This is a genomic window from Pseudomonas sp. ICMP 561, assembly GCF_002699985.1.
In the GTDB taxonomy this organism is placed as follows: Bacteria; Pseudomonadota; Gammaproteobacteria; order Pseudomonadales; family Pseudomonadaceae; genus Aquipseudomonas; species Aquipseudomonas quasicaspiana.
Map to the genome: position 1 here is coordinate 1 of NZ_LKBT01000014.1, position 56,841 is coordinate 56,841.

General features: G+C 55.6%; 55 protein-coding genes and 4 tRNA genes (1 of these 59 only partly in view). 43 read left to right on the top strand and 16 right to left on the bottom strand.

Translation table 11 applies throughout. From position 1 onward, the window contains the following. Positions 1-357 precede the first annotated feature (357 nt). The gene (gene rimO / locus AO242_RS13105; RefSeq protein ID WP_099269061.1) at positions 358-1,701 is read right to left on the bottom strand and encodes a 30S ribosomal protein S12 methylthiotransferase RimO; all 1,344 of its coding nucleotides are present in this window, start codon (positions 1,699-1,701) and stop codon (positions 358-360) included. A gap of 290 nt (positions 1,702-1,991) precedes the next feature. Between rimO and AO242_RS13115 the strand changes: the two genes are divergently transcribed. Beyond that, positions 1,992-3,890, top strand: a complete 1,899-nt coding sequence (locus AO242_RS13115) for a potassium transporter Kup (protein ID WP_099269063.1) — start codon at positions 1,992-1,994, stop codon at positions 3,888-3,890. Positions 3,891-4,101: 211 nt separating this feature from the next. Here AO242_RS13115 and AO242_RS13125 read toward each other — a convergent pair whose 3' ends face one another. From AO242_RS13125 to AO242_RS13140, 4 genes are all read right to left on the bottom strand, one after another. Then, complete coding sequence (locus tag AO242_RS13125; RefSeq protein ID WP_099269064.1) at positions 4,102-5,436, bottom strand: virulence factor family protein; 1,335 nt, start codon at positions 5,434-5,436, stop codon at positions 4,102-4,104. After that, the gene (gene mprF / locus AO242_RS13130) at positions 5,436-8,078 is read right to left on the bottom strand and encodes a bifunctional lysylphosphatidylglycerol flippase/synthetase MprF (RefSeq protein WP_099269065.1); all 2,643 of its coding nucleotides are present in this window, start codon (positions 8,076-8,078) and stop codon (positions 5,436-5,438) included. Before mprF ends, AO242_RS13125 begins: the two co-directional genes overlap by 1 nt. 327 nt (positions 8,079-8,405) lie before the next feature. After that, positions 8,406-8,482 (bottom strand) — tRNA-Met (locus tag AO242_RS13135). Between the two features lie 305 nt (positions 8,483-8,787). Beyond that, positions 8,788-8,864: transfer RNA gene (locus AO242_RS13140), tRNA-Met, on the bottom strand. A 261-nt stretch (positions 8,865-9,125) separates the two neighbouring features. On the opposite strand from AO242_RS13140, the gene dinB reads away from it, so the two are divergent. Beyond that, positions 9,126-10,187 (top strand): DNA polymerase IV, encoded by a 1,062-nt coding sequence (gene dinB, locus AO242_RS13145; RefSeq protein WP_027899358.1) that lies wholly within the window; start codon positions 9,126-9,128, stop codon positions 10,185-10,187. Positions 10,188-10,335: 148 nt separating this feature from the next. Here the strand turns inward: dinB and AO242_RS13150 are convergent, their stop codons facing one another. The 3 genes from AO242_RS13150 to AO242_RS13160 form a co-directional block, all read right to left on the bottom strand. Beyond that, positions 10,336-11,289 (bottom strand): hypothetical protein, encoded by a 954-nt coding sequence (locus tag AO242_RS13150; protein ID WP_099269066.1) that lies wholly within the window; start codon positions 11,287-11,289, stop codon positions 10,336-10,338. Positions 11,290-11,362: 73 nt separating this feature from the next. Continuing rightward, on the bottom strand, positions 11,363-13,078 hold the full coding sequence (locus AO242_RS13155) for a proline--tRNA ligase (RefSeq protein WP_099269067.1): 1,716 nt from the start codon (positions 13,076-13,078) through the stop codon (positions 11,363-11,365). 171 nt (positions 13,079-13,249) lie between these two features. Next, entirely contained in the window at positions 13,250-14,587 is a 1,338-nt protein-coding gene (locus tag AO242_RS13160; RefSeq protein WP_099269068.1) for an OprD family porin, read from the bottom strand. Between the two features lie 1,002 nt (positions 14,588-15,589). Here AO242_RS13160 and AO242_RS13165 point away from each other — a divergent pair. After that, positions 15,590-16,021: an HIT family protein gene (locus AO242_RS13165; protein WP_099269069.1), complete on the top strand. Its 432-nt coding sequence runs from the start codon at positions 15,590-15,592 to the stop codon at positions 16,019-16,021. Then, on the top strand, positions 16,018-16,224 hold the full coding sequence (locus AO242_RS13170) for a SlyX family protein (RefSeq protein ID WP_027898115.1): 207 nt from the start codon (positions 16,018-16,020) through the stop codon (positions 16,222-16,224). The genes AO242_RS13165 and AO242_RS13170 overlap by 4 nt, the downstream gene beginning before the upstream one ends. A gap of 69 nt (positions 16,225-16,293) precedes the next feature. Here the strand turns inward: AO242_RS13170 and AO242_RS29975 are convergent, their stop codons facing one another. Further along, positions 16,294-16,896 carry a cold-shock protein gene (locus AO242_RS29975; protein WP_027898220.1) on the bottom strand — a complete coding sequence of 201 codons (603 nt, stop codon included), beginning with the start codon at positions 16,894-16,896 and terminating at the stop codon, positions 16,294-16,296. A 378-nt stretch (positions 16,897-17,274) separates the two neighbouring features. Between AO242_RS29975 and AO242_RS13180 the strand changes: the two genes are divergently transcribed. The 17 genes from AO242_RS13180 to AO242_RS13260 all read left to right on the top strand — a co-directional run bounded on the left by AO242_RS13180 (position 17,275) and on the right by AO242_RS13260 (position 31,076). Then, positions 17,275-17,748, top strand: coding sequence for a Dps family protein (locus AO242_RS13180; RefSeq protein WP_099269070.1), 474 nt, complete (start codon positions 17,275-17,277; stop codon positions 17,746-17,748). Between the two features lie 367 nt (positions 17,749-18,115). After that, the gene (locus AO242_RS13185; protein WP_176560617.1) at positions 18,116-18,457 is read left to right on the top strand and encodes a ribbon-helix-helix domain-containing protein; all 342 of its coding nucleotides are present in this window, start codon (positions 18,116-18,118) and stop codon (positions 18,455-18,457) included. Positions 18,458-18,774: 317 nt separating this feature from the next. Continuing rightward, positions 18,775-20,550 (top strand): aspartate--tRNA ligase, encoded by a 1,776-nt coding sequence (gene aspS, locus AO242_RS13190; RefSeq protein WP_099269071.1) that lies wholly within the window; start codon positions 18,775-18,777, stop codon positions 20,548-20,550. A 134-nt stretch (positions 20,551-20,684) separates the two neighbouring features. Next, positions 20,685-21,431 (top strand): YebC/PmpR family DNA-binding transcriptional regulator, encoded by a 747-nt coding sequence (locus AO242_RS13195; protein WP_027898224.1) that lies wholly within the window; start codon positions 20,685-20,687, stop codon positions 21,429-21,431. A gap of 123 nt (positions 21,432-21,554) precedes the next feature. Further along, positions 21,555-22,079: a crossover junction endodeoxyribonuclease RuvC gene (gene ruvC, locus AO242_RS13200; protein WP_027898225.1), complete on the top strand. Its 525-nt coding sequence runs from the start codon at positions 21,555-21,557 to the stop codon at positions 22,077-22,079. A 144-nt stretch (positions 22,080-22,223) separates the two neighbouring features. Next, complete coding sequence (ruvA, locus tag AO242_RS13205) at positions 22,224-22,832, top strand: Holliday junction branch migration protein RuvA (RefSeq protein ID WP_027898226.1); 609 nt, start codon at positions 22,224-22,226, stop codon at positions 22,830-22,832. Beyond that, the gene (gene ruvB / locus AO242_RS13210) at positions 22,833-23,891 is read left to right on the top strand and encodes a Holliday junction branch migration DNA helicase RuvB (RefSeq protein ID WP_095093547.1); all 1,059 of its coding nucleotides are present in this window, start codon (positions 22,833-22,835) and stop codon (positions 23,889-23,891) included. A gap of 137 nt (positions 23,892-24,028) precedes the next feature. Continuing rightward, the gene (gene ybgC / locus AO242_RS13215) at positions 24,029-24,496 is read left to right on the top strand and encodes a tol-pal system-associated acyl-CoA thioesterase (protein ID WP_027898228.1); all 468 of its coding nucleotides are present in this window, start codon (positions 24,029-24,031) and stop codon (positions 24,494-24,496) included. Beyond that, complete coding sequence (tolQ, locus tag AO242_RS13220) at positions 24,486-25,181, top strand: protein TolQ (RefSeq protein ID WP_027898229.1); 696 nt, start codon at positions 24,486-24,488, stop codon at positions 25,179-25,181. Before ybgC ends, tolQ begins: the two co-directional genes overlap by 11 nt. Before the next feature lie 14 nt (positions 25,182-25,195). After that, positions 25,196-25,660 carry a protein TolR gene (tolR, locus tag AO242_RS13225; RefSeq protein WP_027898230.1) on the top strand — a complete coding sequence of 155 codons (465 nt, stop codon included), beginning with the start codon at positions 25,196-25,198 and terminating at the stop codon, positions 25,658-25,660. Then, positions 25,660-26,739: a cell envelope integrity protein TolA gene (gene tolA, locus AO242_RS13230; protein ID WP_087274352.1), complete on the top strand. Its 1,080-nt coding sequence runs from the start codon at positions 25,660-25,662 to the stop codon at positions 26,737-26,739. Before tolR ends, tolA begins: the two co-directional genes overlap by 1 nt. 50 nt (positions 26,740-26,789) lie before the next feature. Further along, positions 26,790-28,040, top strand: coding sequence for a Tol-Pal system beta propeller repeat protein TolB (gene tolB / locus AO242_RS13235; RefSeq protein ID WP_231675613.1), 1,251 nt, complete (start codon positions 26,790-26,792; stop codon positions 28,038-28,040). A gap of 58 nt (positions 28,041-28,098) precedes the next feature. After that, complete coding sequence (gene pal / locus AO242_RS13240; RefSeq protein ID WP_027899119.1) at positions 28,099-28,599, top strand: peptidoglycan-associated lipoprotein Pal; 501 nt, start codon at positions 28,099-28,101, stop codon at positions 28,597-28,599. A 6-nt stretch (positions 28,600-28,605) separates the two neighbouring features. Next, positions 28,606-29,424: a tol-pal system protein YbgF gene (gene ybgF, locus AO242_RS13245; RefSeq protein ID WP_099269073.1), complete on the top strand. Its 819-nt coding sequence runs from the start codon at positions 28,606-28,608 to the stop codon at positions 29,422-29,424. A 174-nt stretch (positions 29,425-29,598) separates the two neighbouring features. Beyond that, positions 29,599-30,246 carry a 7-carboxy-7-deazaguanine synthase QueE gene (gene queE, locus AO242_RS13250; RefSeq protein WP_027899121.1) on the top strand — a complete coding sequence of 216 codons (648 nt, stop codon included), beginning with the start codon at positions 29,599-29,601 and terminating at the stop codon, positions 30,244-30,246. A 16-nt stretch (positions 30,247-30,262) separates the two neighbouring features. Then, the gene (gene queC / locus AO242_RS13255) at positions 30,263-30,937 is read left to right on the top strand and encodes a 7-cyano-7-deazaguanine synthase QueC (protein WP_049826808.1); all 675 of its coding nucleotides are present in this window, start codon (positions 30,263-30,265) and stop codon (positions 30,935-30,937) included. A gap of 63 nt (positions 30,938-31,000) precedes the next feature. Continuing rightward, positions 31,001-31,076, top strand: a tRNA-Lys gene (locus AO242_RS13260). Between the two features lie 195 nt (positions 31,077-31,271). On the opposite strand, the gene AO242_RS13265 is transcribed toward AO242_RS13260, so the two are convergent. Both AO242_RS13265 and AO242_RS13270 read right to left on the bottom strand, forming a co-directional pair. Continuing rightward, positions 31,272-31,883, bottom strand: coding sequence for an Imm5 family immunity protein (locus tag AO242_RS13265; RefSeq protein ID WP_099269074.1), 612 nt, complete (start codon positions 31,881-31,883; stop codon positions 31,272-31,274). Positions 31,884-31,951: 68 nt separating this feature from the next. After that, positions 31,952-32,374 carry a hypothetical protein gene (locus tag AO242_RS13270; protein ID WP_099269075.1) on the bottom strand — a complete coding sequence of 141 codons (423 nt, stop codon included), beginning with the start codon at positions 32,372-32,374 and terminating at the stop codon, positions 31,952-31,954. Between the two features lie 362 nt (positions 32,375-32,736). Here AO242_RS13270 and AO242_RS13275 point away from each other — a divergent pair, with 362 nt between their 5' ends. From AO242_RS13275 to AO242_RS13295, 5 genes are all read left to right on the top strand, one after another. Beyond that, positions 32,737-33,216, top strand: a complete 480-nt coding sequence (locus tag AO242_RS13275; RefSeq protein ID WP_257153433.1) for a hypothetical protein — start codon at positions 32,737-32,739, stop codon at positions 33,214-33,216. 66 nt (positions 33,217-33,282) lie between these two features. Continuing rightward, positions 33,283-34,269, top strand: coding sequence for a T6SS immunity protein Tli4 family protein (locus tag AO242_RS13280; RefSeq protein ID WP_176560618.1), 987 nt, complete (start codon positions 33,283-33,285; stop codon positions 34,267-34,269). 128 nt (positions 34,270-34,397) lie between these two features. After that, the gene (gene tri1, locus AO242_RS13285) at positions 34,398-35,507 is read left to right on the top strand and encodes an ADP-ribosylarginine hydrolase Tri1 (RefSeq protein WP_176560619.1); all 1,110 of its coding nucleotides are present in this window, start codon (positions 34,398-34,400) and stop codon (positions 35,505-35,507) included. 12 nt (positions 35,508-35,519) lie between these two features. Beyond that, complete coding sequence (locus AO242_RS13290) at positions 35,520-36,671, top strand: ankyrin repeat domain-containing protein (protein ID WP_257153434.1); 1,152 nt, start codon at positions 35,520-35,522, stop codon at positions 36,669-36,671. A 211-nt stretch (positions 36,672-36,882) separates the two neighbouring features. Further along, complete coding sequence (locus AO242_RS13295; RefSeq protein ID WP_099269076.1) at positions 36,883-37,650, top strand: lipopolysaccharide biosynthesis protein; 768 nt, start codon at positions 36,883-36,885, stop codon at positions 37,648-37,650. On the opposite strand, the gene AO242_RS13300 is transcribed toward AO242_RS13295, so the two are convergent. Then, positions 37,647-38,237, bottom strand: coding sequence for a biliverdin-producing heme oxygenase (locus tag AO242_RS13300; RefSeq protein WP_099269077.1), 591 nt, complete (start codon positions 38,235-38,237; stop codon positions 37,647-37,649). The two genes, AO242_RS13295 and AO242_RS13300, sit on opposite strands and share 4 nt — an antisense overlap. Positions 38,238-38,307: 70 nt before the next feature. Further along, the gene (locus AO242_RS13305) at positions 38,308-39,207 is read right to left on the bottom strand and encodes a LysR family transcriptional regulator (RefSeq protein ID WP_099269078.1); all 900 of its coding nucleotides are present in this window, start codon (positions 39,205-39,207) and stop codon (positions 38,308-38,310) included. A gap of 132 nt (positions 39,208-39,339) precedes the next feature. Between AO242_RS13305 and AO242_RS13310 the strand changes: the two genes are divergently transcribed. From AO242_RS13310 to nadA, 8 genes are all read left to right on the top strand, one after another. Then, on the top strand, positions 39,340-40,545 hold the full coding sequence (locus AO242_RS13310; protein ID WP_099269079.1) for an aminotransferase class I/II-fold pyridoxal phosphate-dependent enzyme: 1,206 nt from the start codon (positions 39,340-39,342) through the stop codon (positions 40,543-40,545). An 87-nt stretch (positions 40,546-40,632) separates the two neighbouring features. Then, positions 40,633-41,439, top strand: coding sequence for an ABC transporter substrate-binding protein (locus tag AO242_RS13315; protein ID WP_206361721.1), 807 nt, complete (start codon positions 40,633-40,635; stop codon positions 41,437-41,439). 40 nt (positions 41,440-41,479) lie between these two features. Beyond that, on the top strand, positions 41,480-42,181 hold the full coding sequence (locus AO242_RS13320) for an amino acid ABC transporter permease (protein ID WP_206361720.1): 702 nt from the start codon (positions 41,480-41,482) through the stop codon (positions 42,179-42,181). A 2-nt stretch (positions 42,182-42,183) separates the two neighbouring features. Further along, complete coding sequence (locus AO242_RS13325; protein ID WP_099269080.1) at positions 42,184-42,930, top strand: amino acid ABC transporter permease; 747 nt, start codon at positions 42,184-42,186, stop codon at positions 42,928-42,930. After that, positions 42,927-43,655, top strand: a complete 729-nt coding sequence (locus AO242_RS13330; protein WP_099269081.1) for an amino acid ABC transporter ATP-binding protein — start codon at positions 42,927-42,929, stop codon at positions 43,653-43,655. Before AO242_RS13325 ends, AO242_RS13330 begins: the two co-directional genes overlap by 4 nt. Then, positions 43,655-44,692: an amidohydrolase family protein gene (locus AO242_RS13335; protein ID WP_099269082.1), complete on the top strand. Its 1,038-nt coding sequence runs from the start codon at positions 43,655-43,657 to the stop codon at positions 44,690-44,692. The genes AO242_RS13330 and AO242_RS13335 overlap by 1 nt, the downstream gene beginning before the upstream one ends. Positions 44,693-44,880: 188 nt before the next feature. Next, positions 44,881-45,558 carry an RraA family protein gene (locus AO242_RS13340; RefSeq protein ID WP_099269083.1) on the top strand — a complete coding sequence of 226 codons (678 nt, stop codon included), beginning with the start codon at positions 44,881-44,883 and terminating at the stop codon, positions 45,556-45,558. 283 nt (positions 45,559-45,841) lie between these two features. Next, positions 45,842-46,900 carry a quinolinate synthase NadA gene (gene nadA, locus AO242_RS13345; protein WP_099269084.1) on the top strand — a complete coding sequence of 353 codons (1,059 nt, stop codon included), beginning with the start codon at positions 45,842-45,844 and terminating at the stop codon, positions 46,898-46,900. Positions 46,901-47,030: 130 nt separating this feature from the next. On the opposite strand, the gene AO242_RS13350 is transcribed toward nadA, so the two are convergent. After that, positions 47,031-48,461: a M48 family metalloprotease gene (locus AO242_RS13350; protein WP_027899145.1), complete on the bottom strand. Its 1,431-nt coding sequence runs from the start codon at positions 48,459-48,461 to the stop codon at positions 47,031-47,033. A 148-nt stretch (positions 48,462-48,609) separates the two neighbouring features. On the opposite strand from AO242_RS13350, the gene AO242_RS13355 reads away from it, so the two are divergent. Both AO242_RS13355 and AO242_RS13360 read left to right on the top strand, forming a co-directional pair. Beyond that, the gene (locus AO242_RS13355) at positions 48,610-48,861 is read left to right on the top strand and encodes a sulfurtransferase TusA family protein (RefSeq protein ID WP_099269085.1); all 252 of its coding nucleotides are present in this window, start codon (positions 48,610-48,612) and stop codon (positions 48,859-48,861) included. Positions 48,862-48,897: 36 nt separating this feature from the next. Further along, positions 48,898-49,968 carry an AI-2E family transporter gene (locus AO242_RS13360; RefSeq protein ID WP_099269086.1) on the top strand — a complete coding sequence of 357 codons (1,071 nt, stop codon included), beginning with the start codon at positions 48,898-48,900 and terminating at the stop codon, positions 49,966-49,968. Between the two features lie 148 nt (positions 49,969-50,116). Here AO242_RS13360 and AO242_RS13365 read toward each other — a convergent pair whose 3' ends face one another. Both AO242_RS13365 and AO242_RS13370 read right to left on the bottom strand, forming a co-directional pair. Beyond that, positions 50,117-50,590, bottom strand: coding sequence for a peroxiredoxin (locus tag AO242_RS13365; RefSeq protein WP_099269087.1), 474 nt, complete (start codon positions 50,588-50,590; stop codon positions 50,117-50,119). Positions 50,591-50,599: 9 nt separating this feature from the next. After that, positions 50,600-51,163, bottom strand: a complete 564-nt coding sequence (locus AO242_RS13370; RefSeq protein WP_027899149.1) for a glycine cleavage system protein R — start codon at positions 51,161-51,163, stop codon at positions 50,600-50,602. A gap of 326 nt (positions 51,164-51,489) precedes the next feature. On the opposite strand from AO242_RS13370, the gene dapA reads away from it, so the two are divergent. From dapA to AO242_RS13405, 7 genes are all read left to right on the top strand, one after another. Then, positions 51,490-52,368 carry a 4-hydroxy-tetrahydrodipicolinate synthase gene (dapA, locus tag AO242_RS13375; protein WP_027899150.1) on the top strand — a complete coding sequence of 293 codons (879 nt, stop codon included), beginning with the start codon at positions 51,490-51,492 and terminating at the stop codon, positions 52,366-52,368. Positions 52,369-52,386: 18 nt separating this feature from the next. Next, complete coding sequence (gene bamC, locus AO242_RS13380) at positions 52,387-53,502, top strand: outer membrane protein assembly factor BamC (RefSeq protein ID WP_099269088.1); 1,116 nt, start codon at positions 52,387-52,389, stop codon at positions 53,500-53,502. Beyond that, positions 53,503-54,261 carry an MBL fold metallo-hydrolase gene (locus tag AO242_RS13385; RefSeq protein WP_099269089.1) on the top strand — a complete coding sequence of 253 codons (759 nt, stop codon included), beginning with the start codon at positions 53,503-53,505 and terminating at the stop codon, positions 54,259-54,261. A 28-nt stretch (positions 54,262-54,289) separates the two neighbouring features. Beyond that, a complete protein-coding gene (purC, locus tag AO242_RS13390; protein WP_077571533.1) occupies positions 54,290-55,003 on the top strand; it encodes a phosphoribosylaminoimidazolesuccinocarboxamide synthase in 714 nt (237 codons plus the stop codon). 93 nt (positions 55,004-55,096) lie between these two features. Then, positions 55,097-55,186: transfer RNA gene (locus tag AO242_RS13395), tRNA-Ser, on the top strand. Between the two features lie 561 nt (positions 55,187-55,747). Continuing rightward, entirely contained in the window at positions 55,748-56,344 is a 597-nt protein-coding gene (locus AO242_RS13400; RefSeq protein ID WP_099269090.1) for a hypothetical protein, read from the top strand. Between the two features lie 245 nt (positions 56,345-56,589). Continuing rightward, positions 56,590-56,841, top strand: the start of a protein-coding gene (locus tag AO242_RS13405) for a hypothetical protein (protein ID WP_218927837.1). Its footprint extends 264 nt past the window's final position; 252 of the gene's 516 nt are visible here — the first part of the coding sequence; it begins with the start codon at positions 56,590-56,592; its stop codon lies off the right edge, out of view.

Here is a 56,841-nt window from a genome sequence, read left to right on the forward strand (position 1 = left end):
CTCCACAGCTACAACAACTACTTGTCGCCAATAGCTATGGAGCAGCAGGCGGCTTGATCACCGTAATCGGTGTCCGGAAAAACTTGACCAGAACAGCTTGCTCGCGATAAAGACCTGCTGAGAACTAGCGTCTGGCCTGACGCTATCGCGAGCAAGCTCACTCCTACAGGTCCTATGCTTGCCGCGAGACAGCGTGGCGTCAGGGCGATCTTCTACAAAAAAATGCATTTCACTTAAAAGATTACATCTGTTCGACAGAAAGCAGTGCACACGGACTAGCTTAGCCCCTTCGAAGGCAAAAAAAGCCCCGCCGTTTGAAGGGCAGGGCTGTTTTGATGCATCAGCTCAAGCGGAGGTTCAGAGCGTCTCGGCCCAAAGGTCGTACTCATCTGCGTCGGTAACGCGGCACATCACCTTGTCGCCTGGCTTGAGGGTGCTGTTCTCATCCAGAGCGATGAACACGTTGCCGTCAATTTCCGGTGCGTCGAAGAAGCAGCGGCCTACGGCGCCTTGTTCGTCAACTTCGTCAATCAGCACTTCGATTTCCCGGCCGATTTTCATTTGCAGGCGAGCTGCGCTGATGGCCTGTTGGTGCGCCATGAAGCGGTCCCAGCGATCCTGTTTGACGTCGTCCGGCACAATGGCCGCGTCCAGCAGGTTGGCCGGCGCGCCCTCAACCGGCGAGTACTGGAAGCAACCGACGCGATCCAGTTGCGCTTCGGTCAGCCAGTCCAGCAGGTATTGGAAGTCTTCTTCGGTTTCGCCTGGGAAGCCAACGATGAAGGTGGAGCGGATGATCAGGTCCGGGCACTGTTCGCGCCAGTTCTTGATGCGGGCCAGGGTCTTGTCTTCGAAAGCCGGGCGCTTCATCAGCTTAAGGACTTTCGGGCTGGCGTGCTGGAAGGGGATATCCAGATACGGCAGGATTTTCCCGGCTGCCATCAGTGGAATCAGCTCGTCAACGTGCGGATATGGGTAAACGTAGTGCAGACGGACCCAGACGCCCATGGTGCTGAGGGCTTGGCACAGCTCGGTCATGCGAGTCTTGACCGGAGCGCCATTCCAGAAGCCGGTGCGGTACTTGATGTCGACACCGTAGGCACTGGTGTCCTGAGAGATCACCAGCAGTTCTTTCACGCCGGATTTGACCAGACGCTGTGCTTCGTCGAGCACATCGCCCACCGGGCGGCTGACCAGCTTGCCGCGCATCGACGGGATAATGCAGAAGCTGCAACTGTGATTGCAGCCTTCGGAAATTTTCAGGTATGCGTAGTGGCGCGGGGTCAGCTTGACGCCTTGTGGCGGCACCAGATCAATCAGCGGGTTGTGATCAAGCTTTGGCGGCGCGGCATCGTGCACAGCGTTGACCACTTGCTCATACTGCTGCGGGCCAGTAACGGACAGCACGCTTGGGTGCACGTCACGGATCACGCTTTCATCAACACCCATGCAACCGGTGACGATGACCTTGCCGTTTTCTTTGATGGCGTCGCCAATCACTTCCAGCGATTCAGCCTTGGCCGCGTCGATGAAGCCGCAGGTGTTGACCACAACAACATCGGCGTCCTGATAAGTCGGCACGACTTCGTAGCCTTCCATGCGCAGTTGGGTGAGGATGCGCTCGGAGTCAACCAAAGCTTTTGGGCAACCCAGACTGACGAACCCGACCTTGGGAGCGGATGGCGTGGTGACGGTGGACATTGACTAACCTCGGCGGAGATGTGGGCTTCGGCATTTAGCCGAGGCAACAGCTGGGCGCTGGTATCCCGTACAGGATTCGTGCGCCTCTGATCAAAAAGTGCGCAATTCTAGCGATCAGCCCTGCGATTGACCAGTGTTATGCAGAGAATTACGACGAGTGCTGCGCTATGCTTCGCGTCGTTACGAAATATGTCTGGTTTTTGCGTAGCCACCAGCACGCAATCTGTATGGGTGAGTCTGAGCACTGTCGTGTGCTTTTGCGGTTCAAACCCAGGTTTCAGGAGTGGTAAATGAGTCAAGCAAACAGTCAGGCTGGAACCGGACATCCAGTGTCAAAACCCTTCGCGCTGTTGATCGCCGCGGTTGGTGTGGTTTACGGCGATATCGGCACCAGCCCGCTGTACACCTTGAAAGAGGTGTTTCAGGGCGGTTATGGCGTAGACGTCACCCATGACGCCGTACTCGGCATTCTGTCGCTGATCTTCTGGTCACTGATCTGGGTCGTTTCCTTCAAGTACATGGCGTTCATCCTGCGTGCTGATAACCAGGGCGAGGGCGGCATCATGGCGCTTACCGCCCTGGCGCGTCGGGCCACCATCAAGTATCCGAAACTGCAAATGACCATGGTCGTTTTCGGTCTGTTCGGTGCCGCGCTGTTTTACGGGGACAGCATGATTACCCCGGCGATCTCGGTGCTGTCGGCCATGGAAGGGTTGGAGCTGGCCTTTGATGGTATCGATCACTGGGTAGTGCCGATGGCGCTGGTGGTGCTGGTTGCGCTGTTTTTGATTCAGCGTCATGGCACTGCGCGTATCGGCGTTTTGTTCGGGCCAGTGATGGTCACCTGGTTTGTCGTGCTTGGGCTGTTGGGGATCAATGGCATTGCGCATCAGCCGGAAGTGCTGCATGCCATGAACCCGGTGTGGGCCGTGCGCTTCTTTATCGTTCATCCAGGCATCGGCGTCGCAATCCTCGGTGCAGTGGTGTTGGCGCTGACCGGTGCCGAAGCGCTGTACGCCGACATGGGCCATTTTGGTCGCAAGCCGATTGCTCGTGCCTGGTTTGCGCTGGTGCTTCCCGCGCTGGTGCTCAACTATTTCGGTCAGGGCGCGCTGGTTCTGGAAAATCCCGAAGCGGCACGTAACCCTTTCTATCTGTTGGCACCCGGTTGGGCTTTGCTGCCGCTGATCGGGCTGTCGACGCTGGCGACGGTAATCGCCTCACAAGCGGTGATTTCCGGCGCGTTCTCCATGACCTTGCAGGCGATCCAGCTTGGCTACATCCCGCGCATGCACATTCAGCATACGTCCAGTGACGCCCAGGGCCAGATTTATATTGGCGCGGTGAACTGGTCGTTGATGGTCGGTGTGATTCTGCTGGTATTGGGGTTCGAGTCTTCTGGCGCGCTGGCCTCGGCCTATGGCGTTGCGGTAACCGGGACCATGTTCTGCACCACCATTCTGGTGTCGTCAGTCATGCTGCTGCTCTGGAAGTGGCCTGCAGTTCTGGCGGTGCCGCTGTTGTTGGCGCTGCTGTTGGTGGACAGTCTGTTCTTCGCTGCCAACGTGCCGAAAGTCATTCAGGGTGGCGCGTTCCCGGTCATTGCCGGGGTGGTGTTGTTTATCCTGATGACCACCTGGAAGCGCGGTAAGCAACTGCTGGTGGAGCGTATCGATGAGGGCGGGCTGCCGCTGCCGATTTTCATCAGCAGTATCCGTGTTCAGCCGCCGCACCGGGTTCAGGGCACAGCGGTGTTCCTGACTGCTCGCAGTGATGCCGTGCCGCATGCGCTGTTGCATAACATGCTGCATAACCAGGTGCTGCATGAGCAGGTTGTGTTGCTGACGGTTGTCTATGAGGACACCCCCCGGGTACCGGCGCAGCAGCGTTTTGAAGTCGAGGCTTATGGCGAAGGCTTCTATCGAGTGATCCTGCATTTTGGCTTTATTGATGAGCCGGATGTGCCCGCTGCACTGGCCCTGTGTCACTTGGAAGAGCTGGATTTCAGCCCAATGCGCACGACTTATTTCCTGAGTCGCGAAACGGTGATCCCTTCGAAGATTGTAGGAATGGCCCGATGGCGTGAGGCGCTGTTTGCATTCATGTTAAAGAACGCCAACGGAAATCTGCGCTTCTTCAAGTTGCCGTTCAACCGGGTTATCGAGCTGGGGACGCAGGTGGAGATGTAGTTTGGCGGTACGCACCGCACATGTTTCCCCCTGTTGGAGCGAGGCTTGCCCGCGAAGAGCGTTAACGCGGTGGGTCTGATCCACCGAGTCAACGGGTTCGCGGGCAAGCCTCGCTCCAACAGGGATGCGGGTCTACATGGACAAACTCCACAACAAAAATCCCCGCAGCCTCACAGCTGACGGGGATTTTTTTGTGTTGCCTTAAAGCGACTTACTGCGCTGTGGTCTTGCCCTGACGCTTGTTGATGAAAGCAATCAAACGCTTGGCCAGAGCCGGGTAGTTTTCGTCGAAGTGGTGACCCCCAGGCAGTTGGAGTTTCTCGCCAACAGCCGTGGTATCAGTACAGCCACTTTCCTTGATCTCTTCCACGCCATACACGCACAGCACTTTATCGCCCGGCAATTTCGCCATTTCCGGACCCGTTTGCAGATCCTTGCCTGCCGCACCTAGCCAGCCATCGACGCGAATCTCGAAACTGCCAGTGCGTGCGAAAGCCAGCAGAATCATGCCGTCGACTCGGTCCTGATCTTCTTGCGCCAGACGGTTATAAACCGCTGGCAGTACATCTGCGCCGAACGAGTAACCCGCCAGAATAAAACGCTTGGCACCCCATTTCTGACGGTAGTGCTGCATCAGCTCGGTCAGGTCAGCTGCGGTCTGCTCAGGGGATTTGTGTTCCCAGTAATAACGCAGCACGTCGATGCCAACCACTGGATAGCCCATGCCGGCCATGTCCCCGGCAACAACTTTGTCCAGATCACGCCAGCCACCGTCACCGGACAGGAACAGCGTCACGGTATCCGAGGGTTGAGCAGCAGGCACTTCGACCACAGGGATGCCCAGACCGCCGCCTTTATCGTCTTCGCCGACCAGCTTGCGGCGCAGCTCGCTGTTGAGGACTTGCGGCAGCTTGATGTCGTAATCGCTGATGCTGGTATCGGCGTTGGCCTGATCGCGCACGAACGCTGCCGGCTCATCGTCCGGAGCATCGTTCCACGCCACCATCCAGTGACCGTGTGGCGCGGCTTTGGGCAGCGGTACGTCACAGATCACCGGTGGGGTCTCGTCGGGCTCAAGTGCCTTGACCGGCTGAGAAGGTACTTCCAGATAGAAGCCTACTGAAATGGCCTCCGCCTTGTCGTTGTTCTGCCCGGCGAGCCAGCGCCATGCGAGCGTTGCGCCTGGGCCGATACCGGCCACAACGGTCGGCGCTTCGTCGAGTTTGCCAAGCGCCTCGTTGAAGGTCTTCTGCTGCAATGTGCAGTCTGCTTTGGGCAGTACGACCTGAATGATTCGGGCAGAGGCATCCTGGCTCAGCGCCTGCAGTTGTTTGTCCGATAGCAAGTCGTCTGCGGTGACTGCCAGTGCGACACGAACCTTGGCTCGGGTGCCCGGTGTGACAGTGGTCAGGGCCGAGCCGTCGGTCAATGTTGAACGGTCCAGTGTTGCCGGTGGGGCGGGGCGGCTCCACAGCCATACCCCGAGAATCAGAACCACAACAAACAGCAGTGCTGCGAGCAAAATGCGCCGGTAGCGTTGAATCATCAGCGTTTCACCAATCCAGTCAGGCCGCCCGCAATCAGGGCAGCGGTGTCAGCCAGTGCCACCAGCGGATCGAGTCCGGCGGGCACGGCCATATAGCGAGGTTCCCAGTCAGGCTGGAATTTGTCTTTGAAGCGACGCAGACCCTGGAAGTTGTAGAGCTGCTCGCCGCGACGGAACACCATCGAACCCAGGCGCTGGGTCAGAGGCGCGCCACGGCGCGGTTGCAAGCCCGACAGCGGCACCATGCCCAGGCTGAAGCGTTCGTAGCCGTGTTCTTTGTAATACAGAATCAGCCCGACCATCATGAACTCCATGGTCAGCTTCGGTGCATCAGGGTGAGCGCGCATCAGGTCCAGGCTGGCAAGGTCACGACGCGAAGTCTCCAGCAGGTTGGCGAACGCCACCGGCTTGCCCTCGAAGTGGATGATCGCGATACGGAAATGCTTGAGGTACTCAGGGCTGAAACGACCCAGCGAGAAGCCTTTTTCACGGACATTCTTGCCGGTAAGCCAGGCGTCGGAGATGATTTTCAGCTCCTCCAGCGGCGCTTGACCTGCTTCATAGATCTCCAGTGACAAACCGTCACGCCCACCCCGATTCCAGGTGTAGCGCAAGTCTTTCATTTCCTTGCCCTTGGCTTCGATATCAAAGCGCAGCAAGTTGACGCGTGCCTCTTCACCCAGCTTGATCGCGGTCAGGCCGATGTCCATATAGAACGGCAGATTTTCTGCGCGCACTTGATAGAACACTGGCCGGGCGTGGTGCACGTCACACAGGTCACGGAATTGCCAGATCAGCTCGGCGCGTTGTTGAGTCGGGCCGATCGGATCATAGAGGGCCACCAGGCTGCGGCCCCGATGGGCGTACATCAGAAATGCATTGCCTTGAGGGTGCAGCAGGACAGCCTTGTCGCCGGTCAGCACCAGCCCGCCGTCAGGCTGTGACGACGCGTTGACGATCTCGGCGGCCTTGGCCAGCTCCGAGGCGTCTGGCAGCTTGATAACCGGGCGCGCAGTGCGCAGTAGCCAGGTCAGGGAAATAATGATCAGCAGCACGGCGCTGCCCAATGCGGAGCGCAAGCCACGAGGGGCGTCCGCGTCCAGCGTGAACTGCCACCACAACTGGTGGCTGTAGGGCACGTCCTGATAGGCGAACAGCAGCAGCCAGAATGAAGCGCCCAATACGCACAGGGTCGCTACCAGATACAGCGGCGAAAAGGGCAGCTCCAGCAGACGGCTCGGGCGGTAGAAAGAGCGGCGGAAGATAGCCAGCAACGCTGCGGTCAGGATTAGCAGTGTGGCTTCTTCATAATCGAAGCCTTTGAGCATCGACAGTGCTGCACCTGCCAGTAGCAGAATGACCGTCAGCATCCATGCGGCCGAGAGGCGACGGCGCAGCCCTTGAGCCAGCAGCAGGCACAGGACGCCAATCAGGCTGGCGCCAAAGTGCGAAAGGTTGATCAGCCGATGAGGGATAAGGAATCCCAGGTCTTCCAGACGTGTATCGATTTCCGGGGTTGCGCCAGAGAACAGCAACACGACGCCGGAAAGGAACACCAGCAGCGCCAGAATCGGTGCCGCCAGACCCGAAGCGACGCGCATCGCCTGTTTGGTTGGCAGCAACCGCTGACCTTCAGTAAACAGCAGCACCAGACACGCCAGTAACAGTGGCAGGACGACGTAAATCATCCGATACAGCAGCAACGCAGCAGCCAGCGGGGCGGCGCCAAGCTCGTTGGCAAAGGCGGCGAGCAGGATGGCCTCGAAAACTCCCACGCCACCGGGTACATGGCTAAGCACGCCAGCGGCGAGGGCCAGCAGATACACCAGTACAAATGCACCGAAGGGAGGGGATTGTGGCAGCAGGAGGTAGAGAACAGTCGCAGCGGCCGCAACGTCCAGTGCCGTAATCACCAGTTGCATCAGCGTCAGGCGTACGCCGGGAAGGCGCAGAGTGCGGCGTCCGGCACGCACCAGCAGGGTATGCGGGATGGTCTGCTCGGGCAGTCGGCGGCGATAAATTGCAATGGCCAGCACAGCGGTCAGCACGAGTACGCCAATAGCGATGCCTGCCAGCACGTTTACCGGGGTGTGCAGCGCCAGCGATGCTCCGGACAGATTGCTCAGGGTTGCCAGTGCTGCCAGCGGTGGCAGGGCGCATCCTAGAGAAAGGCTGGCAAACAGCGTCATACGGGCTACTTCGACCGCGCCAATACCTTTGCGGGAGTACAGTCGATAGCGCACCGAACCGCCCGACAGCATCGACAGGCCTACGGCGTTACCAATGGCGAAGGCTGTGAAGCCGCCCATGGCGAGGGTTTTGTTGGGTAGATCAACCCCGGCGTAACGACTGGCAGACCATTCATAGCCCAGCAGAATAATGAAGCCGATCACCGTGGCCAGCAGGGCACCTGCCAGAGACGCGGCAGGCACACTCAGCAATGAATCCTGCAATGCATAGAGATCAAGCTCGCTCAACATGTGTCGGCAAGCAATCAAGGCCACGGCAAATAGCAGCAACGTAACGCCCAGGCCTATGGGCTGGCGATATTTACTCAACAACTCCAGCCATTGGAGGCGGGCAGGTTGGATGGGTTGATTCGCCGTAACTGCTTCGTTCGGTTCTGACGGGTTGGCGCGCATCAATCACTCCTTGGATCGTGCGCGACAGAATGGAGGTATACAGCCAAGTTACCAATCCCTACGCAAAAAATATTTCGAGATGTTAGCGCGTCATCGTCTAACGAGCGAATGGAGCCTGTTTGTTCATGGAGCTGTTCAGCAACAGTTCAGCTATTAAACAGCTATCGGCAGAGGGCTGCAAAACTGTCGGGTTTTGTAATGTTACGTTACAACGAGAGGGTGTGTTGCGGGGAGGGGAAGGGAAAATTGCTTTCCAGCCAACGGGTTGCCCTGTTTTTTAGGCGTGCACAAAAAAGGCCACTCTTTCGAGTAGCCTTTTTTGATGTTTGGTTGCGGGAGCCGGATTTGAACCGACGACCTTCGGGTTATGAGCCCGACGAGCTACCAGACTGCTCCATCCCGCGTCTGTGTGGCGGCATTCTACAGCCGAACGACGAGGTGTCAACCTTTAATGTGGAAAGTCGGCGAATTAGTCTGAATTGGGTGGTTGGAGATTTAAGTGTCGGACGGGTAAAGATTTTTGCTCGTCACGTTCCGGGAGGTTACATCCTTTCGGATTGACCCTTTTCTGTAGGGGCTCACGAGCACCGCGAGGCAGCGATGGCGGTGTTTCAGACAGATGCTCGTAAGCTTCAGGAGATCTTTACGCACCTTCGTCAAACGACACGCACAAAAAAGGCCACTCTTTCGAGTAGCCTTTTTTGATGTTTGGTTGCGGGAGCCGGATTTGAACCGACGACCTTCGGGTTATGAGCCCGACGAGCTACCAGACTGCTCCATCCCGCGTCTGTGTGGCGGCATTCTACAGCCGAACGCCGGGCTGTCAATGGCTAATTTTCGGAAATTGCTTTTCCTTCAATCGGTTAGCGCTGTTTACTGACCGTCCGGACAAGCTGTAGGCCCCGCTGTACGGGTCTGTCATGCAATGTCGGGGGGATCGAATAGCGAAGCAAATACATCAAATTTTCTCGGGTGTGCGCATCATGAGATGTCACATGTCGATACGGGTGAGATACTGACCGGCCACGCCTCCCGCATAATGCCTACATGACGCAGCGAAAAATCATCCATGTTGACTGTGATTGCTTCTATGCAGCCATCGAAATGCGCGATGACCCTCGACTGGCGGACAAACCGCTGGCGGTAGGTGGCTCTGCGGACAGGCGAGGTGTCATTGCGACCTGCAATTACGAAGCCCGCGCTTATGGTGTGCGCTCGGCCATGTCGTCGCGGCACGCGTTGAAGCTTTGCCCTGACCTCACCATCGTCAAGCCGAGAATGGATGCTTATAAAGAAGCATCCAAAGAAATCCAGACCATCTTCCGTGACTACACCGACCTCATTGAGCCCTTGTCGCTGGATGAGGCGTACCTCGATGTGTCCGACGCCAGTCATTTTTCCGGCAGTGCGACGCGTATTGCGCAGGACATTAGGCGCCGTGTCTCTAAACAGCTGCATATCACGGTGTCCGCTGGCGTTGCGCCTAACAAGTTTCTGGCCAAGATCGCCAGCGACTGGAAGAAGCCCAACGGCTTGTTTGTGATTACCCCGGATCAGGTCGAAGATTTCGTTGCGCAATTACCCGTCAACAAGCTGCACGGTGTCGGCAAGGTGACTGCCGACAAGTTGGGAAAGCTGGGGATTGTCAGTTGTACTGATCTGCGCGACTGGAAGAAGCTGGCGCTGGTGCGAGAGTTTGGTTCGTTCGGCGAGCGTTTGTGGGGGCTGGCTCGGGGTATTGATGAGCGGCCGGTCCAGAATGACAGCAGGCGTCAGTCCGTGAGCGTGGAAAATACTTACGACACCGATCTTCCTGATCTGGCCAGTTGCCTGAAAAAACTACCGGAACTGCTGGAAACCCTGAACGGGCGGGTAGAGCGGATGGAGGGGCAGTACCGGCCTGGCAAACCGTTCGTGAAGGTAAAATTTCACGATTTCACCCAGACCACACTTGAGCAGGCAGGGATCGGTCGGGATCTGGACAGTTTCGAGCATCTGCTCACGCAGGCATTTGCCCGGGGTGGCAAGCCAGTTCGTTTGCTTGGGATTGGTGTGCGTTTGCATGATTTACGAAAAGCACATGAGCAGTTGGAGCTGTTTGCGCGCTGATCGGACTTTTGCAAGCTTCCTGACACCGCGCTCTTTCGCGAAACAAACATCTGACTCGTAGGAGCTGCCGAAGGCTGCGAAGGCGGTGTGTCAGGATAAATGCTTCGCAGCCTTCGGCAGCTCCTACAGAAAAACAGAGCGTTTCAGGTCACTTTTCCGCGCCGGGATCTGCTACCAGTCGGCCCGCATCCTTGGCCAGCGATTTCAGGAATTCGCGCTGCAACTGCGGATCGTCCCGGGTCATTTCAATCAGGCTTTGTTCGAGGTCACTGGCTTCCTCTTCAAGTCCCAGATCAGAAAGGCGCTTGACCCGGTAAACCCACTGGCTAACTTCGTCATCTTCCAGATCGTCGTAAATCAGGCCATGAGCTTCGATCAATTTGCCGCGCAGGCTACGACTGACCACCAGGTCTGCATTGGCGTGGGTGTTGTCCTGATCATCTTCGACGCTCAAATACAGGCGGGTGACATGACTCAAATCCTGTTCAGCAAACGGGCTGTCCAGCAGGCTCAGGCGCAATACGCCATTGCGATCGGTCATCAACTCGTGCGTCTGGGATCCGGCCTTGACTGTTACCGGGCGTTCACTCCATGGCAGTGTCGTGTTTTCGATTCTCTTGTCCTGCTGTACTTCGTTGATACCCGCCAGGTTTTGCTGAGCGCGGCCATGGGAGGGGGCATTCATGAAAGGGTTGAGCCCGGCGACACCGTAGTTGATCCAGTCTTTGGTCACGCTGTCAGGTAGGCGGCCCAGAGCGAAGACATTGACCACGTTGGCACCGACGCCCGCGACAACGGCCACTGCGCCCAAGGGAATCTCGTAGATTTCCCGCCAGGGCTGATAGGGCGTGTAACGGTCGTAATGACGAGTCACTTCAAATTCAGTGACCTCAAAGGTCCGCTGCTCGTGAATACGCACACGCCGTTGCGGCAGCTCAAGGGTTTTGGGCTCGCCGAGGTCGATCTGGACGCTGTGTGAGAGCAATTTGCGCTCGATGCGTTCTTCGTGCTCGCTGCGTTGCGACAGTTGATTGGCGCAGCCGCTGACCAGGGTGGCGCAAAACAGCACGCAGCCCAGGCTGAAAGGGGATCGCTTGAACATGAGATCTCTTGCGAATTAAGGCGCGTCTTTGCTGAAACGATAGCGCCCATCTTTCGATGGGCGCTATCAGGACTCAGCGACTGACGCGGCCCTGGATGAAGGACAGTACCTCAGCAACCGGCAGGGCCTGGGCTTCGGACTCGGTCCGGCTCTTGTATTCCAGGTTACCTTCGGCAAGGCCGCGATCACTGACGACGATACGATGCGGTATGCCAATCAGCTCCATGTCGGCAAACTTGTTGCCAGGACTGGTTTTCTTGTCGCGATCATCGAGCAGTACTTCGAAACCTGCGGCGGTCAGTTCGGCGTACAGCTTGTCGGTCGCTTCGTGGACTGCGTCAGTTTCGTAGCGCAGCGGAACCAGAGCGATCTGGAAGGGCGCCAGGGTGTCATTCCAGATGATGCCGTTATCGTCGCTGTTCTGCTCGATTGCAGCAGCAACCACGCGGGACACACCGATGCCGTAGCAGCCCATGGACAGGTTCACCGGTTTGCCATTTTCGCCCAGTACCTGACACTTCATGGCTTCGCTGTACTTGGTGCCCAGCTGGAAGATGTGGCCGACCTCGATACCGCGTTTGATTTCAAGGGTGCCTTTGCCATCCGGGCTAGGGTCGCCAGCAACAACGTTACGCAGATCGGCGACGGCCGGAACTGGCAGGTCGCGTTCCCAGTTGACGCCGAAGTAGTGCTTGTCGTCGATGTTTGCACCAATGGCGAAGTCGCTCATCAGTTCAACCGAACGGTCGATGATGCAAGGCAGCGGCAGATTCAGCGGGCCGAGGGATCCAGCACCGGCGCCAATTGCAGCGCGCAGTTCGGCTTCGGAAGCCATGACCAGAGGGCTCGCAACCTGCTCAAGTTTGGCGGCTTTGATTTCGTTCAGTTCGTGGTCGCCACGAATGATCAAGGCAATCAGCTTGCCTTCTTCTGCGGCGTGTACCACCAGGGTCTTGATGGTCTTCTCGATCGGCAGGTTGAAGCCTTCCACCAGTTGCGCAATGGTCTTGGCGTCAGGTGTGTCGATCAGGCGCAGCTCTTCAGTTGCAGCGCCACGGCTGGTTTCGCGTGGTACGGCTTCGGCTTTTTCAATGTTCGCAGCGTAATCGGAGCCATTGCTGAATACGATATCGTCTTCGCCAGACTCGGCCAGGACGTGGAACTCGTGGGAGCCTGCGCCACCGATCGAGCCATTATCGGCTTCAACCGGGCGGAATTTCAGGCCCAGACGCGAGAACACGTTGCAGTACGCCAGATGCATGCGATCGTAGGTGATCTGCAACGAAGCGTGATCAGCATGGAACGAGTAGGCGTCTTTCATGAGGAACTCGCGGCCACGCATCAGACCGAAGCGCGGGCGAATTTCGTCGCGGAATTTGGTCTGGATCTGGTACAGATTGATCGGCAGCTGTTTATAGCTGTTGAGCTCGTTACGGGCCAGATCGGTGATGACTTCTTCGTGAGTCGGGCCTAGACAGAATTCACGGTTGTGCCGGTCAGTCAGGCGCATCAGTTCAGGACCGTACTGTTCCCAGCGGCCGGATTCTTGCCACAACTCGGCGGGCTGGATACCAGGCATCAGTACTTCCAGTGCGCCAGCAGCGTCCATTTCTTCACGAACGATGGCTTCGACCTTGCGTAATACGCGCAAGCCCATGGGCAGCCACGTGTACAGACCGGAAGCAAGTTTGCGAATCATGCCCGCACGCAGCATGAGCTGGTGGCTGATCACGACCGCATCGGAAGGGGTTTCTTTCTGTGTGGCGAGCAAAAATTGACTGGTGCGCATGGTTGGCCGTTGTCGGTTGCTGAGACTGGAAATGACTGGGCATTGTACGGACAGTGTCTAGTCTCGTACAGGCCGCGACCGCCTCAGGATTGCAGCGAAATCAGATTCGCCCATGTATGAAAAAGCCCGGCCTAAGCCGGGCTTTTCTTTAAACGAGAAGCTGAGTGGCGATTACAGGATCGAGATCGGGTAGTCGACAATCAGACGGAACTCGTTAACGTCGCCTTCAGCCTGGTCAGTGTTGCCACGGTGCCATGCTTGACGAATGCGGAACGACATATCTTTGACGGGGCCAGTCTGAACCACATACTTGGCTTCAAGGTTGGTCTCGTGGTGCTTGCCGTCAGCGCCATAGCCATAAGCTCTGTAGGGGCTATCGGCTGCCATTTTAGTGCCGTCAATGCCATCGCCGGTCACGTAACGAGTCATGAAGCTCAGGCCTGGCACGCCATACGGAGCCATGTTCAGGTCGTAGCGAGCCTGCCAGGATTTTTCACCAGGACCGTTGAAGTCAGAGTACTGAATAGAGTTATTCAGGAAAATCGAGTCGCCACCCTTGTTGTTGTCACCGATACCGATGTAGTCGAACGGGGTGTCACCGTTGATTTTCTGGAAGGCCAGAGTCACGGTGTGTGCTGCGGCGAACGAGTAAGCAACCGAGCCGGAGAAGGCGGTGTTGCTGATGTCGCCAGCTTTAGAGCTGCCGGTATCAGTGGTGCGATAGATGTTGGCATCGAACGCCAGGGACTGATCGTCAGTCAATGGCAGCGCGTAGTTCATGTTGGCGTAATACTGGTTCCAGATGTCTTCCAGTTTGGCAGCATAGAAAGCAACGCCAAGCGAGTCAGTGATAGCGTATTTGCCGCCTGCGAAGTCTGCGCTATTGGCTGTAATCGGTGTACCCACCGAGGCGTAGTTGGCAAAGATATTGCCATCGTGGCTGTTATCGTTCTGGCTGGTACCGGAGTAGAAGTGACCGGCTTCAACGTCCAGACCCGCGATTTCGCTGCTTTGCAGGCTGATACCGCTAGCGGTCTGAGGCAAGAGGCGGGAGCCGCCCACTGCGAATACAGGGCTGGTAGGCTGCATGTCGCCGATTTTCAGTTCGGTTTTCGATACTCGGAATTTAACAGCGCCGCCGGCCTTGCCCTGCTCATCGCGGTTATCGCCATTGCTATCGAGGCTCAGGTTGCCCGAGCCAGCATATTGGTTCTGACCATCCAGCTTCAGACCCCAGTAGCCGAATGCTTCAACGCCAACACCAATGGTGCCTTGAGTGTAGCCAGTGCTGAAGTTGCCCCAGAAACCTTGGGTCCAGTCACGCTGATCACCGCCACCATTTTTGCCATCGCGGTTGAAATAATAGTTGCGAGCCTTCACGTCCAGCGTGCTGCCGTCAATGAAACCCTTGGCATCAGCCTGATCGCTGACGAACGGTGCAGCCGTTGCCAATTGGGTGCTGGCAGCAGTAACGGCCAGTGCGATTGCGCTCCACTTCATCACTCTCATTGTGACTTGCTCCTTTGGTTTTTAAGAGAAGAGTACCGCCGTCCACCTGTTTTTTTATCTGGACGGCTCTTTCTTTTTTTGTGTCGGCGAAACTTATATCCCGCTGACAATGGTGGCTATAGTTACAGACCTAACCTTGCAAAATCTTTACAGCGCTGTCGCAAATAATTACGGTCCATGTCGCAAACACAAGCCTCCAACGGTGCTGATCATCAACGATCTGGCCATTGAAATATCAGTCTTGTGCCTTCCCTGCGTATTCCTTTAGTGGATGATTTTCTCCACCTTTCGTGATTGCCCGTCTTCTGTTTTCCGCCAGAGGATCGTCCAACCTTGCCCAGTAACATAGCAACAACCGTGCACAAAGCTAAGCAGAATGAGAAAAAAACGTGAAAAAACTAGTATTTACTTTCGCTGTTATCGGTAACCTATTGAAAATAAAATAAAAAATATTTCCTTTCTTTTTAGAGGGGATAGGGTTTTTTCGTTGGCATGACGTGTTTGGCCGTCGGCAGCGTTACCTTGATGGGTTTGGCTTGGGGAGATTCGTCATGATCGGGGTGTCTGCACAAATAAGGTGAGTCCTTTTGGTGCGATGACCGCCTTTAATGCATTAATGTGGGTCTCTGCTATCTCGCGTGACTCCCAAGTTGCTCCGCAGCGTTTCATCTTCATGACGCAATCGGTTTTTCGGGGTCGTGGCTTATAGGCTCAGATCGCTTGATCTGTAGCGATACGTAACAGCGGTTGTAACGATGGCATCGGTGGCTGTGCGCGAAAAAGGGGCGATGGCTGCGCTCCGGGGTATTTGCTGGTGCGTGATGCTGTCGCGTCTTTCGGGTGAATGAGCAAGGCGCAGAGCCTGAGCCGCTGGCAAAAGCTGTCCGTGAATCAGGTAAGCGATGAAGTCGAGGTTTTTCCCGAGTATCCTGCCGGTTACTGTGCGGCGATATCTGAAATACAAGTCGGCGCAAATTTAACCTGTAGATCAGGAGTTACATCGTGTTCGCTCTGGATTCACGCTTGCAAGAAGATACTTTACTGATCGGCGATTTCCCGTTGTGCCGACTGCTGCTGTCCAATGATTCAAATTATCCCTGGTTCATTCTGGTGCCTCGGCGTTTGGACATTACCGAGGTGTTCCAGCTGGATGCGCGGGATCAGTTGCAGTTGTGGCAGGAAACTACGCTGCTGTCAGAGCAATTGAAGGGCTTGTTCAACGCTGACAAGCTTAATGTGGCAGCGTTGGGTAACGTCGTCAGCCAACTGCATATGCATGTGATCGTGCGGCGTCGAAGCGACATCGCCTGGCCGGCGCCTGTCTGGGGCAAGCATCCGGCTACGCCTTATACAGCGCAGGAGTTTTCACTGATCAAGGATCAGCTGCGAGCAGTTCTGGTCAAGGACTTCGTCTTCGCGGAGGAGTCGGTATGAGTCTTGAGGCACGAGTGACCGATCTGGAGAGCCGACTGGCTTTTCAGGACGATACGATTCAGGCGTTGAACGACGTGCTGGTTGCTCAGCAGCGAGCATTGGATCGTCTGCAGCAGCAATTTGCGGCAATGCTCAAGCGTCAGGAGGAAATGGGGAGTCAGTTCGAGATTTTCGGCGAGGATGCGCCTCCGCCTCATTACTGAGTTTTCGCACCGCACAAAAAAACGGCCTTCTATATATAGAAGGCCGTTTTTGTATTGCGGTAAAAAGAATCAGCGGCGTGGCAAAGCAGCAATCACATCCTCTGCCTGCAAGCCCTTGTCGCGATTCATCACCGAAAACTCTACACGTTGACCTTCAACCAGTACCCGGTGACCTTCGCCGCGAATAGCCCGGAAGTGCACGAAGATGTCGTCGCCGGAGTCGCGGGAAATGAAGCCAAAGCCCTTGGACGTGTTGAACCACTTTACGGTGCCCGTATCGCGGTTGGTCATGTCGTGGCTTTGTGCAACAGGTGACGGGGATGACCGGTAAAAGCTGACGGCCAGATGCAAGGCGACTGCGACCAGTGCCGCAGTCAGCGCTGCGACGATTGCCGGTTGACCGGCGATGGTTTCGAGGGGGACAAGCAAGGTCAGGATTTGAATAACTACAGCAAGAACCAGTAATGCACTGACCAGATTCTGCAGATGATGACGTGGGCCTCTGTTCCAGTAGGGGATCACGGGTGCCAATACAAGATTGAGCAGACCGAAGAATGCCAGGTAAAGCGCATCGGGTTGCAGCAGCGAAGACAGGGCCTCGCTACGCAGGCTGGGGATAAAGGAAAGCAGCAGGGCTGCGGCTCCCGTTAGCAGGTGGACTATTTTCAACATATTGATGACTCACATTAAGATGGATCGCAAGGAAATAGCTGAAGGCACCCGGTACGCTTCTGGAAAAGTGGAGGCGTGAGGCACGCGTGATCTTTCAGCCTATGCGCGGCAGCCTGATCAATCAGCTGTCGCGACACGCGGTGTATTTAACAGCAAAGCTCAGAGCTACTCAAATCAACAGCTTGCGTTACATCGCGCAGCGGCAGCCCCGGACGTGACAAAGCGACGGGCGGTGTCGGCTGTCCCGGATCAGGGCATCGTCGTTCCGACTGGCGCAGGGGCATGTATTTGCAATGCAGGGCTGCGTCCTGGCCTGTGTCTTGATACAGTGACCTCTGTACCTGCTGGATTAAAACCATCAATTGAAAGGGGAAATACATGGCAATCGATATCGGTATCAGCGAAGAGAATCGCAAGTCAATCGTCGATGGTCTTTCTCATTTGCTCGCAGATACCTACGTGCTTTATTTGAAAACTCATAACTTTCACTGGAACGTCAGTGGCCCGATGTTTCGCACGCTGCATCTGATGTTTGAAGAGCAGTACAACGAACTGGCCCTGGCGGTTGATTCCATTGCTGAACGTATTCGTGCGCTGGGCTTCCCGGCGCCAGGTACTTATACAACGTATGCGCGTCTTTCTTCGATCAAAGAAGAAGAGGGTGTACCGGGTGCCGAAGATATGATCAGAAGTCTGGTTCAGGGACAAGAGGCTGTAGTGCGTACTGCTCGTAGTCTTTTTCCTCTTCTGGACAAGGTTAGTGACGAGCCGACTGCAGATTTGCTGACGCAGAGAATGCAGGTCCACGAAAAAACGGCGTGGATGCTTCGCTCGATGCTGGAAACCCAGTAAGCATCAAGTGAGTGTCAGGCGGGTGGTGCACTGCACCTCTCGCCTGTCTGATCTCAGAGGGCTGATAGCCTTATCGCGCCCTGCCTCATGCCTCCTGCTTCCCTGAGCCTGTGCCTGTGCCTGTGCCGCTGACACCTGACGGCAAAGTTTGTAGAAGGTCTATAACTATTCATTACCTTTAGGTATGTTTAGTGTTTAGTTGTCGCTAGTTGCTCTTTATTCCTTAGTACTTTGTGGTCATGTCCTACACACTTTAAGTCTTAATGCGGCTGGTTATCAAAACGTAAATCGGGCCTGATAGGCGGGCATTTATTTATATTTAAATGTTTCTTATGGGACCCGATTTTATTGTTTAGAGGAAGCCGCTATGGTTCAAGAGGTCGAATGCGACGTAAAAGACCTGAAACGTCATGCGAAAATTTGCAATGATCCGTTTGTCGAAAATTTCAATATGGCTCTGGCTCAACCACACTCCAAGTCGGTGCGGCTTAATGGTCTGGCCACCTGTTTGCGTCTGGAGCATGTGTACTGGAATATCCTGTCCACGATTGCCAGATCAAATAATTGCTCTGTCAATGCGGTACTTTCTTATATCGACAGAGAGGTGCATTTGCGCTATGGCGGCGTAAAGAATTTCAGCGGCCTTATCAGGGTCGTGTGTGTTGCTCATCTTTTGAAGGGTGACAGCCTGGATCTGAGACAAGCTTAACGCAGTTGACGTATACCCCTATTTTGCGGGCTCGCTTTCCGGGCGGGCCTGCTTTTATCGCGCGTTCCTCCAGCGGCTGTGTTGGCCTGAGCCGCACGCCGCGGCAAGTTATCTCGATCTGTTCGGTTTGCGCGGCTGCACGCTCTTGATTAACGCTATATAATCCCCGGCCTTGCTAAAAACGGGCACGTCTGCGCCTGCAGTGCGCAGCGACGGGCTGACGGCTTGAACGCGTGCCTGGGCTCTTGCACTATTGAGCGCAAGCCAAGAGCGAAAGCTCCACCGAATTTCGAATTACGAGAAGTGAACAGACCATCATGATGCGCAGCCATTATTGCGGCCAATTGAACGAGAGCCTGGAAGGTCAGGAAATTACCCTTTGCGGATGGGTCCACCGCCGTCGTGACCACGGGGGTGTGATTTTCCTCGACATCCGTGATCGTGAAGGTATGGCTCAGGTGGTGTTTGACCCTGACCGCGCAGATACTTTTGCCGCTGCCGACCGTGTTCGCAGCGAATATGTCGTAAAGCTTACCGGCAAGGTGCGTGCTCGCCCGGCCGGTGCCGTCAATACCAACATGGCGTCCGGCGCTATCGAAGTGCTTGGCTACGAGCTGGAAGTGCTGAACGAGTCGGAAACTCCGCCGTTCCCGCTCAACGAATATTCCGACGTTGGCGAAGAAACCCGTCTGCGCTATCGCTTCATCGACCTGCGTCGCCCGGAAATGGCCGAGAAGCTGCGTCTGCGCTCGCGCATCACCACCAGCATCCGTCGCTACCTGGATGACAACGGCTTCCTCGATGTCGAGACGCCGATCCTGACTCGCGCTACTCCGGAAGGCGCTCGCGACTATCTGGTGCCTAGCCGCACACACCCGGGCAGCTTCTTTGCCTTGCCGCAATCCCCGCAGTTGTTCAAACAACTGCTGATGGTTGCCGGCTTTGACCGCTACTACCAGATCGCCAAGTGCTTCCGCGATGAAGACCTGCGTGCCGACCGCCAGCCGGAATTCACTCAGATCGACATCGAAACCAGCTTCCTCAATGAAGAAGACATCATCGGTCTGACCGAGAAGATGATTCGTCAGTTGTTCAAGGAAGTACTGGACCTGGAGTTCGGCGATTTCCCGCACATGACTTTCGAAGAAGCCATGCGCCGTTATGGCTCCGACAAGCCGGACCTGCGTAACCCGCTGGAACTGGTTGATGTTGCTGATCAGCTTAAAGAAGTTGATTTCAAGGTGTTCAGCGGTCCTGCCAACGATCCGAAATGCCGCATCGCTGCGTTGCGTGTCCCGGGCGGGGCAAGCATTCCGCGTAAACAGATCGACGACTACACCAAGTTCGTCAGCATCTACGGTGCCAAGGGCCTGGCGTACATCAAGGTCAACGAGCGTGCTGCCGGTGTTGATGGTCTGCAGTCGCCAATCGTGAAGAACATCCCGGAAGCCAACCTCAACGTGATCCTGGATCGTGTTGGCGCGGTCGATGGCGATATCGTGTTCTTCGGCGCAGACAAAGCCAAGATCGTCAGCGAAGCCCTTGGCGCGCTGCGTATCAAGGTCGGTAACGACTTCAAGCTGCACACTTGCGAGTGGGCACCGATGTGGGTCGTGGACTTCCCGATGTTCGAAGAGAACGACGACGGCAGCTTCACTGCATTGCACCACCCGTTCACCGCGCCGAAGTGCACCCCGGAAGAACTGGAAGCCAACCCGGCAACCGCTCTGTCCCGTGCCTACGACATGGTGCTCAACGGCACAGAGCTGGGTGGCGGCTCGATCCGTATCCATCGCAAGGAAATGCAACAGGCGGTCTTCCGCTTGCTGGGCATTGCTGAAGACGAGCAGCAGGAGAAGTTCGGCTTCCTGCTCGACGCTCTGAAGTACGGCGCACCGCCGCACGGTGGTCTGGCATTCGGTCTGGATCGTCTGGTCATGCTGATGACCGGCGCGCAGTCCATCCGTGAAGTGATCGCGTTCCCTAAAACCCAGAGCGCTGCTGACGTCATGACCCAGGCACCTGGTGTGGTGGATGCCAAGGCACTGCGTGAGCTGCATATCCGTTTGCGTGAACAGCCAAAGGCTGAGTAACGCTCGCTGAGGCGCGCTCCGTCGCTCGACGTGAGCGCGCCTTGCATGGCTACACCCCCGGTCAAGTAAACCCTTTTGCCTGTTTATAGCTGGGCGAAAGGTGAAGGTGTTCGAAAAAGAATCTGGAGCGAGATATGGCAGGTCATTCTAAGTGGGCGAACATCAAGCACCGCAAAGAGCGTCAGGATGCCAAGAAAGGCAAGATTTTCACTAAGTGGATCCGTGAGCTGACCGTTGCTGCCCGTCAGGGTGGTGGCGATCCCGGTTCTAACCCTCGTCTGCGACTGGCGCTGGACAAGGCGCTTGGTGCAAACATGACCCGTGACACCATTGATCGCGCAGTGGCACGCGGTACGGGTGCGGCAGACGGTGATGACGTCGAAGAGCTGGGCTACGAAGGCTACGGGCCGGGCGGCGTCGCGATCATGGTTGAAACCATGACTGACAACCGTAATCGCACTGCAGCGGCCGTACGGCACGCTTTCACCAAGTGCGGCGGCAACCTGGGTACAGACGGTTCTGTCGCGTACCTGTTTGATCGTAAAGGTCAAATCTCGTTTGCCGCCGGCGTTGATGAAGACGCTTTGATCGAAGCCGCCATGGAGGCTGACGCCGATGATGTCGTCACCAATGACGACGGCAGTATTGACGTCTTTACTTCATTCGCTGGTTTCTACGCTGTGCGCAACGCGCTTGAAGCTGCTGGTTTTGTCGCGACAGACGCTGAAATCGTGATGTTGCCGACGACCAGCGCGGTACTTGATCTGGAAACAGCAGAAAAGGTGCTCAAGCTGATCGATATGCTCGAAGATCTGGATGACGTGCAGAACGTCTACTCCAATGCGGAAATTCCGGACGAAGTCATGGAACAGTTGGGCTGACAGATTTCTGCAGGACAAAGGGGCCGGAGGCCGGTGGCGATGTACTGACATCGCTATCGGCCTTCGGCTTCTGCCTTTATGCTGCGATCTTCGCTGAGTATCACCTCTCAAGCTGCAGGCGTTATGACTCTTATTCTTGGTATAGACCCCGGTTCCCGAATCACTGGTTATGGCGTGGTACGAGATACCGGGCGTGGCTGTGTTTACGTGGCGTCGGGCTGTATTCGCACCGGCAGTGGCGAGCTGCATGAGCGGTTGCAGATTGTGTTCCGCGGTGTGAGGGAAGTCATTCAGACCTACGGCCCTGTGACCATGGGTATTGAAAAGGTCTTCATGGCGCGCAATGCCGACTCGGCTCTCAAGCTGGGCCAGGCACGGGGCGCTGCGATTGTTGCCGGGGCTGAGGAGGGGCTGGAGATTGCCGAATACTCGGCGACTCAGGTCAAGCAGGCGGTTGCGGGAACCGGGGGCGCGAATAAAGAGCAGGTCATGATGATGGTCATGCATTTGCTCAAACTGACCCAGAAGCCGCAAATCGATGCATCCGATGCTCTGGCGATTGCCCTGTGTCACGCGCACACGCGTTCAAGCCTGATTCCTCACGGCCTGAACACTGCACGTAGCCGCGGTGGTCGTCTGCGTCTCTAATGCGTGCAATAGTGGTGCTGCGTCTCTGGTAGCATCATCTGCTTGAATATTTCTGCTTGCAGGTCTTGTCATGCCTGCAATGATTGCGACCATTATTTCGCGCCGGTTACGCGGTCTGACCGGCAACACGAAAGGATTTGATACGTGATTGGACGCTTACGCGGCTTTTTGGCTGAGAAACAGCCGCCGCATCTGGTGCTTGATGTGAACGGTGTCGGTTACGAGATCGAGGTCCCCATGACCACGCTTTACCGCTTGCCGCATGTCGGTGAACCGGTGACGCTGCATACTCACCTTGTCGTTCGTGAAGATGCGCATCTGCTGTACGGCTTCTATGAGAAGCGCGAACGCGAGCTGTTTCGTGAATTGATACGCCTTAATGGCGTTGGCCCGAAACTGGCGCTGGCCTTGATGTCCGGTCTTGAGGTTGATGAGCTGGTGCGTTGCGTCCAGGCTCAGGACACCTCAGCGCTGACTCGCATTCCGGGCGTCGGGAAAAAGACCGCTGAACGTTTGCTCGTCGAACTTAAAGACCGCTTCAAGGCGTGGGAAACCCTGCCTGGGACCTTCACCCTGGTTTCCAATGGTCCGAATGCGCCCGAACCCGTGGCAACCGCTGAAAACGATGCGGTCAGTGCGCTTATTTCTCTGGGCTACAAACCTCAGGAGGCAAGCAAAGCTGTTTCCGCAATCAAGGAAAAAGATTTGAGCAGTGCTGATTTGATTCGACGTGCTTTGAAGGGAATGGCTTAAGTGATTGATGCTGACCGCCTGATAACCGCCACTGGCGGGCGTGATCGTGATGAACAGATTGATCGCGCGATTCGTCCGCTGAGCCTTGCCGACTATATTGGTCAGCCGACAGTGCGCGAGCAGATGGAGTTGTTCATCCAGGCTGCACGCGGACGTAACGAAGCACTCGACCACACGCTGATCTTCGGTCCGCCCGGTCTGGGCAAGACCACACTGGCCAATATCATTGCCCAGGAAATGTCGGTTTCCATCAAGAGCACATCTGGCCCTGTACTGGAGCGGCCGGGGGATCTTGCGGCCATTCTGACCAATCTCGAACCCAACGATGTGTTATTCATCGACGAGATTCACCGGCTGTCACCCATCGTCGAAGAGGTCCTGTACCCCGCGATGGAGGACTTTCAGCTCGACATCATGATTGGTGAAGGACCTGCGGCTCGCTCGATCAAGCTCGATCTGCCGCCGTTCACGCTGGTAGGGGCGACGACTCGAGCGGGCATGCTGACCAATCCGTTGCGTGACCGTTTCGGTATCGTCCAGCGTCTGGAGTTTTACAGCATCGCGGATCTGGCAACTATCGTATCGCGTTCAGCCGGCATTCTCGGTCTGCCGATAGAGCCGGAGGGTGCGTTCGAAATTGCCCGTCGGGCTCGTGGCACGCCGCGGATTGCCAACCGCTTGCTGCGCCGCGTGCGGGATTTCGCCGAAGTGCGCGGCAAGGGTGAGATTACCAAGCCTATCGCCGACCTTGCTCTTAATTTGCTGGACGTCGACGAGCGCGGTTTTGATCATCAGGACCGGCGTTTGCTGCTGACCATGATTGAGAAGTTTGATGGCGGCCCGGTGGGTGTCGACAGTCTGGCTGCTGCCATCAGCGAAGAGCGCCACACTATTGAGGACGTGCTGGAACCCTATTTGATCCAGCAAGGCTATATCATGCGCACACCGCGTGGCCGGGTCGTGACCCGGCATGCGTATCTGCACTTCGGGCTGAATATTCCTTCCCGAATGGGGGAGATGCCGGGCGCCGAACAATTTGTTGCAGATGAAGACATTTAAAAACTCGCAAAACACTGATTTATTCAGGGTTTGCGCGGTCAGACTGGCTACTGCGTCAGGCTGGCATGAAATAACCGGTAAAACGTTGAAAACAGTTGCCGTGGCGGATTGGCAACCTGAGGAGTAAGCACTAGAGTATGCGCGCGCAAAACGGGGTTCAGTCGTTCGCACATCGCTGTCGCGTTTATTACGAGGACACCGATGCTGGCGGCATTGTCTATTACGTCAATTATCTGAAATTCATGGAACGGGCTCGTACCGAACGGCTGCGGGAATTGGGTTTTGCCCAATCCTCAATGGCGAAGGAAGGCTTGTTGTTCGTTGTGCATTCCAGCGAGGCCAGGTATCACAAGCCGGCGCGATTGGACGACGAATTGCTGGTCAGCGCTGAAGTAATCGAATTGAACCGTGTCAGTCTGCGCTTCAAACAGGAAGTCAGACGGGCTGCGGATGCAACGCTGCTCTGTGAGGGGCAGTTTTTGGTGGCGTGTGTAAACGCCGATAGTTTGAAACCCCGGGCCATTCCCGAAGCTCTGCGTACGGCCTTTGCCGGCCAGGGCGGCGCGGGCACACATACAGAGCAGGAGAGCAAGCGTGGAAGCTAACGTCGTCGACCATTCCTCCATGTGGAGTTTGGTCAGTAATGCCAGCATTGTCGTTCAGTTAGTTATGCTGATCCTGGTGGCTGCTTCAGTCACTTCATGGATCATGATTTTTCAGCGCAGCAACATGCTGCGTGCTGGACGCCGGGCATTGGACAGCTTCGAGGAGCGTTTCTGGTCCGGTATCGATCTGTCCAAGCTGTACCGTCAGGCGGGCAGCAATCCAGACCCGGATTCTGGTGTGGAGCAGATCTTCCGTGCCGGCTTCAAAGAGTTCTCGCGTCTGCGTCAGCAGGCAGGTGTCGATCCTGAGGCCGTGATGGAAGGCGTGGCTCGTGCCATGCGTGTTGCCATCTCGCGTGAGGAGGAGAAACTCGAAGCGGGTCTGCCTTATCTGGCCACCGTTGGCTCCGTCAGCCCGTACATCGGCTTGTTCGGTACCGTCTGGGGGATCATGAACTCCTTCCGCGGCCTGGCCACGGCGCAACAGGCAACACTCGCCACCGTTGCCCCTGGTATTGCCGAAGCACTGATCGCAACAGCCATTGGCCTGTTCGCGGCGATCCCTGCAGTAATCGCTTACAACCGTTTCGCCGCTCGCAGCGAAACCCTGATTAGCCGTTACTACACCTTCGCCGAAGAATTCCAGGCCATCCTGCACCGTAAAGTGCACACCAGCGAAGAGTGAGCAGGTAATTCCCAATGGCTTTAATCGCTCGAGATCGCCGCAGAAAACGCAAGCCGGTCGCCGAAATGAACGTAGTACCTTACATCGACGTGATGTTGGTGCTGCTGGTCATCTTCATGGTCACCGCTCCCATGATCAATCAGGGCGTGAAAGTCGATTTGCCCAAAGTCTCCAGCGAGGCTTTGCCGCAAGACAACAACAATCAGGTCCTGACCATTTCGATCAAGGCTGACAAGACCTATTACTGGAACCTTGGCAGCGAAGTCGACACCGACAAGCAGATGGACAAGGCGATGACCTTGCCGCAACTGACGTCGGCCGTTACCAAAATCGTTGCCGCCGGGCGTGATGCCGGCAAGCAGACGCAGGTTTTCATTCGTGGCGACAAAACCGTTGATTACGGTTCGGTCATGGGCACCATGGGTGGGCTGCAGAAGGCAGGGGTCGGGAATGTCGGCTTGATTACTGAGGCCCCCTGATGCAGCCAATTCGAGAGCCGTCCGCCTCGGAGAATTATTTCTGGCCTAGTGTCTGGGCCGTGGCGTTGCACGTCCTGATTTTTGGCTTGCTGTTTGTCAGCTTTGCCATGACTCCGGAATTGCCGGAAGCCAAGCCTATCGTGCAGGCGACCCTGTACCAGCTCAAGTCCAAGAGTCAGGCGACGACCCAGACCAACCAGAAAATTGCCGGCGAGGCGAAAAAGACCGCTGCACGACAGACTGAAGTCGAGCAACTGGAACAGAAGAAAGTCGAGCAGGAAAAGCAGGAAGCTGTAAAAGCTGCGGAACAAAAGAAAGAAGAGGCTGCTCAAAAAGCGGAAGAACAGAAGGCTGAAGAAGCAGCGCAGAAAGCGGCGGAAGCGAAAAAAGCCGACGAAGCGAAGAAAGCTGATGAAGCCAAAAAGGCTGATGCCAAAAAAGCTGAAGAAAAGCAGCTGGCCGACATAGCCAAGAAAAAAGCTGAAGACGACGCCAAGAAAAAGGCCGAGGAAGACGCCAAGAAAGCTGCAGCCGAGGAAGCCAAGAAACAGGCCGCCGACGATGCGAAGAAAAAAGCGGCAGAGGACGCCAAGAAAAAGGCTGCCGAAGACGCTAAAAAGAAAGCAGCTGACGACGCGAAGAAAAAAGCCACTGCCGATGCTGCCAAGAAGGCGCAGGAAGCAGCTCGCAAATCTGCTGAAGATAAAAAGGCTCAGGCCTTGGCTGACTTGCTTTCCGATAAACCGGAACGGCAACAGGCATTGGCGGACGAGCAGGGTGACGAGGTCGCGGGTAGTTTCGACGATCTGATTCGTGTTCGAGCGTCCGAGGGCTGGAGTCGACCACCGTCAGCACGTAACAACATGTCCGTAACACTGCAGATTGGTATGTTGCCGGATGGCACCATTGCATCGGTATCGGTTGCCAAGTCCAGTGGAGACGGGCCGTTTGACAGTTCAGCAGTCGCAGCAGTCAAGAATATTGGCCGTTTGACAGAAATGCAGGGTATGAAGGCCGCGGACTTCGCTCCCTATCGTTCATTCAAGATGACATTTACACCTGGAGATCTAGCCTTGTGATCAAGCTTTTTCGAGGACTGCTAGTAGTCGTTCTCTGTTGTGCGGCCGGTATGGTTGGCGCAGAAGAGAAGAACATTCTGGTCACCAGCGGCAGTGACCGCGCCACGCCTATCGCAGTTGTGCCTTTTGGCTGGCAGGGCGGCAACGTACTGCCAGAGGATATGTCGGAAATCATCGGCAATGACCTGCGCAATTCGGGTTACTACGCGCCAATCCCGCGTCAGAACATGATCAGCCAGCCAAGCCAGGCCAGCGAAGTCATCTTCCGTGACTGGAAAGCATTGGGTGCGCAGTACGTGATGGTCGGCAATATCGTGCCAGCAGGCGGTCGTCTGCAGGTGCAATATGCGCTGTTCAACGTCGCAACCGAGCAGCAGGTACTGACCGGTAACGTGTCCGGTACTACTGATCAGTTGCGCGACATGTCGCACTACATTGCGGACCAGTCGTTCGAGAAGCTGACCGGCATCAAGGGTGCTTTCTCTACCCGCATGCTGTACGTGACTGCCGAACGCTTCTCTGAAAACAATACGCGCTTCACTTTGCAGCGCTCGGATTACGACGGTGCACGTGCAGTGACCCTGCTGCAATCCCGTGAGCCGATCCTGTCGCCGCGCTTTGCGCCGGATGGCAAGCGCATCGCTTACGTATCGTTCGAACAGAAGCGCCCGCGCATCTTCGTTCAGCACATCGATACCGGTCGCCGCGAGCAGATCACCAACTTCGAAGGCCTTAATGGTGCGCCTGCATGGTCGCCTGATGGCACGAAACTGGCATTCGTATTGTCGAAGGACGGTAACCCGGAAATTTACGTGATGAACCTGGCCTCGCGTCAGCTGAATCGCGTGACCAACGATTCGTCCATCGATACAGAACCGTTCTTCGGCAAAGACGGCTCGACGCTGTACTTCACGTCGGACCGTGGCGGCAAGCCGCAGATCTACAAGACAAATATTAATGGTGGTGGTGCTGAACGAGTGACTTTCGTCGGCAACTACAACGCCAACCCGAAATTGTCAGCTGATGAAAAGACGCTGGTAATGATTCACCGGCAGGACGGCTTCACTAATTTCAAGGTTGCAGTGCAGGATTTGGCCCGCGGAAGCGTAAAAATCCTCACAGATAGCAACCTTGATGAGTCGCCTACTGTTGCGCCCAACGGCACCATGGTAATCTACGCCACCCGCCAGCAGGGCCGGGGAGTCTTGATGCTCGTGTCCATTAATGGACGCGTAAGGCTCCCGCTTCCTACCGCTCAAGGCGAAGTCAGAGAACCTTCCTGGTCCCCTTACCTGAACTGACGCGGCGCTACACAAAAAAGATTTGCTTAACACACTGGGGTTCATTAGGAGTTTCACGATGGAAATGCTGAAGTTTGGTAAATTTGCTGCGCTGGCTCTGGCCATGGCTGTAGCTGTAGGTTGCTCTTCCAAAGGCGGCGACAACGCTGGCGAAGGCGCTGCTGTTGATCCTAACGCTGGTTACGGCGCAAACACTGGTGCCGTTGATGGCAGCCTGAGCGAAGAAGCTGCTCTGCGCGCAATCACCACTTTCTACTTCGAATACGACAGTTCGGACCTGAAGCCAGAAGCCATGCGCGCTCTGGACGTTCACGCCAAGGACCTGAAAGGCAATGGCGCTCGCGTCGTTCTGGAAGGCAACACCGACGAACGTGGTACTCGCGAGTACAACATGGCACTGGGCGAGCGTCGTGCGAAAGCCGTTCAACGCTACCTGGTTCTGCAAGGTGTTTCCCCAGCTCAGCTGGAACTGGTTTCCTACGGCGAAGAGCGTCCAGTTGCTACCGGCAACGACGAGCAGTCCTGGGCTCAAAACCGTCGCGTCGAACTGCGTAAGTAATTTGACATGCGAACGTGCCGACGTGCTGTAACAGTATTGGCCCTCACCCTTCCACTTGTTGCGTGGGGTGCGGTTCCTGTGGTCGATAACAATTCTGGCTCTGGCAGCAGCAGTTATCCGCCAGCTGGTTATGGCACGTCTGGCGCCTATGCCGGGGGAGGGGTTACGGCCCAGCCCTCGGCACAAGGTCAGCTGTTCATGCAGCTGCAACAGATGCAGGACGAAATCGCGCGTTTGCGCGGTATGGTCGAGGTCCAGCAAAACGATATCCAGCGCATGAAACAAGAAGCGCTCGAGCGGTATCAGGATCTGGATTCACGCATAGGAGCAGGCGGCGCAGCCGCACCGGCTTCCAATAATTCACAACCGGCTGGCGGTGATATCAACGCCAGCGGGACACCTGCCGCACCGGCCGCGCAAGCGCCGTCAGCAGGCACTGAACCACCTGATCCGGCGAAGGAGAAGCTTTATTACGAAGCGGCCTTCGATTTGATCAAAGCCAAGGATTTCGACAAGGCCAGCCAGGCTTTCGGCGCTTTCCTTCGCAAATATCCAAACAGTTCGTACGCGGGCAATGCTCAGTACTGGCTGGGCGAAGTGAACCTGGCCAAAGGTGACCTTCAAGGCGCAGGTCAGGCGTTTGCCAAAGTGAGCCAGCTTTACCCGAAGCATGCCAAAGTGCCTGATTCGTTGTACAAGCTTGCTGATGTCGAGCGCCGGCTGGGTCACACCGACAAGGTCAAAGGCATTTTGCAGCAGGTTGTTGCTCAGTATCCGGGTACATCTGCCGCTCAGCTGGCACAGCGGGATCTTCAGCGCCTTTAAGGTTCTGACCCGTAATTCAAGAAAGCCGCGCTTGTCGCGGCTTTTTTCGTTAGAATTCGGCACCCGAATTTTCGGTACTTTTAAATACGCTTCTCTGGATTCTGCCATTGCAGGGTGCTTTGAAGTGCCTGACGGAGGCGGACGGCCTGTTTAGCTGTTACGCCCGTGGCCCATATGCAAGAAACGTTACGTATCACCGAAGTCTTTTACTCGTTGCAGGGTGAGACTCGCACCGCCGGCTTGCCCACTGTTTTTGTCCGTCTTACGGGCTGTCCGCTTCGTTGCCAATATTGCGACAGCGCCTATGCATTCACTGGCGGCACCATTCAGACACTGGACGACATCCTCGGTCAGGTGGCTGATTATCGCCCTCGTTACGTCTGCGTGACTGGCGGTGAGCCGTTGGCTCAGCCCAATGCCATCCCGTTGCTCAAGCGCCTCTGTGATGCTGGCTATGAGGTGTCTCTGGAAACCAGTGGTGCGCTGGATATTTCGGCTGTTGACCCGCGTGTCAGTCGAGTTGTGGACCTGAAAACACCAGGCTCCATGGAAGTCACTCGCAACCGTTACGAGAACATCGAGCTGTTGACGCCCAACGATCAGGTCAAGTTCGTGCTTTGCTCTCGTGAGGACTACGACTGGGCGGTCTCCAAGCTCATTCAGTACGGTCTGGAGCGTCGCGCGGGCGAAGTGTTGTTCTCGCCCAGCCATCACCAACTGAATGCCCGCGACCTCGCAGACTGGATCGTCGCCGACAACCTGCCTGTACGCCTGCAAATGCAGCTGCATAAATTTCTCTGGAACGATGAGCCAGGGCGCTGAGATGAGTGAATCAACCATGACTGAAAAAAGAGCGGTAATCCTCCTTTCTGGCGGCCTCGACTCGGCCACTGTCGTCGCGATGGCGCGTGAGCAGGGCTATGCCTGTTACACCATGAGTTTCGATTATGGTCAGCGCCATCGCGCCGAGCTCGATGCGGCGGCACGCGTCGCTCGTGATCTGGGCGTGATCGAGCACAAGGTCATTGGCCTGAATCTCAATGGCATTGGTGGCTCGGCGCTGACTGACGATTCCATCGCGGTTCCTGAAACCCCGGGCGAAGGCATTCCGGTGACTTATGTACCGGCACGCAACACTGTGTTTTTGTCTCTGGCGCTGGGCTGGGCAGAAGTGCTCGGTGCACGTGACATCTTTATCGGCGTCAACGCGGTGGATTACTCGGGTTACCCGGATTGCCGTCCTGAATTTATCGAGTCGTTCGAGCGTATGGCCAATCTAGCCACCAAGGCGGGTGTAGAAGGGCAGGGCTTTACAATCCAGGCGCCGCTGCAGAATCTGAGCAAGGCCGATATCGTCAAGGCAGGCGTGCGTCTGGGGGTTGATTACGGTCTTACCGTTTCCTGCTATCAGGCTGACGATCAAGGCCGTGCATGCCGCAAATGCGACAGCTGTCGCTTACGCGCAGAAGGCTTCGCAGCCGCCGGAATCAGTGACCCGACACGATATTTTTAAAATAATTGAAATTAGGTGTTGAATTACTCATATAAATCAGTAATATACGTGCCACGCAACAGAGGGTCGTTAGCTCAGTTGGTAGAGCAGTTGGCTTTTAACCAATTGGTCGTAGGTTCGAATCCCACACGACCCACCATTTTTTAGCAGTTTGAAAACCTGGAAGGCCCACGCAAGTGAGGATTTTCAGGTTTTTTTTTGCCTGTACGATTGGCCTGGCTGAAGGTCTAGCTTTTTCAAGGTGTTCAGTCGCTCATACAAGCAGCTGTCTACCGCGAAGCATGGCTTTGCTTCGGCGCAGCATCACCGAGCACAGCCACTGTACGTAAAGAGCCTAAGGCAAGTCAGAGAGCACCTGCGCCACGGCAACAGTCAGATACCACTTCCAGAAAGCACGCCGCAATTCCGGGTCGCCATCGTCGGACAGGCTGCTCGCGAACCCCAACCCTCCCGCAAACGCCGATGCGACTAAATAATCAGGCTCAAACGCTTCAGGATCCAGGTCTTGATCGCGTTGGTCGTCGCCAGCGTCGAATTGGACGTCAGCGACTGCCGTTACGATTGTGTTGGCAGCAGCGTGCCCGACGAACATTGCAGGGTACTCATCGGCTTCATACTCTTCATTCTCGACCACCGACACATAAAAATCGTCACGTACGGCAATTGCATCAGCGTGATCAAAAGCGCCACTGGCAGCCTGAAGTGCCGCTGTCAGAACGTGTTCGATGCGTTGAGCATCGCCAAACTTCTCGGTCCAGAATCCCATGCCGTGTTGCACGCAGGCGGTATTGAGCTTTGTCAGTATCAGCTTTTGGTCGTTGGGGTTCCTGTTTTCAGTGATCATCGCCCAGAGCCGAGTTCGCAGAGAGCGTGCTAGCTCACCCTTGGGCGAATTTTCAACTTCAGTCATGAGCTTTGTGATGAACGCTTCGTGTTCTTTTTTCATTTGAGCCTGATGGTCGGATGGGCAGTATTTTCGTATTGAACGATGCGCAAAGTTCTCGGACGCATGACCTAACGAAATACGTCGATCTCAGCATGGTTGATGTTGAAGTTTTTCAGAGTAGTCATCGCCGTCTCAGAAACGACTAATCCATTGCTTTCGGCCACGCCAAAGTCGTCGACTCCAGCGACCCCATTTACTTGTAACCAGTAAAAATCAGGTAAGGTTTTGTCTGGGTAAAGCTCCAGAAAGTTTTCTGATTTTGAAATGATGACGGACTCAAATGACACGCCTGAAAATTCGTCCGCCGATAAAGCCTCCGCCAAGGTGCAGGTACAGATAAAACACGGGAACGTCTCCAGTAACTCGTCACCCAGCCAGCCTTCAAATTGATACTCGAGTTGACTGACCTTTGGCGGCCAGATCCCGGTATCCATAACCGTCCGGTCTCCCAGGCTACCGGCAACTTCGGGCTCTACGTGGTAATAATTCATAAGTGTTTCTGCTCAATAGTTGGCTTTTTTCAGCACATACTCATCTTGATGCCTCTCTCGGGCAAGCATACCCAAATCTGTTCCAGCTCATGGCTCGATTGTCAGCTGAGCAATTCAGTAAGCTGTCCTGTGCCCTGGTCACTGCTGCGGATGGGTTTGCATGGCTACGTCGCTTGAGCCAATCGGGCAGGTGAGCGCGCAGCATCAGTAGGTCGGTCCATTACGGCGTACACAGGATGCACAATCTGCATTTTGTCTTTACAGTTGTTGAGGCGTGCTGCCTGGCTGAGATGCGGCATTGGGGGCATAGGCCAGTCCGGTATCCGGTTCAGGAAGTCTACAAATACTGATATGAAATTATAATGATGAACATTGATGTGGAACTTGAAAGGATAGGAAGAAGCCGGTTTTTTTCCAACATGGGCGTTTTGCTCTCTGGAGAGGAGCGTATTATCTGTATCGAGAGCGTGCGCAAGGTATTTGTTGAACCCTCGGAGCTCGAATTTCAAGGGTGCTACGAGGAAGTTGAGTGGCTCCCCACCTCTCCCTCTCAAGATGATCCGTTTTATAAGCTACCCAAGCCGCCCAAAGAGTTGACTGGACTTAGAATGGAAATCAATAAGTCTGTGATGGCGGCCACAAGAAAAGTGGAGAAAGAGTTGTTCTTGTGTGGGTCACATGATTTTAGTGCCGCTGCTAGAAATGGAATTTGTTTTGCTTTTCGCCAGTATGTGTCTGAGCGTTATTACGGTCATGGCGATCATTGGAAGCAAATCGTAGAGATTTATTATAAAGGACATTGGCCCGTTGGGTTTGCGAAAAATAAATGGGTTGTCATCTAGAGGCTGAGGCTTATTCGTAGGTCGTTTCAAAATAACTCCAGGAAAAAATACAGGCCAAGGGCAAACATGAAGAGTTTTCTGATATTTAAAAAAGCATTATGGTGCGTCATGATTCTCTATGCCTTTTATCCACAGCTCTCTTCAGCGCTACCTACAGATGGGAATAAAGCCATCAACGACCCGTGGACCACTCATTACTTTGGTAGATTTCAACTGGATATCCCGGCAGGGTCTGAAATTGCCGCCGATTACAAGCTCTACAACGAGAAGGTCGAGCTCATTAGCAGGAATGGAAAGTCCGACCTGAACTCGATTGTCGACCAAAAAATTGAAGAGCTAAAAAAGGGAGTTGCACACGGTACATCAAGCAGGTATGAAAAAACGATACCCTTAAGTAATGGCAGCGTATTAATACTTTCGAGACTGGATAAGCTTTATACCTTTCATGCTTATCTTCTTACGTCCCAGAACGCCCTGTACAGCATGCTGGTGAAATCGATTTCTGCCAAAGGAATAGACGGCGCCATCAATAAAACCCGCCTGATAAGTGAATCCCTGTTTTCCAGACGTCGCCAAGACGCTCCACCCCAAGGGGCTTTTTCTTTAGAAGAAGGGTATACCACCCTGGGGGCAGCTCAATCTCTGGAAGGTGTTTACATGGGCGCACAAATCTCCACGCACCCGGGGACGTTTGTCAGTCTGCTTACTCAACGAATAGTTGAGCATGATGACTCATTAATAACGCGCTTCGAGGAAGAAAATGGCGGCGTTGTTTCAGGTGTGGCCGGGTTATTGAATAAGACAAAAACACTCAGGAAAAGAACGCGCACGGTGGGTGACATTGAAGCAGAGGAGGTTGCTGTTGCAACGTCAATCGATGGAAAGCGTTTTTACACGTTTCAACTCGAATACGAGGGCCAGCTGAAATCGAATACTCGTCCGTTTATAGATTTGAGATTGGGTACACATGAGGTCGGGAGTGACTTCAAAACCGATGAGGAGGCGCTAGCATTTTGGGACAAACTGGTAGGTAGCTTGAAAGCACTACCTTGATTTCGCATCGCGTAGTGCCTGCGCCATACACAGCGTTCATTACTTCAGCTTGACTGCCCGAGGAACCAAGGGGAAAGATATCCCTTTTTTCGGCTCATCCTTGGGTCGAAATGCTATAGGGAAATTCCGTGATTGATTTAAGAAGTCCTGACAAGGCTCTCGAAGAATACGCTGAGCGCTATGATTCTCTGCTCCCCCTGCCTTCTCCACAGTTGCTTCAGCGTATGGATTACCTGTTGACGTCTGACGCCCCAAGGTTGCCCGTGGTGAAGCCCGAATGGATTGCCTCGCGCAAGAGCACCTTGACCGAAGCTGAGGCGCTGGATCGTGCAAAAGGCTGCCTGCTTGGACTGGCAATAGGCGACGCCGTGGGCACAACACTCGAGTTTTTGCCTCGTGATCGTAGCCAAGTGCATGACATGGTGGGGGGCGGTCCCTTCAGGCTTAATCCGGGAGAGTGGACCGATGACACCAGCATGGCTCTCTGCCTGGCAGACAATTATCTTGCGAAAGGCAGTTTCGACCTTATTGATTACGCGGACCGACTAGGCCGCTGGTATCTAAGCGGCGAAAACAGTCATAACGGCAAGTGTTTTGATATCGGCAATGTCACTCGAACTGCGATCGAAGAAAGGCTGAAAAATGGCGGTTTATGGCATGGAAATGATGCGCCATCCACCGCGGGTAACGGCTCGATAATTCGCCTGGCCCCCACTGCGATATTTCATCGACATACGCTCTCGGCTACGTGGCGTGACAGTGCCGCCCAAAGTTACTGTACGCATAGGGCGCTGGAGGCCGTCGCGTGTTGTCATCTGCTCGGCGCACAGTTGCACCTGGCCCTCAATGGTGCAGACAAAGAAGAAACCCTGTCTCCCATGATTCGGCCCTTACGGCCAAGAGCCTTGATCATCAATGCGGGCGAATACAAAGAAAAAACCAGGGACCAGATACGTTCCTCAGGCTACGTCATCGACACACTGGAAGCAGCACTGTGGGCAGTGTGGAACACCGACAACTTCAAAGACGCCATTCTGTTAGCTGCCAATCTGGCTGATGATGCCGACAGCGTAGCCGCCACTGCCGGACAAATTGCTGGCGCTCTATATGGCGTGTCGGGTATGCCGGAGGAGTGGGTCAGGAACGTCGTATGGTCAGAGCATATTCAGGGGCTGGCTCAGCAATTGTTCGATCGTGCTCCGCTGCATGATCCTTTGGAAGAGTCCATATGCGATTGAATACCTCGTTGCATGACCGACATCGGTGAAGATAGCTGTTACCAAAAAACTCGTGGTTCGATGATGAAAAACCTCTTTATCAGGATGATGACTGCCTCTATGGGTAAGCGTAAAAGAAAGACTCTCCCCAAGGATTTCGATCAGTTGCTGAGGGATGCTCCGCTTGCCGAGTTGATCGCAGTGTTCGATGTGTGCGAGCTCGAAGCCACTGGGGGTTACAGTAAATGTACGGCGCTTGGTTTTTATAATTGCCCCGATGATCTGGTCCGGTGGCTGGTGGAGCAGGGAGCAAACGTTGATGCCCGTGACCTGTATCAGCGAACGGCTTTGCACCATCGTAGTTCGAGCTGGATAGGAGGTGTCGATCTGCTGCTGGACCTGGGGGCTGATATCGAGGCTCAGGACTCTAAAGGCGATACACCGCTGCAGGTGGCGGTAGAGAGTCACAAGGCCGACTCAATCGCTGCTCTGATCCGTCGAGGCGCCAATACGGAGGTGAGAACCCGGCGACAGGGATACAGCCTGTTGCACCTCGCACTGCTCACGGCGTCCAATGGCGACATTCGGGCCACTGCCAAAATCGCTGAGATCCTGTTGGAAGCCGGTGCGCAAGTCGAGGACGCTATGCAATCCGAAGTTGAGCGTATCGGTCGTGAATTCGAATTTCACCGGGCTGACTTCAACCCTGATTACCTGGCGGCAACTGATGCAGCTCTTGCCACTCTTTATCGCCTTTTCAATGTCACTCCAGTTGCCGCGCGTAACATCCATGACGGTCAGGCTGCGATAGTCGTGACAGCAGATGACTGGCCTGCCCAGCATCAGCAATTGTGGGAAATGCTGGTGCCATCCTCTGGAGCAGCAAAGACGGTGCAAGGTGAAGTCATCCGCATTAGTGGTCGTATCTCGATTGAGATCAACGACAATGGCTCAGCCAACTGGGACGCCGATTTCAAAAAAATGCTGAACGCGCTTGTAGAGTATTTAGGCAGTGCCGTGCCGTTAAGTGAACCGGAGCTGGCCGAAGCCCGCACGCTCGCTGCCGCACTAAAAAGCGGTAACGATCCTGCCGGGCACACCGATCGCCTCTGTGAACTGGCCGTATGCTGGGTCATTGCCAACCCGCTGCCAGAGCTGTTGAGCACGACTTCCTATGGCCGATGAACCCAGGCGCTACCCTGATGGAGTTCGGATAAGACAGAACCCACAGGGCATCCTTCTGGTCGGAGCGACCATGAAGGGGGCGCAATCATCAGACCTTTTGAAACCTTAGGGCGCGCGATTTGGTACATTGAGCGTACTGTTCCTCCAGAACCCTCGCGTGACGTGTGGTTTTTGTGGGGATTCAAAAGATTTTGATGTTGGATGTCGTGAAATGAATGTTAGTCCGGATGTTCGTGACTGGGATGAATGTCGAGATATTCGTCAAGGCACGGTTTTTATTGTTGCGTCAGGTCCGTCTGCCAAGGATTTTCACCTTGAGGACTTCGCACACATACCGATGATCACCATGAACGGTGCTATCTCCAAATTCATCGATGCCGGAGTCAGACCGTTTTTTTACGCATGCACTGACAAGGATTTCGTCTGCCAGCAACCCGTATTATTTTCTCAGGCAATGGCGCTTAGTGAGCGGGTTGCGCTTTGGGAGGAAACCCTTGAGGGGCATTCCATAGTGCCAGAGGGGAAAGCGTTTCTCTTGCGTAAAGCGCCCAAGCTCTCATGGGCTGAGTTGGTGGGGGCGGAAGATGAACTGGTGCGAAGCGGAAGCTTGCTGAGCCACCGCCGCAAGCGTCGGATCGGGTTCAGTAAAAACCTCAAGCGAGGTTTTTTCGATGCGCGCACTGTCGCATACCTGGCTCTGCAAATTGCCTACCATTGCGGTTTCAAGACTGCGGTGATGGTAGGGGTTGACCTGAATCAGTCAGCCCGGCGTTTTTATGAAACGGCAGGCTGCAAGCGCTCTCCTTGTGGGTTGGATCAGCATTTTCATACGAGGATTTTGCCGTCATTCTCGGTGGTTTCCGAGAAGGTCGTCGGCGAACGCTTTCAAGTGTTCAACCTCTCTGACGCATCAAGAATCCCTGCTGATGTCATACCGAAAGTAGATCTGAACGAGCTTGACCGGCTTATCGACGTTTAGCTATGGAAGCATTCTCGCAGAGCGCTTCGATAGAAATCGAAAGCGTCAATTGCACCCTGAATAGCCTGAGCTTTCTGCGTCTCGTCCAGTTTCAGCCCGTCAAGTAATGTCACGAACTCGCGCCAGTGCAGGGCGCGACCATCGGGGTGGGCAGCAAGGTGGCGTGCGCCATGTTCGGCGCCGAAGCCCATCTGCTGGGTTTCCTTGAAGAGGAAGGCCGCTCCCAGATTTGAACCCTCAGCGCAATACAGCCAGCCCAGCGCCGCATGGATCGAGTGTGGTTTGACTACGGCGGGCGCTATGGGAGTTGGCAGGCCTATATCGTTCATGTCGGCACGAACGGCATCAAAACGCGGCAGCTCACGCAGGCCGGGCAGTAACTGGTTCAGCTCGGCATCGTGATACAGCTCATGAATTGCGCCATGAAAGCGGTGCTGAAGGCGCAGGAAATAACCGTAGCGCTGATTGTCCGCGAACGGTCGGGACTGCAAGACCAGCGTGTCGACGCTGTCGTGGTCGCGGGCGCTCCCCGCTTTAAGGCGTTTACTGAGCGGAAGGTCTGGCGTTACTGGTGAATCTACGAGCATTGATGAAAGTCCTTTGGGAGCCGCGACACGTTACCAGATGCCGGGGTTTGCTGCCGCTCAGGCGCGCATGTCAGTGAATAATGAACTTGGTGAAGTCGCATGCGTTGCGCGTGATACCCAGAATGTCGGCCATGAACCGGTCATCTTCAGTACTGCGGTGCATGGCTTTGTAAGAAATCTGCGGCAACGCTGGCGTGACATCCAGGCGCTGTAACTGTTTGCGATCCAGCACGTGCCCCAGGCAGTGTAGCGGCAGGCATGCAGTTGCCAGCCCGGACACCGCCAGGCCGATCTGCGCCAGCAGGTTATTGCAGGTAATGGACTTGACGATGTCGATGCCTTTCATCTTGAACCACTGCCCATAAGCCAGGCCCATGCCGGACAGTGCGCCCTGAATGATCAGCGTGCGCGACGCCAGTTCTTCCAGCGTCATGCTCGTCTGTTCACCCGCCAGCGCCGGTGTGCACATCCAGGCGTTTTCCACCGAGTCGAGAATTTCGGCGGAGAAGCGATTGTCCTGAAAGATGTCCGGAACAATGATCAGATCGATGGAGTTGCTCGCCAGGCGCTCGTAAAGCACCGGGCTCAGGTCCACTTCCGGAATTATCTCCACCAGCGGATAAGCGCTGCGAATGCCGCTGACCAGATCCGGTAACCATGTCAGTGCTGTCAGCTCCGTAACCCCCAGACGTAGTTTGCGTTGCAGGTTCTCCGGGCTCTCCAGGCGCTGCAGCATGGCGTCCCGCTGATTCAACAGACTTGAAGCCAGAGCCACCAGTTCTTCACCCATGGGTGTCAGTTGCGCACTGCGGCGTGAACGGTCGAACAGCGGTTGCCCATAGCGCGTTTCCAGATCCTGAATGCGCTTGGAAATGGCTGACTGCGTGGTGTTCAGGTGATCGGCTGCGGAGTCGAAGCTGCCAAGCCGGGCGACCCAGAAAATCGCTTCAATCTGCTTGATGGTAATCATCTTCAAGTCCTGATTCGTTCATTGAAAGATGCCTTTAAGCGATGAATAAAGCCAACTAAAAATCGCTTTTTGTTCGTTTTGGCAATCAGTAGTCTTCAGTGCAACCGAGCCTAAACCCACAGGTCACTCACAATGTCGTACCCGCTTTCGAACAAACTGAACCGTTTCGCATCGTCCGCCAGTGTTGCCGCGAAAGCGCGGGTAATGGAGCTGGAAGCTGCTGGCAAGAAGATTCTCGACTTCTGCGTCGGCGAGCCGGATTTCGTGACTCCGACCTCGATTATTGAAGCTGCGCGCACTGCGGCTCTGGCAGGGCAGACTCGCTACACCGCGACCACCGGCACCAAGCAGTTGAAGACCGCCGTGCAGTGCAAGTTCAAGCGAGACAACGGTCTGGATTATTCACTGGCAGAAATCGTTGTGGGTTCGGGTGCCAAGCAACTGATCTACACCGCGTTCACTTGCACTGTGGATGATGGTGATGAAGTGATCATTCCTGCGCCTTACTGGGTCAGCTACCCGGACATCGTCAAGCTCAATGGTGGTGTCCCGGTCATCCTCGAGTGCCCGGACTTCCAAGGCTTCAAGCTCAAACCTGAACAGCTTGAAGCCGCGATCACGCCGAAGACCAAATGGCTGGTGCTCAACTCGCCGAACAATCCTAGCGGTGCGATTTACAGCGAAGCCGAAATGCAGGCCATCGCCGATGTGCTGGTGCGTCATCCTCACGTGTGGTTGATGACCGACGAAATTTACGAGTATTTCAATTACGCCGGTGCCACGTTGCCCGCACCGGCTGTGCAGGCCCCAGAACTCAAGGAACGCACCCTGGTGATCAACGGTGTTTCCAAGGCCTACGCCATGACTGGCTGGCGCATTGGTTATGCAGGTGGCCCGCTGCTGCTGATCAAAGCGATGGACAAGCTGATGTCGCAAAGCATCGGTGGTGCATCGGCGGTGAGTCAGGCTGCCGCAGTGGCAGCACTGGAAGAGGGTGGTAGTTTCGTGGAGGAGGCGGCGCGTGTGTTTGGTGAGCGTCGCAATCTGATCATCGAATTGTTGAATGACGTGCCGGGCCTCAAGTGCCTGGACATTGAAGGGGCGTTTTATGCGTACCCTAACTGCGGCGGCCTGATTGGCAAGCGCACGCCGGACGGTGTGGTGCTGCAGTCGGATCTGGACGTACGCAACTATTTGCTCGAAAGCGCCAACGTGGCGGTTCTGGATGGCGCGGCTTATGGGCTTTCACCTTATTTGCGTCTGTCGTTCGCAACGTCCACCGAGATCATTACCGAAGGGTGCCGGCGGGTGAAGGAGGCATGCCAGGCATTGAGTTGAGGAAAGTCTTGAGCAAAAACTGTTTTCTAAAAAACTAAAAAAAGATCCGCTTTTATTTCTGCCCTCATTCTTGAAGAGATACCGATCATGATGAAAAAGGTTTTGCTTACTTTGATGGGGTTGATGGCAGCAACCACGGTAATGGCTGACGGCCTGCAGGACGTCAAGGACCGCGGAACACTGCGCTGCGCGACATTGACTGACAGCGTGCCCCTGGGCTACCAGGACCCGACCACCCGGGAAATCGTCGGGCTGGATGTTGACCTGTGCAAGGCGCTCGCCAAGCATTTGGGTGTCAAGGCTGAGCTGCAAGGTGTTGCCGTCAGTGCGCGGATTCCAACGCTGATTTCCGGTCGCGCCGACGTGGTGGCCGCTGCTCTGGGTTACACCAAGGAGCGTGCCGAGCAGATCGATTTTTCTTCGGCTTACTATCAGGTGCCGATCAAGGTGCTGGTCAAAGGCGACAGCGGTATCAAGACCTTCGCCGACCTGGCCGACAAGCGCGTCAGTGCAATCAAAAGTTCCACGCCTGAACTGTATGCACGCCAGCAGATCACCGACGCTAAAGTCGTAGGTTTTGAAGACGCACCTTCAGCTTTTCTTGCTCTGCAACAAGGCAAGGTGCAAGGCATGGCCATGACCGAGCCCGCGTCGATTCGCTTTCATACCCGCAGCCAGAACATGCGCTTTCTTGATCAGGCGCTGCACTTTGAGCCCAACTGCGTAGGTGTCAAAAAAGGCGAAACTGCACTGACCAACGCTATCAATCAGGCATTGGTGGACATGGAAGCCAGCGGCGAGCTGCAAGCACTGTGGGATCACTGGTACGGCGATCAGACTGAATACAAGCTGGTACGTGAGAAGAAACTCACCGCGCTATCTGATTTCCAGTGATTGAAAGCGGGCCGCTTCACGCGGCCCGATCGAGGTGCATGTGTCAATTTTCAATGGCTTCGGTTCCCTGCTTCAGGGGGACTACCTGCAGGCGTTTCTGGGCGGTGCGGGGGTAACGCTGCAGTTGTTCTTCATTTCGGCGGTGCTTGCATTCGTGCTGGCTTGCCTGTTGATGGGCATCCGGCTGATCCCCGGGCGGGTCGGCGATTTCGTGGTGGCAGTCTTCGTTGAATACCACCGCAACGTGCCTAGCCTTGTGCAGTTGTTCGTGTGGTACTTCGGCATCCCGCAACTGTTGCCGATGGCCGCTCAGGACTGGATCAACGGCCACGGCGGCGAAGTGATCTTCGCCATCATCGCTCTGACCCTGAACAGCGCCGCTTATGTTTCCGAAGACCTGCGCAGCGGCTTCCGTTCGTTGCCCAACGGCCAGACCGAAGCGGCCCGTGCACTGGGGATCAATTACGTGCAGACCCTGCGCAAGGTTCTGATTCCCCAAGCCATGCGCGCGTCGGCTCCGTCGTTGGTCAACCAGGCGCTTTCGCTGTTCAAGACCACCGCACTGGCCATGGCCATCGGTACTGCAGAAATGATGTACATCACGCGGCAAATCGAAGGCGAAACCTACATGACCTTCCAGACCTTTGCCGTGGCAAGTCTGTTCTACCTGATCGGCTCCTGGACGATCATGATTCTGGGTGCCGTCTGGCAGCGACGCATCGATCTGCGGATGGCGAGGTAACCATGCTCGAGATTCTTCACGATTACGGGATTCTGCTGCTGGTCGGCCAGTATCCACAGGGTCCGCTGGGCGGTCTGGCGCTGACCATCATCATCGCGTTGCTCGCGCTGATTATTTCGTTCCCGCTGGCAGTCATGATGGGCCTGGCGCGTACGTCATCCATTGCACCGATTCGCAACGTGGCCATGGGTTACACCTATGTCGTGCGGGCGATCCCGCTGCTGTTGCTGATCTTCTGGTGCTATTTCGCAGTGCCGCTGATTACCGGCATCAACATCTCCGGCTTCGTCACCATGCTGGTGGCACTGGTGGTGTACGAGGGGGCGTATCTGGGTGAAGTGGTAAGGGCCGGGATCAACGCGGTGCCCAAAGGCCAGGTTGAAGCCGCCCGTGCGATTGGGATGAGCTACGGCCAGTGCATGCGCAAGATCGTGTTGCCGCAGGCACTGTTCAACATGCTGCCGAGCATCCTCAACCAATTCATCATGATCACCAAAAACACCTCACTGGCCTATCTGATTGGTACGCAGGAAGTCACCTTCGCTGCCTATCAGATCAACAACCAGCTATTGACCCAGCCGTTCGAGGTCTATGCGCTGCTGGCCGGTTTCTACTTTGTGTTGTGCTTCTCGCTGAGTCGTCTCGCCAAGTGGCTGGAAGACACCATCAACCGCAAGCGCCTGGGTTCCGCCCGCGCCCAAGATGAAAGCGTCGAAGAAAATCCAGTTCTGGTGGGGCAACCGAAATGATTGAATTCAAGAACGTGAACAAGTGGTACGGCGAATATCGCGCACTGAGCGATATCACCGAGCAAGTATCGGCCGGTGAGGTGGTTGTCGTGTGCGGGCCGTCGGGGTCGGGTAAATCCACCTTGATTCGTACCGTGAACCGCCTGGAAGAGATTCAGGACGGCAGCATTCTGATTTCCGGCGAGGACGTTCATGCCTCGAAAAAGAACCTCAATGCCTTGCGCAGCCGGGTGGGTTTCGTCTTCCAGAGCTTCAATCTGTTCCCGCACATGAGCGTGCTGGATAACGTGATGATCGGGCCGATCACCGTGCTTAACCGTAACAAGACCGACGCCGCGAAAACTGCTCGTGACCTGCTGGCCAAGGTCGGGTTGGCACACAAGGCCGATGCGATGCCGCTGCAGTTGTCCGGTGGTCAACAGCAACGGGTGGCGATTGCACGGGCCTTGGCGATGGAGCCTCCGGTGATGTTGTTCGATGAGCCGACCAGCGCGCTCGACCCGGAAATGGTCGGTGAGGTGCTGCAGGTCATGAAAGACCTCGCGTCCGAAGGCATGACCATGATTTGCGTGACCCATGAAATGGGCTTTGCCCGGGAAGTGGCTGACCGGATCTGGTTCATGGACGCAGGGCAGGTACTGGAACGCGCTGCGCCGGAAGATTTCTTTACGGCGCCGAAACACCCGCGTGCGGCCAAGTTCATCTCTGACATTCGAGCCCACTGATGAAACCGTCAGCATCGCCGCACCTGCCGGTTCGCAAGGACTGGCTGGCGCGGGTGGATGAGCCTGCGATCGATCCGCAGTTGGCGATTGTCGATGCACATCACCATCTGTGGGATCGCCCGGAAAACCATTACCTGCTGGATGACTATCTCGACGACATCGATAGCGGTCATCGGATCGTGGCGTCGGTGTATGTGCAATGCCGCTCGATGTTCAACATGGATCGGCCCGAGCCATTCCAGTGTGTGGGCGAGGTGGAGTTCGCCAACGGTATCGCGGCGCTCAGTGCCAGTGGGCTTTACGGCCCGGCGCGGATTTGCGGCGCGATTGTGGCCGGTGCGGATTTGCGTAGGGGGCAGGCTGTGGTGCCGGTACTGGAAGAGATGCTTGAGCGGGCCGGGCCAAGGTTGCAGGGCATTCGCAATGTAACGGCCTGGCACGCCGATCCGCAGGTGGTCTCCAATCCCAAACCGCCACCGTCGGGCATCCTCATGGACACCGATTTCCGCAAGGGCGTGAACTGCCTCAAAGATTACGAACTGACGCTGGACGTCTGGAGTTATCACACCCAGCTTGAAGAGGTGCTGGATCTGGCCAGGTCGTTCCCGAACCAGATGATCGTGCTGAATCACGTGGGCGGACCTGTTGGCGTCGGACCTTATGCTGGCCGCCGGGATGAGGTTTTCGCCGAGTGGTCGCGGCTGATCTGCCAGTTGGCTAATTGCCCGAATGTACGGATCAAGCTGGGTGGGTTGGGCATGAACGTCGGTGGCTTCGATCTGCACACTCGCGAGTTGCCTCCTGATTCGGACACGCTCGCCGCATTGTGGCGGCCGTACATCCTGCATTGTATTGATGCTTTCGGTGTCGAGCGTTGCATGTTTGAAAGCAACTTTCCGGTTGATAAGGGGATGTATTCCTATGGCGTCATGTGGAATGCGTTCAAGAAGATAACGGCCAACTTCACGGCTGAAGAGAAGCGCTTTCTGTTTAGTCGGACAGCCGCGTGTACCTATAACTTGATGATTGCTGATTAGTGCCTACGGCACGTTAACAGCCAAGGCTGTTATTTAGAGTTTTAGTCTGTCCGGTATTCGGGGCGCGGTGTCGTTCGCCTTGAAGAAAGCTTCATGCCGTTTTCTGTTGTTTGATTTTGAATGTTTATTTAACTCATGACAGGGCAGGGCAGTTGGTTTTGCTCAGTCAATTATTGCGAGGCTGCATCATGTCCAGTGGTTTCAGAGTATTAAAGCGTGCCCGTCAGGTCAGTGCTGAACAGGTCGAAGGTTATCGTCAGGTGCCTGTGGCCAACGTCAGTGATTCAATGAACCGCATGACCGCCGGGGGCGTGACTTTGCGGCCCATGCACCGTTCGGGTGTGCTCGCCGGTCCGGCGTTAACGGTTAAATCCCGCCCCGGCGATAACCTGATGGTGCATTACGCCTTGGACATCGCTCAGCCGGGCGATGTGATTGTGGTGGATGCCGGGGGTGATCTGACCAATGCAATTATCGGCGAACTGATGGTCGCTTACGCCATCAAGAAGCGCTTGGGCGGTATTGTCATCAATGGCGCCATCCGTGATGCGGCGAGTATTGCGGCAGGTGACTTCCCGGTATTTGCCGCGGGTATTACTCACCGTGGTCCTTACAAAGATGGTCCTGGCGAGATCAATGTTCCGATTGCAATCAACGGTATGGTGATCGAACCGGGCGACATGATTGTCGGCGACGATGACGGCCTGTTAAGCATTCCTTTTGATGAAGTTGACAGTGTTCTAAACAAAGCCAGCGCCAAACATGCGGCTGAAACTCAGCAACTTCTGGATATTGCTGAAGGCAACAGCGATCGGAGTTGGGTTATCAATAGCCTGAAACAGAAAGGCTGCGTATTACCGGAATAAGCGTTACGAAACCGTGCCCAATTGACGGGAAATGACCCGGTATCACAGGCGGCTGAAACAGATGGTAAATCCGTAGGAGGCTGGCTAAAATCCGCGCGCCTTCTGCGGCTTGAGCCAATCGGACGTGACCGATTGGCCTCAGGACCGAACCACGACCCTGGGTCGACATAATTTATAAAGCTGGAAGGCCCGTGAAAATGAGGACGTCCAGCTTTTTTTGTGTCTGCTTTTCGGGTGTAAACTCGCCTTGTGCGCTATCAGAGCGCTTGCAGGTCCAGCGAACATGACGCAAATTTCCGAACGCCTGTTGGTCCAGGCCCATCTCGATGCCAAACAGCCCAAAGACCTGAGCATTGAAGAGCAGGCTCACTACCGTGCTGCGATTGCGGCCGAACTCAAGGCCCAGGACGCTGTGCTGGTGGCGCATTACTACTGCGATCCGGTCATTCAGGCTTTGGCGGAAGAAACCGGCGGCTGCGTATCCGACTCGCTGGAAATGGCCCGTTTCAGCAATAACCATTCAGCAAAGACCGTGCTTGTTGCTGGCGTGCGCTTCATGGGCGAAACCGCCAAGATCCTCAACCCTGAAAAACGCGTGCTGATGCCGACGCTTGAGGCGACCTGTTCGCTGGATCTGGGCTGCCCGGTGGATGAGTTCACGGCGTTCTGTGATCAGCACCCGGAGCGTACGGTGGTGGTTTACGCCAATACCTCGGCAGCGGTCAAAGCCCGTGCGGACTGGGTGGTGACGTCCGGTTGCGCGCTGGAAGTCGTTGAAAGCCTGATGGACAACGGCGAGAAAATCATCTGGGCACCGGACAAGCATCTGGGTCGTTACATCCAGCGCGAAACCGGTGCTGACATGCTGCTATGGGACGGCGCTTGCATCGTTCACGAAGAGTTCAAGTCCAAGCAACTCGAAGACATGAAGGCGCTGTATCCGGAGGCGGCGATTCTGGTTCACCCTGAGTCGCCCGAGTCAGTGATCGATCTGGCTGACGCCGTGGGTTCAACCAGTCAGATGATCAAGGCCGCACAGACGCTGCCGAACAAGATGTTCATCGTGGCCACTGATCGGGGCATTTTCTACAAGATGCAGCAGCTGTGCCCGGACAAGATCTTCATCGAAGCGCCCACTGCCGGTAACGGCGCTGCCTGCCGCAGTTGCGCGCACTGCCCGTGGATGGCGATGAACACTCTTGAGCGTACCTTGCAGTGCTTGCGGGAGGGGAGTAACGAGATATTTGTCGATCCTGCCGTGATTCCCCATGCAGTCAGGCCGTTGCAGCGGATGCTGGACTTCACCCAGGCCGCGCGGATGAAGCAGGCGGGGAATGCTTGATTGTCGCCTGCAAATGATTGACCTGTAGGAGCGCGCTTGCCCGCGATAGCGATTGACCAGATAAAAACAGGGAACCTGACGCACCGCAATCGCGGGTAAGCGCGCTCCTACAGGATCAAAACTTGCAGCGTTACATCATGTCCTTGACCATCCGCTCCTGATCCGCCAATTCCTTCTGCCGCGCATCAATGCGTGACGCCAGCTGGAAATTGTTGTTCGCCCGACGTTTGGCGAAGTCCAGTTGCTGGATCGCCTGCCTGAAATCACCCACCAGCGCGAAGTACTCGGCACGAGCCTGATGCAGGCCGATGGTGTTGCCATTCAAACCACGGGTTTCAGCGACCAGATACCAGATGTCCGGATCATCAGGACGACTCTTCAGCAGCCCGTTCAGGGACTTTTCCGCTTCGGCGGTACGATTCTGTTTGAGCAGCACATCAACTCGTACCTGATTCAACGGATAGTTGTCGGGGTACTGAGTCAGCATCCGGTCAACCCGCTGTTGCGCGTCGTTGAGTCGGTTGTTGGTGATGTCCAGATCGATTTGCGTCAGGTTGTAAGTGATGTCGTTCGGCGACTTGTCGAGCAACGGCTTGAGGGTTTCCCGGGCTTCGTTGAGTTGCCCGCCTTTGATCAGCGCGATAGCGAGACCGTAGCGTGCAGGTTCGGATTTAGGATTCTCGGTCAGCTGCGCGCGGAAACGCTTGGCCGCGATGCCTGGAGTTTCTTCGTAGATCAACGCTACACGAGCGCGCATCAACTGATAGCGCACGCTGTCTTCCTTGCCCCCCGGCTTGGCTTGCTCGGCGCGGTTACGGGTATCCGCGATCCGCGATTCTGTTACCGGGTGAGTCAGGAGGAATTCGGGTGGCTTGGCATCGAAGCGATACTGACGCATCAAGCGTTCAAACATGGTCGGCATGTTGCGCGGGTCGTACCCGGCTTTCTCCAGGTTGAGAATGCCGATCCGGTCAGCTTCCTGTTCATTCTGACGCGAGAAGCGCCGCTGTTCCTGGATAGCCGCAGCCTGTGAACCCGCGATGGCGGCAATGCCCGCATCCCCGGCCCCGGCAGCCGCCATGACGATACCGGCCAGCATCGCCGCCAGCACAGGCACCTGCATGCGCTGTTGGGCTTCAACACCCCGGGCAAAGTGGCGTTGCGACAAGTGAGCCAGTTCGTGGGCCAGTACTGAGGCGTATTCGCCCTCAGTTTGAGCATTCAGGAACAACCCGCCGTTCACGCCGATAATCCCACCAGGAGCTGCGAAGGCGTTGAGTTGCGGGCTGTTGATCAGAATGAACTCAAGGCGTCGGTCCTGCACCTGACTGGTTTCCGCCAGGCTATAGACCGAGGTCTCGACGAAGTCCTTGAGTTGCGGGTCCGAAAGTTGCGCGACCTGGGCTCGCAGCAGCCCAAGCCAGGCACGGCCCAACTGGTGTTCCTGCTCCGGCGAAACAATCGCGGAACTGGCATCGCCAAGGGATGGCAAGTCATCGGCATGCGCAGGAACAGATAGCAGGCATGCGAGCGTCAACAGGGTGGGGCGCAGAAAATTCATCCATGGAGCTCTGAGTTGGAGAACCTCTACTGTAGCTGTCTCCATGGCCTGATGACCAGAGTGCGGTATTCTTCCGGGCTGTAAGACGTATCTGAAAAAACATTTTGCCTTCGCATGGCAATTTGATGTGCCTGCCTGGAGAGAAACGATGTCTGACGCTGTAACGCGCCCCGAAAGCTGTGATGCCGAAGTCGACGCCAGTGGCCTTAATTGCCCGCTGCCGCTGCTCAAGGCCAAGCTTGAGCTCAATCGCCTTTCCCAAGGTGCCGTGCTCAAGGTCATCGCTACCGACGCTGGATCTCAGCGTGACTTCCGTTCCTTTGCCAGGCTTGCTGGCCATGAATTGCTTCATGAGGAAGCTGACGCGGGGATCTACACCTATTGGCTGCGCAAGGCGTAATCCAACGGGGCCCATCCGCTTTCACAAGGATTTTTGATGTTCAACGTGCTTCGCAACTGGGTACAACGCTACTTCTCCGATGAAGAGGCCGTGGTACTGGCGGTGTTGCTGTTTCTGGCATTCACCATTGTTCTGACGCTGGGCGGCATGCTGGCGCCGGTGCTCGCCGGGATGGTGCTGGCGTTCCTGATGCAAGGGCTGGTGAGCCTGCTTGAGCGTTTTCGCGTTCCGGAGTCCGGTGCTGTTGGTCTGGTCTTTATGCTGTTCATGGGCGCGCTCCTGCTGTTTTTACTGGTCTTGGTGCCGCTGCTCTGGCATCAATTGATCACCTTGTTCAACGAGCTGCCGGGCATGCTTGCAAAGTGGCAGTCGTTATTACTGCTGTTGCCCGAGCGCTACCCGCATCTGGTTTCCGATGAACAAGTGCTGCATGCCATTGAAGTCGCGCGGGGCGAGATCGGCAAATTCGGTCAGTGGGCGCTGACGTTCTCGTTGTCGAGCCTGCCTTTGCTGGCGAATATCATGATCTATCTGGTGCTGGTGCCGATCCTGGTGTTCTTCTTCCTCAAGGATCGGCGTCTCATCGGTCGTTGGGTCGTCAGCTATCTGCCGCGGGAGCGCGCTTTGATGACGCGAGTGGCCGAGGAGATGAATCGGCAGATCGCCAATTACATCCGTGGCAAAGTCATCGAGATATTTATCTGTGGCGGCGTGACCTACATCGGTTTTGTGGCGCTGGGCCTCAACTATGCGGCCTTGTTGGCGATGCTGGTGGGTATTTCCGTTGTGGTGCCCTACGTAGGCGCGGTCGTGGTAACCGTTCCGGTGGCGCTGATCGCCTTGTTTCAGTGGGGCTGGAGTGACCAGTTCATCTATCTGATGGTGGTCTATGGCGTGATTCAGGCGCTGGATGGCAACGTGCTGGTGCCGCTGCTGTTCTCGGAGGCGGTCAACCTGCACCCGGTCGCAATCATCTGCGCGGTCCTGTTGTTTGGCGGGTTGTGGGGCTTCTGGGGGATTTTCTTCGCGATTCCGCTGGCGACGCTGTTCAAGGCCGTGCTGGATGCGTGGCCAAGGCAGGAGCCGACCGTGGCGCCGCTTTTGTAGGACCGGCTTTAGCCGGGAGGGCGACATTTCTCGTGTTACATATGTATCGCCTAGACCGGCCCCTCCCGGCTAAAGCCGGTCCTACGGTCTTATGAAGGCCCGTAGGAGCGACTTTAGCCGCGAGGGCGTCAGTGATCGTGGCGGGACTTCAGGCTCTATTCAACGCCTGAGCCTTCTCCAGCACGGCTTCCACATGACCCGGCACTTTCACACCGCGCCATTCGTGGCGCAGCACGCCATCTTTGTCGATCAAAAAGGTGCTGCGATCTACGCCGAGGTATTCCTTGCCGTATAGCTTCTTGAGCTTGATCACATCGAACAGTTGGCAAAGGGCTTCGTCCTTGTCCGAAATCAGCTCGAACGGGAACGATTGCTTGGCCTTGAAGTTCTCGTGGGACTTCAGGCTGTCTCGCGACACGCCAAATACCAGCGTGTTGGCCGCCTGAAACTGCTCGTGCTGATCGCGAAAGTTCTGACCCTGAGTGGTACAGCCCGGTGTGCTGTCCTTCGGATAGAAGTAAATCACGACCTGCTTGCCCTTCAGTTCGGCCAGGCTCACGGCCTGCCCGCTGGTGGCTTGCACCTGAAAATCACTAACCGGTTGATCTACTGCTACAGCCATGGGATTTCCTTACATAGGAGCTTGCGGACGCCACGGTTCAATCAGTGCATCGAGGTTCAGCGCGTCGGCGAAATCCAGGAACTGATCGCGCAGCCAACTGATCTGGATGCCCGCAGGCAAGGTCACGGTGAAGGTTGCGTTAAGCATCGTGCCACCAGTCTGCGGTGCCAGATAGGTATCGCAGATCAGGTTTTCCAGTTCCACATTGTGATCCATGAAGAACTGGCACAGCTCATTGATGATGTCCGGGCGATACGCCGAGCTGACGTAAGCCACGTAAGGCAGCGCCTCTGGACGGCTTTCCAGCGTGGCACTGCGCACCACACTGGTAGTGAAGTCATGTTTCTTGGACAGGCCGGGGAGGCCGGTTTCCAGGCGGGCCAGGGCATCCCAGCTACCGGAGACCTGCAGAATCAACGCACTGTATTCGCCGTGACGGGTCAGGCGTGAGCTGACAACCGAGCAACGACTTTCGTGACTGGCACGGCACAGGACGTTGGTCAGCTCCATTGGGTTTGCGCCAAGGGCACTGATGACAAGGAATTGTTCGCGAACTGTGGGGGTGGACGACATGCAGCATTCCTAGATGATGAGCGGTCGGTACATTTATTGGCTTGCAGGACCGAATCGACGATCAACAGCGCCAGACACCCGCCGCAGCTTCTGGCGGAGTGCGTCTGCCTGATTACCAAAGGCAGGCTGCAACAGCGCTGGAGCAGGGGTTCTGACGATAAAATCGACCGATTGAAGGAGGCGCGCAGATGACCAGTACCGATCAAAGAACGAAGGGTAGCGAAAACCATCGCTCAGGGGAATGCTCACAGCGTGGTACTTCGCTTGTACTAGGCTGATAGCGCCAGTACCATTACCGCTCTCTTTTTCCGGCAGGAGCGGTTTGCATGATTGCGGGCAGTATGGTGGCACTGGTCACACCCATGGATGCACAGGGACGTCTGGACTGGGACAGCCTGAGCAAACTGGTGGACTTCCACCTGCAAGAAGGCACCAACGCCATTGTTGCCGTTGGCACCACAGGTGAATCGGCCACGCTCGATGTGAACGAACACATCGAAGTGATCCGTCGTGTGGTCGATCAGGTTGCAGGTCGTATTCCTGTCATCGCAGGTACCGGCGCAAACTCCACGCGTGAAGCGATCGAGTTGACCAACAACGCCAAGCGCGCTGGCGCCGATGCGTGCCTGCTGGTCACGCCGTATTACAACAAGCCGACCCAGGAAGGGCTGTATCAGCACTTCAAGACTATCGCCGAAGCGGTCGATATCCCGCAGATTCTTTACAACGTGCCAGGCCGAACAGCCTGCGACATGCTGCCTGAAACCGTCGTGCGCCTGTCCACGGTGCCGAATATCATCGGTATTAAAGAAGCTACGGGCGACCTGCAGCGTGCCAAGGCCATTCTGGCCGGTGTCAGCAGCGACTTCCTGGTGTATTCCGGTGATGACCCTACGGCGGTCGAACTGATTCTGCTGGGCGGCAAGGGCAATATTTCCGTAACGGCCAACGTTGCACCGCGCGCCATGAGCGAGCTGTGTGCCGCCGCCATGCGCGGGGATGCCGAGACTGCGCGGGCCATCAATGAAAAGCTGATGCCGCTCAACAAGACCCTGTTTATCGAATCCAACCCTATCCCCGTGAAATGGGCCCTGAACGAAATGGGTTTGATGCCGGACGGTATCCGTCTGCCGCTCACCTGGCTGAGTCAGGCCTGTCACGAACCGCTGCGTCAGGCCCTGCGCCAGTCCGGCGTTCTGGTTTAATTGAGGAAGCATTACGCAATGAAGCGATTGGCCGGACTTTCCGCACTTGCCTTGATTATCTCCAGCACCAGCGGTTGCGGTTGGCTCTGGGGTGAAGATGGTTACTTCCGTGACCGTGGCAGCGATTACCTCGAAGCACAGCAAACTGCACCGATGCAGATTCCGCCGGGTGTCTCCGAGACGAAGCGTCTTGACCCTCTGTTGCCGATCCCGCGCAACGTGGCGGACGACACCGCCAAAGGCGAATTCGTAGTTCCTCGCCCGCAACCGCTGTCGACCGTAGCGGACTCCAGCGACTTCAGTCTGCAGAAGAGCGGCAACAACAGCTGGGTGCTCGCTCAGCGTGCGCCTGCCGAAGTCTGGCCAGTCGCGCATCAGTATTTCGAGGATAACGGTTTCCGTATCGCCGAAGATCGCCCGCAAACTGGTGAGTTCAGCACTACCTGGCAGCGTCTGGACGAGCTGTCCGCTGCCGTTGCCAAGCGCCTGACTGCCAGTGGCACGGCCTCCGATGCAGAAACTCGCGTGCGAGTGCGTATCGAGCCAGGCGTGCAGCGCAACACCAGTGAAATCTACGTGGTAAGCGCTGAGCGCCCAGCCGGTAGCTCCGCTGATGTCCCGTTCACTGATCGCGCTACCAACGTGGCACTCGATGCCGCACTGACCGATGACATGCTGGCCAGCCTGAGCCGCAGCTCTGCCCTGGGCGGTTCCGTATCGCTGCTGGCAGCGCGTGACTACGACACCCCAAGTCGTGTCGCCTTGAGCGAAGACGGTAGCGGCAACCCGGTTCTGAACGTCGGTTCGGATCTGGATCGCGCATGGTCCAGCGTAGGTCGAGCCCTGAATCAGGGTGAATGGCGCGTTGAAGACATCAACCGCAGCCTGGGTCTGTACTACATCAACCTGGCAGAGCGGGCTGATACGCCTGAGAACAAGCCTGGTTTCTTCGGCCGCCTGTTCGGCAGCAAGGAAACCAAGGAAGAGATCGATGCCCGTGCCGAGCGTTATCAAGTGCGCTTGAGCAAAGTGGGTGACAACGTTCAGGTTACCGTCGAGAAGAACATCAACACCGTCGCGCCGGCAGATGTTGCCCGTCGCGTACTGGGTGTCATTCAAGACAACCTGGGTTAAGTGCGTTTCGCAGTATTAGGCAGCGGCAGCCAAGGGAATGGCACGCTGGTAGCCAGCGGCAATACCCATGTGTTGGTGGATTGTGGTTTCTCCCTGCGGGAAACCGAACGAAGACTGGCGCGGCTAGGGCTTAGCGCGCATCAGTTGAGCGCGATTCTGGTGACCCACGAACATGCCGATCACGTGAATGGCGTGGGTTTGCTGTCTCGGCGCTACAATCTTCCGGTGTACATGAGTAGCGGCACGGCGAGAGGGTTGCGCAAGCCTGTTGAAGTCGCCGGGTATCTGGCAGGCGGCCAGGATTTGCAACTGGGGGCGTTGAACATCCATGTGGTGTCCGTCGCTCACGATGCCCTTGAACCGACGCAGTTCGTCTTCACCGACGGCACGCGTCGCTTTGGCTTGCTGACGGATCTGGGGTCGTACTGCCCGACGGTGCTGCAAAGCTACCACGGCCTGGACGCCTTGATGATCGAGTCCAACCACTGCCGGGACATGCTTGCTCGCGGTCACTACCCATACTTCCTGAAGCAGCGGGTCGGTGGCAGCGAAGGACATTTGAACAACCATCAGGCCGCAAGCCTGGTGAACGAGCTGGGCTGGCAGGACCTGCAACATCTGGTACTGGCCCACCTCAGCAGTAAGAACAATCTGCCGCATCTGGCCCGGCAATGTTTCGTCGACACCCTCGGGTGCGATCCGGACTGGTTACAATTGGCCGATCAAGATTCAGGGCTCGACTGGCGACATATCGCCTAGCCCAACTACTTAGCAAGCGGAGCCCATCATGGAAAAACGTGAAGAACTCTACCGCGGCAAAGCCAAATCGGTTTACAAGACCGACGACGCTGACCGCTTGATCCTGCTGTTCCGTAACGACACGTCGGCGTTCGACGGCAAGCGTATCGAACAACTGGACCGCAAAGGCATGGTGAACAACAAGTTCAACGCCTTCATCATGCAGAAGCTCGAAGCGGCAGGCATTCCGACCCAGTTCGACAAACTGCTGGCCGACAATGAAGTGCTGGTCAAAAAGCTCGACATGATCCCGGTTGAATGCGTCGTGCGTAACTACGCCGCCGGCAGCCTGGTCAAGCGCCTCGGCGTCGAAGAGGGCCTCAAGCTCAACCCATACACCTTCGAGCTGTTCCTGAAGGACGACGCCAAAGGCGACCCGTTTATCAACGAATCCCACGTCGTGGCATTCGGTTGGGGCACCGCCGAGCAACTGGTTCGCATGAAAGAACTGTCGCTCAAGGTCAACGAAGTCCTGAGCAAACTGTTCGATGACGCTGGTCTGCTGTTGGTCGACTTCAAACTCGAATTCGGTGTTTTCAGCGACGGCTCCATCGTCCTGGGCGACGAATTCAGCCCGGACGGCTGCCGTCTGTGGGACAAGGACACCAAGAAGAAGATGGACAAAGACCGCTTCCGCCAAGGCCTCGGTGATGTTATCGAAGCCTACGAAGAAGTCGCCAACCGTCTGGGCGTACCGCTCTAAGACGGAGAAAGTAACGCAAGCGCTTGATAGCACGAAAAAAAATCAGCAAAAGGTATCGCCTTCTGCAATTGAACTGTTATGATGCGCGCCGTTGGAGAGATGCCGGAGTGGCCGAACGGGACGGATTCGAAATCCGTTGTACTGGCGACAGTACCTAGGGTTCAAATCCCTATCTCTCCGCCATATTAAAAATCCTTATAAATCAATAGGTTATGAGGATTTTGGCAAAGTGGATTTGTACCAGCACTTTGTACCAAAAAATTGCCTTGATCTTTGGATCAAGGCTTTTTTTTGATCAAATTTTAATCTCAACGAATTGGCACTGCTTCGTTGCCAGATTTACTCCCTACCAATTCGCTAATGGAATGCACTTGCGATGTGCTCATCAGGGCTTACGAGAGCTGACCCGCGATCTACCGCCGGGTCAATCCATTCTGCGGAGGTCATACGCTCTCACCGGGGCACTCTGCGTCAATATCAATTGCCCTTAAGTAATCGCTCTTTATCCTACTATACGTCTTCCAGCCGGACGTCTGGCTAGCAGCGTGGAGAGGGTTTAACGCTTCCACGCATGGCGGTCAGCGACGCAAAAAGGAAGGCTGAAGGGAGAGCGGCATGCCTGGTATCCGTCTTGGCGGGCTTCGTCTGCCCGATGATCTCATTTCCCAAAGCATCACGTGTTCCTGCGGTGCTGGCGATGTGATATATCTATGTAGACGATTCGACTAGACTCAGGGGTGAGCGATGTCTACAGCAAAGTTGAGAATTGACCTTTCGCAGGGATTGATTGACGTTGAGGGCTCGGAAGGATTCGTACTAGAAGTTTACAACGACTTCAAGGCGCGGATGCAATCGGTACCTGCGAAACAAGAAGTGACGCATGGAATCAAAGGCATAGATGCTCCGCAACCAGCAACATCTGAAGCGCCTACTCCCAAGCTGAAAAATACGAAATCTGCCTCAAGTGCAACCGCGAAGCTCCGTAAAGGAAGCCGAGAAGAACATTCGATGGTTACGGATCTAGATCTCTCCAATACGAAAGCTGGTCGCTTAAAAGATTTTGTTGCAAGATTCGTATTAAAAACAAATATGGAGAGAAACTTAGCTTTTGTTTATTTCATGCAGCACGAGATGGAGTTGGCTAATATTGCTGAAAATCATATTTTTACGTGTTATAGGCATATTGGTGTCAAAGTTCCTGGAGCCTTACGGCAAAGCTTGTTTGACACATCAAGCGCTAAAGGTTGGGTGAATACGTCTCATATGGACGATATCCGTGTAACTACCATTGGTATGAATCATTTGGAGCACGATTTACCAAAAGCGACTCCTGCTGAATGATAGACATAGAAAACTTTGCGCTGAAGATCCCCGACCTCGCCTCGAAAACGTCGTCGGAGTTGATACACTATTTTGTATATTTTCTTACGATCGTCCAATCTCATCCATCTGCCACAGCCTCCAAGATATCGGGTTGTTTCTCTGAATTACGTATACCACCGTATTCAAACATTAGCGCTTACCTTTCCACACATTCAAAACGCGGAAGCAATCGCAGCTTTATCAAGGCGACAAGTGGGTACAGCTTGTCAAGAAGCGCCCAAGTTGACATTCAGAAAACATTGCATTCAGGTCCGGCAAAATTAGAGACGAGTCTATTATTGCGAAATCTATTGCCTGAAATGGAGGATTTAGCGGAAAAAACATTTCTCCAAGAAGCTATTGATTGTTACGAAATTGGAGCTAGGCGTTCAGCCATAGTGATGGTTTGGATTCTTGTAATACATCATATGAATAATTTTGTATTGTCGAGCGAGCTTGCTGCATTCAACGCCGTG

Bases quoted from the DNA above. Each gene is read 5' to 3' on its own strand.
- rimO (WP_099269061.1), bottom strand. From the start codon at position 1,701: ATGTCCACCGTCACCACGCCATCCGCTCCCAAGGTCGGGTTCGTCAGT.
- AO242_RS13115 (WP_099269063.1), top strand. From the start codon at position 1,992: ATGAGTCAAGCAAACAGTCAGGCTGGAACCGGACATCCAGTGTCAAAA.
- AO242_RS13125 (WP_099269064.1), bottom strand. From the start codon at position 5,436: ATGATTCAACGCTACCGGCGCATTTTGCTCGCAGCACTGCTGTTTGTT.
- mprF (WP_099269065.1), bottom strand. From the start codon at position 8,078: ATGCGCGCCAACCCGTCAGAACCGAACGAAGCAGTTACGGCGAATCAA.
- dinB (WP_027899358.1), top strand. From the start codon at position 9,126: ATGACGCAGCGAAAAATCATCCATGTTGACTGTGATTGCTTCTATGCA.
- AO242_RS13150 (WP_099269066.1), bottom strand. From the start codon at position 11,289: ATGTTCAAGCGATCCCCTTTCAGCCTGGGCTGCGTGCTGTTTTGCGCC.
- AO242_RS13155 (WP_099269067.1), bottom strand. From the start codon at position 13,078: ATGCGCACCAGTCAATTTTTGCTCGCCACACAGAAAGAAACCCCTTCC.
- AO242_RS13160 (WP_099269068.1), bottom strand. From the start codon at position 14,587: ATGAGAGTGATGAAGTGGAGCGCAATCGCACTGGCCGTTACTGCTGCC.
- AO242_RS13170 (WP_027898115.1), top strand. From the start codon at position 16,018: ATGAGTCTTGAGGCACGAGTGACCGATCTGGAGAGCCGACTGGCTTTT.
- AO242_RS29975 (WP_027898220.1), bottom strand. From the start codon at position 16,896: ATGTTGAAAATAGTCCACCTGCTAACGGGAGCCGCAGCCCTGCTGCTT.
- AO242_RS13180 (WP_099269070.1), top strand. From the start codon at position 17,275: ATGGCAATCGATATCGGTATCAGCGAAGAGAATCGCAAGTCAATCGTC.
- AO242_RS13185 (WP_176560617.1), top strand. From the start codon at position 18,116: ATGGTTCAAGAGGTCGAATGCGACGTAAAAGACCTGAAACGTCATGCG.
- aspS (WP_099269071.1), top strand. From the start codon at position 18,775: ATGATGCGCAGCCATTATTGCGGCCAATTGAACGAGAGCCTGGAAGGT.
- AO242_RS13195 (WP_027898224.1), top strand. From the start codon at position 20,685: ATGGCAGGTCATTCTAAGTGGGCGAACATCAAGCACCGCAAAGAGCGT.
- ruvC (WP_027898225.1), top strand. From the start codon at position 21,555: ATGACTCTTATTCTTGGTATAGACCCCGGTTCCCGAATCACTGGTTAT.
- ybgC (WP_027898228.1), top strand. From the start codon at position 24,029: ATGCGCGCGCAAAACGGGGTTCAGTCGTTCGCACATCGCTGTCGCGTT.
- tolR (WP_027898230.1), top strand. From the start codon at position 25,196: ATGGCTTTAATCGCTCGAGATCGCCGCAGAAAACGCAAGCCGGTCGCC.
- tolA (WP_087274352.1), top strand. From the start codon at position 25,660: ATGCAGCCAATTCGAGAGCCGTCCGCCTCGGAGAATTATTTCTGGCCT.
- tolB (WP_231675613.1), top strand. From the start codon at position 26,790: ATGGTTGGCGCAGAAGAGAAGAACATTCTGGTCACCAGCGGCAGTGAC.
- pal (WP_027899119.1), top strand. From the start codon at position 28,099: ATGGAAATGCTGAAGTTTGGTAAATTTGCTGCGCTGGCTCTGGCCATG.
- ybgF (WP_099269073.1), top strand. From the start codon at position 28,606: ATGCGAACGTGCCGACGTGCTGTAACAGTATTGGCCCTCACCCTTCCA.
- queE (WP_027899121.1), top strand. From the start codon at position 29,599: ATGCAAGAAACGTTACGTATCACCGAAGTCTTTTACTCGTTGCAGGGT.
- queC (WP_049826808.1), top strand. From the start codon at position 30,263: ATGACTGAAAAAAGAGCGGTAATCCTCCTTTCTGGCGGCCTCGACTCG.
- AO242_RS13265 (WP_099269074.1), bottom strand. From the start codon at position 31,883: ATGAAAAAAGAACACGAAGCGTTCATCACAAAGCTCATGACTGAAGTT.
- AO242_RS13270 (WP_099269075.1), bottom strand. From the start codon at position 32,374: ATGAATTATTACCACGTAGAGCCCGAAGTTGCCGGTAGCCTGGGAGAC.
- AO242_RS13275 (WP_257153433.1), top strand. From the start codon at position 32,737: ATGATGAACATTGATGTGGAACTTGAAAGGATAGGAAGAAGCCGGTTT.
- AO242_RS13280 (WP_176560618.1), top strand. From the start codon at position 33,283: ATGAAGAGTTTTCTGATATTTAAAAAAGCATTATGGTGCGTCATGATT.
- AO242_RS13290 (WP_257153434.1), top strand. From the start codon at position 35,520: ATGACCGACATCGGTGAAGATAGCTGTTACCAAAAAACTCGTGGTTCG.
- AO242_RS13295 (WP_099269076.1), top strand. From the start codon at position 36,883: ATGAATGTTAGTCCGGATGTTCGTGACTGGGATGAATGTCGAGATATT.
- AO242_RS13300 (WP_099269077.1), bottom strand. From the start codon at position 38,237: ATGCTCGTAGATTCACCAGTAACGCCAGACCTTCCGCTCAGTAAACGC.
- AO242_RS13305 (WP_099269078.1), bottom strand. From the start codon at position 39,207: ATGATTACCATCAAGCAGATTGAAGCGATTTTCTGGGTCGCCCGGCTT.
- AO242_RS13310 (WP_099269079.1), top strand. From the start codon at position 39,340: ATGTCGTACCCGCTTTCGAACAAACTGAACCGTTTCGCATCGTCCGCC.
- AO242_RS13315 (WP_206361721.1), top strand. From the start codon at position 40,633: ATGATGAAAAAGGTTTTGCTTACTTTGATGGGGTTGATGGCAGCAACC.
- AO242_RS13325 (WP_099269080.1), top strand. From the start codon at position 42,184: ATGCTCGAGATTCTTCACGATTACGGGATTCTGCTGCTGGTCGGCCAG.
- AO242_RS13330 (WP_099269081.1), top strand. From the start codon at position 42,927: ATGATTGAATTCAAGAACGTGAACAAGTGGTACGGCGAATATCGCGCA.
- AO242_RS13335 (WP_099269082.1), top strand. From the start codon at position 43,655: ATGAAACCGTCAGCATCGCCGCACCTGCCGGTTCGCAAGGACTGGCTG.
- AO242_RS13340 (WP_099269083.1), top strand. From the start codon at position 44,881: ATGTCCAGTGGTTTCAGAGTATTAAAGCGTGCCCGTCAGGTCAGTGCT.
- nadA (WP_099269084.1), top strand. From the start codon at position 45,842: ATGACGCAAATTTCCGAACGCCTGTTGGTCCAGGCCCATCTCGATGCC.
- AO242_RS13350 (WP_027899145.1), bottom strand. From the start codon at position 48,461: ATGAATTTTCTGCGCCCCACCCTGTTGACGCTCGCATGCCTGCTATCT.
- AO242_RS13355 (WP_099269085.1), top strand. From the start codon at position 48,610: ATGTCTGACGCTGTAACGCGCCCCGAAAGCTGTGATGCCGAAGTCGAC.
- AO242_RS13360 (WP_099269086.1), top strand. From the start codon at position 48,898: ATGTTCAACGTGCTTCGCAACTGGGTACAACGCTACTTCTCCGATGAA.
- AO242_RS13365 (WP_099269087.1), bottom strand. From the start codon at position 50,590: ATGGCTGTAGCAGTAGATCAACCGGTTAGTGATTTTCAGGTGCAAGCC.
- AO242_RS13370 (WP_027899149.1), bottom strand. From the start codon at position 51,163: ATGTCGTCCACCCCCACAGTTCGCGAACAATTCCTTGTCATCAGTGCC.
- dapA (WP_027899150.1), top strand. From the start codon at position 51,490: ATGATTGCGGGCAGTATGGTGGCACTGGTCACACCCATGGATGCACAG.
- bamC (WP_099269088.1), top strand. From the start codon at position 52,387: ATGAAGCGATTGGCCGGACTTTCCGCACTTGCCTTGATTATCTCCAGC.
- purC (WP_077571533.1), top strand. From the start codon at position 54,290: ATGGAAAAACGTGAAGAACTCTACCGCGGCAAAGCCAAATCGGTTTAC.
- AO242_RS13400 (WP_099269090.1), top strand. From the start codon at position 55,748: ATGTCTACAGCAAAGTTGAGAATTGACCTTTCGCAGGGATTGATTGAC.